Genomic DNA, 57,396 nt, shown 5'->3' with positions numbered 1-57,396 from the left:
CGCGTAGAACGACGCCATGCGGTGCAGCGAGCACGCGCCGTCGAGGATCGGCAGGCCGCCGTCCTGGAACGTCGTGGTGGCGATCGACGAGACGTCGCCGATGCCGCCGTTCACGTAGTCCGGGTTCTTGAGGTAGTTGCCCACCGCGTCGAGCGCCTCGGTCGGGACCTCGGAGTTGAACGGGATGTCGTGGGCGACCCACTGGTCGTAGACGTCGGGGTCGCCGACGCGCAGCATCATGTCCTCCATCCAGTCCGTGATCGGCCACCCCGTCGCCTCGCCCGAGCTGATGCCCGCGCACCACGGCTTGTTGTCGCCCTTGGCGACGATGTCGTCGGTGAGCGTCTGAAGCTCGTCGAGCGTGGTCGGCACCTCCCAGCCGTTGTCGGCGAACTGCGTCGGGGAGTACCAGACGAGCGACTTGACGCTCGCACCGGACGGGGCGGCGTAGAACGTGCCGTCGACCGTGCCGTAGGCCTTCCAGTCCTCGCCCCAGAACTCGTCCACGTTGGCGCCGACCTCGGCCGGCGGCTCGACCGCGGCACCGGTCGCGACGAGCTGCTGGAGCAGGCCCGGCTGCGGCACGATCGCGATGTCGGGCGCGTTGCCCGCCTGCGCCTGCACGAGGATCTGCTGCTCGAAGTTCTTGTCGGCCGTGTAGTCGATCGTCGCTCCCGTGCAGTCCTCGAAGGGCTTGTAGGAGTCCATGTACGGCTGGTCCTCGGGGGCGACGATGCCCGCGTAGACCGTGACGGTCTTGCCCGACAGGTCGCCGTACGACTCGAAGTCGGCGCAGTCGGTCGACCCGCCGTCCGCCGAGCCGCCGTCGCCGTCGTCGTCGCTGCTGCACGCGCCGAGCGCGAGGACAGCGCTCAGGCCCCCTGCGACGAGCACGGCGCCTCGCGTCCGCGGACGCGACATCATTCTGGTCATCGTGGGTCCCTCCACTGCGTCGTGGTGCTCACTTCGTCCGCACGCCGAGGTGCTGACCGTTCCATGTGAACGCTTCCACGAACGATCGGCAACCGCTGCGGACCCGATCCGCGAGAAAGCCGTAACGATCGCGCATAGGCCCGGGGATCGTTGCCCGGGGCGCCGTCGCCCCCCCCCGACGTCGCCGCCCCCGATGCCGAGCGTCACGTCCCGGCCCCGTCGTGGGCTCGCGAAGGGGCCCGGACGTGACGGTCACGGACGCGACGGTCACGGACGCGGGTGGCCGGTCGCGGCGTCCGACACCCGGGGGCGGACCCCGGCCGACTACGCTGGACAGGGCCGCGACCCGACGGCCCACCGCGCCACGCCACCCCTGGAGGACCCCATGATCGAGCTCCGCACGCCCCGCGAGATCGAGCAGATGCGCGCGGCCGGGGCTTTCGTCGCGCAGGTGCTCACCGAGGCCAAGGCGTTCACGCGCGTGGGCACGAACCTGCTCGAGATCGACGCGTTCGTGCACCGCATGATCCGCGAGCGCGGGGCCGAGTCGTGCTACATCGACTACCACCCGTCGTTCGGCGCGAGCCCGTTCGGCAAGGTCATCTGCACCTCGGTCAACGACGCCGTGCTGCACGGCCTGCCGCACGACTACGTGCTGCGCCAGGGCGACCTGCTGAGCCTCGACTTCGCGTGCGCGGTCGACGGCTGGGTCGCGGACTCGGCGCTGTCGTTCGTCGTCGGCGGCGCGCAGGGCGAGCGCGGCGAGCAGGACCAGCGCCTCATCGAGGTCAGCGAGCGTGCGCTCGAGGCCGGCATCGCGGCCGCGCAGCCCGGCGGCAAGATCGGCGACATCTCGGCCGCGATCGCCGCCGTCGGGCACGCCGCGGGCTACCGCATCAACACCGACTTCGGTGGACACGGCGTCGGGCGCACCATGCACGGCGAGCCGCACGTGCCGAACGACGGCCGCGCAGGACGCGGGTTCCCGCTCAAGCCGGGCCTCGTGATCGCGATCGAGCCGTGGTTCTGCTCCGGCACCGACGAGATCTGGACCGACCCGGACGGCTGGACCCTGCGCAGCGCCGACGGCTCGCGCGGCGCGCACTCCGAGCACACCGTCGCGATCACCGAGGACGGGCCGCTCGTGCTCACCGCGCGCGGCGGCGGCGAGGGCTGACCCGGCGGTTCCGGTTCGCCGACCCGGCGGTTCTCGTTCGTCGCCAACCCGGCGGTTCCGGTTCGCCGACGACCCGGCGGTTCCGGTTCGCCGACCCGGGGATCGTGGTCGTTCCAGGGCTCCCGACCGACCATGATCGCCGGTTCGGCGGTCACACGGGCACGTGGGCAGGCAGGCACGTGGGCAGGCAGGCAGGTAGGCGGTCGCGCAGGCAGCGGGTCGTGCCGGGGGGTGGGTCGTCGTCAGGGGAGCAGGCTGCGCAGGACGGCGACCGCGCCGTCCTCCTCGATCGTCCCGGTGACCTCGTCGGCCACGGCCTTGAGGGCGGACGACGCATGGCCCATCGCGACCCCGCGCGCGGCCCACTCGAGCATCTCGAGGTCGTTGTTGCCGTCGCCGACCGCGACGGTCCGGTGCGGCTGCACGTGCAGGGCCCGGCGCACGCGCTCGAGAGCGGTCGCCTTCGACACCCCGAGCGGCGCGAGGTCCATCCATGCCGACCAGCCCACGGCGTACGTGACGTCCGAGAGACCCAGGTGCGAGACGACCTCGTGGAAGTCGTCGCTCGTGCGCTCGGGGCTGCGCACCACGACGCGCGTGACCTCGCGGTCCCACAGCTCGTGGAACGGCACGACCTCGTGCTCGCCGCCCAGTTCGCCCTCGGGGAACGGCGAGCTGATGCGGAACCCGACGCCGATCTCCTCGACCGCGTAGCGCGCGTCCGGGAGCTTCTCGCCGAGCACGCGCAGCACGGGGCCGGGGTCGAACGTCACGACGTCGTCGACCACGAACCCCTGCGGCTCGCGCGGGTCGAGCCGCACCGTGACCGCGCCGTTCGAGGTGACCGCCCAGGCCTCGTCGATGCCGAGCTCGGCCGCGATCGGTGTGACCGCGATGACCGAGCGACCGGTCGAGAGGACCACGTGGTGCCCGGCGGCCCGCACGGCCGCGACCGCGTCGCGCACGTCGTCCGACATGACCTCGTCGTACGTGATGAGGGTGCCGTCGATGTCGAGCGCGACGAGGAGCGGTCCGTCGTCGGACGCCGCCGGGCCGGGCGTCACGCGGACGTGACCGGCTCGAGGACCTCGAGCCCGCCCAGGTAGGGGCGCAGGCCCTCGGGCACCCGCACCGAGCCGTCGGCCTGCTGGTGGTTCTCGAGGATCGCGACGATCCAGCGGGTCGTGCCGAGCGTGCCGTTGAGCGTCGCGACGGTGCGGGTCTCCGACTTCTCGCCGTTCTCGCCCGGGACGCGCTCGCGCACGTTGAGGCGGCGCGCCTGGAACGTGGTGCAGTTCGAGGTCGACGTGAGCTCGAGGTAGCGCTCCTGCGTGGGCAGCCACGCCTCGCAGTCGAACTTGCGCGCCGCGCTCGAGCCGAGGTCGCCCGCCGCGGTGTCGATCACGCGGTACGGCAGCTCGCACTTCGCGAGCATCTCCTCCTCCCAGGCCAGGAGGCGCTGGTGCTCGGCAGCGGCGTCCTCGGGGGCGCAGTAGCTGAACATCTCGACCTTGTGGAACTGGTGCACGCGGATGATCCCGCGGGTGTCCTTGCCGTACGAGCCGGCCTCGCGGCGGTAGCACGCGCTCCAGCCGGCGTACCGGCGGGGGCCGTCGCTCAGGTCGAGGATCTCGCCCGAGTGGTAGCCCGCGAGCGCGACCTCGCTCGTGCCCACGAGGTAGAGGTCGTCGGCCTCGAGGCGGTAGATCTCGTCGGCGTGCGCGCCGAGGAACCCGGTGCCCTGCATGATCTCGGGGCGCACGAGCGTCGGGGTGATCACGGGCGTGAACCCGGCGCGCGTGGCCTGGTCGACCGCGGCGTTCAGGAGCGCGAGCTCGAGGCGCGCTCCGATGCCCGTGAGGTAGTAGAAGCGCGCGCCGGAGACCTTCGCGCCGCGCTCGGTGTCGATCGCGCGCAGGCCCTCGCCGATCGCGAGGTGATCCTGCGGCGCGAAGCCCTCGGCAGCGAAGTCGCGGATCGTGCCCTCGTGGCGCAGCACCACGTAGTCGTCCTCGCCCCCGGGGGGCGCGCCCTCGATGACGTTCGAGATCTTGTAGAGCAGCTCCTTGAGCTGCGCCTCGGCGGCGTCGGCCTCGGCCTGCAGACCCTTGACGTCGGCCGCGATCTGCTTGGTGCGCGCGAGCAGCGCCTGCTTCTCGTCGCCCTGGGCGCGCGCGACCTCCTTGCCGAGGGACTTCTGCTCGGCGCGCAGCTGCTCGAACTCGGTGAGCGCGGAGCGGCGCCGCGCCTCGGCGTCGAGCGCGGCGTCCACGAGCGCGGGGTCGTCGCCCCGGGCCTCCTGGCTCGCTCGGATCGTGTCGGGGTCGCTGCGCAGCATCTTGAGGTCGATCACCCCTGCAGCGTAACGAACCACGCCCGGGGCGCGTGCAGGTGGTCCGCCCGTTAGGTTGACGGCCATGACCTGGGAACTGTGGTTGGGGATCGTCGCCGTCGTGCTCGCTGCGGCGGCTCTCGTGGTGGCACTGCTGATCTACCGGAGGCTGCACACGAGCGGCCCCGCCGACCCGGTCTCCCCCGCCGCGGACGTCGACACGCACCGCGACCTCGTGGCGTTCGTCGCGAACCCCTCCAAGCCCGAGGTCGCGGCCTTCGAGGAGGTCGCCCGCCGCGCGTGCCGCGAGGCGGCCCTGCCCGACCCGCTGTGGATCGAGACGACCGTCGACGACCCGGGCGTGGGCCAGGCCCGCGAGGCGATCGAGCGCGGCGCGGACGTCGTCGTCGCGGTCGGCGGCGACGGGACCGTGCGCGCGGTCGCCGAGGCCCTCACGGGCACGGGCGTGCCCATGGCCCTCGTGCCGTCGGGCACCGGCAACCTGCTCGCGCGCAACCTCGACATCCCCGTGGGCGACCGCGCCGCGGCGCTGCGGATCCTCGTGGGCGGGGTCGACCGCACGATCGACGTGGGGTGGGCGCGCGTGACGCGCTGGGCCGACGAGCCCGGCGACGCCGCCGACGACGGCGCGACGCCGGGCGGCGAGGGCGACAAGCACATCTTCCTCGTCATCGCGGGCCTCGGGTTCGACGCCGCGATGGTCGCGGACGCCGACGACGACCTCAAGGCAAAGATGGGCTGGGTCGCGTACTTCGTGGCCGGCGTCAAGCACCTGCACGGCAAGCGCATGCGCACCCGCATCACGGTCGACGACCGCGGGACCGTCGTCGCACGGCTGCGCACCATCCTCATCGGCAACTGCGGCCGCCTGCCCGGCGGCATCAACCTCATCCCCGACGCGGTGATCGACGACGGGATCCTCGACCTCGCCGCGATCGACACGCGCGGCGGCCTCGCGGGGTGGGCGCAGCTGTTCGGCGAGGTCGTGATGCAGGGGTTCGGGATGCGCAACGACCTGCCCGCGAAGATCGGCCGCATCGACCACACGCGCGCGCAGCGCGTCGTCGTCGAGGTCGAGGGCGGCGAGCAGGCGCAGGTCGACGGCGACGTGATCGGGCGCGCGGCCGAGCTCGAGGCCTGGGTCGAGCCGAAGGCGCTCGTGGTGCGGACCGCCTGAGCGCGGCGCGCACGTAGGCTGGGGCGGTGACGAGCCCCGCCGCGCCGACGAGCCCGCCCGCGCCCCGACCCCGCGTCGGGACGTCGCTCCCGGGGTTCCCCCGGGCGCTCGTGGCGCTGCTCGTGGGCCTGCTGCTCGCGCTCGCCGTCGCGCCCGTGGGCGCGCTGCTCGCCGCGGGCCAGGCCCGCGCGGCGACGGCCGGCCCGACGACGGCCGGCCCGACGACGGCGCCGACGGAAACGTCGGCCACGGGCACACCGGCCACGGGCACCCCCAGCACGGACGCCCCGACCGCCGAGGACTTCGAGGTCGAGCCCCCGACCGTCCTGGTCGGGCTCGGCGGCCTACGCTGGAACGACGTCTCGGCGTCCACCACCCCGAGCCTGTGGCGCATGATCGACCAGGGCTCGGTCGCGTCGATCAACGTGCGCACGGCCAACCCGCTCACCTGCCCGCTCGACGCGTGGCTCACGCTCTCGGCGGGCCGCCGCACGCAGGCCGTGCCCGAGCAGACGGTCGAGCCGTCCGACGACGCGACCGACGACGTCGCCGCGCCCGCGACCTGCCTCGACGTGCCCCAGGTCACGGCGCCCGCGCAGCAGCCCGGTCCCGTGACCGTGCCCGGGTGGACGGCGCTCACACGGCCCGCCGAGGAGGGCATCCTCGAGACCGAGACGGCGGTGCTGCCGGGCGAGCTCGGCGAGTCGTTCGCGACGGCCGACGCGTGCCGCACCGCGGTCGGGCCGGGCGCGGCGGTCATGCTCGCCGACGCGACCGGGCACGTCGACCGGTACGCGGCCGACCTCGCGGAGGTCGACGACCACCAGATCGCCTCGTGCGGCACCCTCGTGGTCGACCTCGGCGACCTGCCCGAGGCCGGGCCCGAGCGCATGGCGGCGCTCGACTCGCTCGACGCGACGCTCGTGCGGCTGCGCGCGGCGCTGCCCCCGGGGTCGCGCGTGCTGGTCGCGGGGGTCACGGGCGCACCGCTCGCGCAGCCCGACCTGCAGGTCGTGGTCGACTGGACGAGCGGCGAGGACGACGCCCGCTGGTCGACCTCGGAGGGCACGCGACGCCCCGGGCTCGTGCAGCTCGCGGACCTGACGGCGACCATCGCGGCCGACGCCGGGGTCGAGACCGCGCAGCTCGACGGCCACCCACTCGAGGACGGCGAGGAGCGGCGCAGCGACGTCAGCGGGACGGTCGAGAACCGGCGCTACGTCAACGTGCTGACCACGACGATCCCGCAGCTCATGCCCGTGCTCGTGACGATCCTCGGCCTCGCGCTCGCCGGGTGCGTGGTCGGCGCGCTGTGGGCCCGACGGCGCGCGGCCCGTCACGGCGCCGCGGTGCTCCCGCCCGGGCCGGGCGGGCGTCGTCTGCTCGTCGCGACGACGCTCGTGGTCGCGTCCGCGCCCGTGGGCACGCCGCTCGCGGCCCTCAGCCGGTGGTGGGTGCTGCCCGCCCCGACGTTCGTGCTCGTGCTCGCGATCTGCGTCGCGACGGCCGCTGTCGCGGTCGCGTCGTGGCTCCTGAGCCGCGTGCTCCCCGCGAGCCCGTGGCGGCTCGCGACCTGCGTCGCCGGCATCACCTGGCTCGTCCTCGTGATCGACGGGCTGACCGGGACGACCCTCCAGCAGGGGTCGCTCCTGGGTTCGTCGCTCGCGCAGGGGGCGCGGTTCTACGGGTTCAACAACATGACGTTCGCGATCTTCGCGGTCGCCGGGCTCACGCTCGCGGCCGGGCTCGCGTCGTCGCTCGCGCGTGCCGGACGCCGCAGCTGGGCCCTCGTCGTGATCGCGGCGGTCGGGGTGGTCACGACCGTGATCGACGGGGGGCCGCAGTTCGGTGCCGACTTCGGCGGGATCCTCGCGCTCGTGCCCGGGTTCGCGGTGCTCGTGCTGCTCGTCGCGGGCGTGCGGATCACCTGGCGTCGGGTCGCTGCGCTCGCCCTCGTGACGCTCCTCGTGGTCGGCACCGTGGCGGTGCTCGACTGGGCCGGGCCGGGCGAGCCCTCGCACCTCGGCGGGTTCGTGCAGCGGATCGTCGACGGCGAGGCGCTGTCGCTCGTCGCGAGCAAGGCCGCGGGCGCGTGGTCGACCGTCGCGAACCCGGCGGGCGTGGTCGTGCTGCCGCTGCTCGTGCTCGCCGTCTGGGCGGTGCTGCGACCCGAGCGGCTGCGGATGACCGAGCTCGCCGAGGCGTACCGCCGCTGGCCCCTGCTGCGGCCGCTCGCCCTCGCGCTCGCGACCACCGGCGTCGTCGGGTCGGTGCTCAACGACTCGGGCATCGTGGTCGGCGGCTTCGTCCTGGTCGTGGCGGTCGCGATGCTCGTGCCGTCGCTCGTGGACGACGCGACCCCGGCCGGCCCGGCGGGGACACCGCGTGTTCTCCCGACCACAGCGCCCGGCGTCCGCTCCATGACGGGCACCCTCGTGACCCTCGCCGGCGGGCTGCTCGTCACCATGCTGCTCGCGACGCTCGTCGCGCCCGGGACCGGGCCCACGGGCGCCGGGACCCAGGTCGCGCCGTCCGACGAGCAGGCCGCCGTGCCCGCCGGGGGCGACCTCGTGGTGGTCGGCACCGCGGGCGTGCGGTGGGACGACGTGAGCACGGGCCTGGCCCCGACGATCCGGTCGATGCTCTCCGAGGACGCGGGCGCGGCGGGCGACTCGCTGCCCACCGGCACCGCGGCGCGGTGCCCCGAGGGCGGCTGGCTCGCGATCTCGGCCGGCGTTCTCGCCGACGCGACGGCCACGAGCACCGACGGCGTGTGGGACTGCCCCGACCTGAGCGTCACCGGCGAGCGCGTCGACCAGTGGGACGACCTCGTCGCGCTCCAGGACGGCTCGCGGTACCAGGCGCACCTGGGCCGCCTCGGAGACCAGCTCGACGGGGTCGCGTGCACCTCGGCGGTCGGGCCGGGCGCCGCGGTCGCGCTCGCGACGAGCGAGGGCACGGTCGACCGGTACACCGAGCTCGCCGACGCGTTCGACGGCTCGACCGGCTCCGCGTTCGGCTGCCCCGTGACGGTCGTCGACGCGGGCGACGCGACCGACCCGACGACGCACGCCGCGGCGGTCGCCGGCATCGACGCCGTCGTCGCGAAGGTGCTCGACGCGGTGCCCGCCTCGACGACCGTGCTCGTCGTCGACGTCGCCAACACCCCCGGCGAGCCGCCCGCGCTCGGCGTGACCGTGCTGCGGCCCGGCGTGACGCACCCCGACTCCCCCGCCTACCTCACGAGCGCCGCGACCCGCACCGACGGCGTCGTCCGCCTGCTCGACGTGCCCGCGACGGTCCTGGCCGCGACCGGCACCGACGCCGTCGCGCCGCTCGAGGACACCCCGATCACCTACGGCTCGCCCCGCCCGCCGGACGCCGTGACCGCGGCCGACGAGATCGCCGACCTCACCGCGCTCGACGTCGTGCGACGCTCCGCGTACACGTCGTACGTCGACCTTCCGTTCTATGCGGGGATCGCGCTCGCGCTCGGCTGCCTGCTCGCCGGCGCGTGGCGGCGCAGGCGCGGGCTCGCGCCGCTCGTCGGACGACCACGCCGTGCCGTCGAGGCCGCCGCGCTCGTCGTCGCCGCCGTGCCCACCGCCGCGTTCCTCGTCTCGCTCACCGCGTGGTGGCGGTTCGACCAGGCCGGGATCGCGCTGCTGCTCTCGACCCTCGTCATGGTCGCCGCGACCGCCGGACTCGCGCTGCTCGCCCCCCGACGGCCCGTGTGGGCCGGGCCCGCGCTGCTCGCCGGCCTCACGTTCGCGATGCTCACGCTCGACGCCCTCGTGGGCACCCCGCTCAACCGTGCGAGCCCGCTCGGCTCCGCACCCACGTACGGCGCCCGGTTCTACGGGTTCGGCAACCCGACCTTCTCCGTCTACGCGGTCGCCGCCGTGATCGCCTCGGCCGCGCTCGCGCAGTGGCTCGTGCAGCGCGGACGCCGTCGCACCGCGGCCGTGACCGTCGCCGCACTCGGGCTCGTGGCCATGTACGTCGACGTCGGGCCGACCCTCGGCGCCGACCTCGGCGGCGGGCTCGTTCTCGCCCCCACGTTCGCGGTGCTCGTGCTCGCCGCGAGCGGCGCCCGCGTGACCCTGCGCCGGTTCGTGCTCGTCGGCGCGGTCGGGGTGCTCGCGGTCGCCGCCGTCGGCGTGCTCGACTGGCTGCGCCCCCCGGCCGAACGCTCGCACCTGGGCCGGTTCGTGGGTCAGGTGATCGACGGCGAGGCGTGGTCGACGCTGCTGCGCAAGGCCGGGTTCGCGCTGCGCTCGCTGCTCGGCGGCGTGCCCGTGTGGATCACGCTCGCCGTGCTCGTCGCCGTCGCGCTCGTGCTGTTCGTGCCACGCCTGACGCCGCGCTGGTTCGCGCGCACCGAGGCGACGTGGCCGCTCGTGCGGCCCGCCGTGCTCGCGATCTGGGTCGCATCCGTGACGGGGTCGCTCGTGAACGACTTCGGGATCCGGATCGCGATGATCGCGCTCGTGCCCGCGGTGCCGCTGCTCCTGGTCGCGTTCCTGCGGGGGGACGACGCGGCGTCCGGCCCGGCGGACGCCGTCAGTCCAGGCCCCGGGCGCGACGTCAGCGCGTGACGGACTTCTTGCCGCTCACCCGGCCGGCGACGGCCTTGGTGCGGCGGGCCGCGACGGCGAGCTGCACGTCGCGGTACTGCGCGGCACGGTGCATCTGCCCGCGGAAGTCCGTGCCCGAGGGCCGGTGCCGCAGGTCGCACGGCACCTCGACCGCGACGTAACCCTGGCGCAGCAGGTCGATCGTCATGCCGGCCTCGACACCCCAGCCGCGCGCGAGCGGCGTCGCGGCCTCGAACGCCTGGCGGGTCAGGCAGCGCATGCCCGACAGCGGCTGGGTCGGCGTCCAGCCGGTGAGCGAGTGGATCGCGCGGCGGGCCGCGCCCACGACGATGCCGCGCCCGCCCGCGCCGACCTGCGGCGGCAGCAGCGCGATCGCGACGTCCGCGACGCCGTCGAGCACGGGGGCCACGAGCGGGGCCGTGTTGACCGCGGTCTCGGCGAGGTCGCCGTCGATGAACAGCAGCAGGCGGGGGGCGCGGTCCGCGGCGTCCCGCATCGCGACGACCGCGGCGCCCGTCTCCATGGCCGCGGCCTTGCCGCGGTTGTGGCTGTGCCGCACGACGACGGCGCCGGCGTCGCGCGCGACGTCCTGCGTGTTGTCGTCGCTGCCGTCGTCGACCACGAGGACGAGGTCGACGTGCGGGATGGCCTTGGCCGCGCGGACCGTCGCCGCGATACGGCGCGACTCGTCCTTCGCAGGGATCACGACCGCGACGCGCTGGCGGTGCGTGCGGTCGGTGCGCTCGGGGCGCGGCGTGCGGGCCACGGGGTTCGGCACGCTCGACGTCGCGTACGCGCTGCCGATGCGGGCTCCCGAGGGTCGCTCGGCATCGGCCTGCCGACCGGTCGAGGATGAGCCCTGGGAGTTCTTGTCCGCGTTCACGCTGCTCATCCTAGTAGGGCAAAGACTCGGTCCACGAATGCCACGCGTCGGGTCGGGGAAGATCCTGTGGAGGCGTCCCCGACCCTCGCGCAGACCTACGAATCGTCAGCGGAGCGTGACCTGGCGGGCCACGATGCCGGCACGCGCGCGACGCTCGTTCGCGTCGAGCGGCTCGGTGACCGCGAGCGCCGCCTCGAACTTGGTCGCGAACACCGTGGCGGGCTCCTCGAGCTCGGACGCCTCGGTGCCGCGGGGGAACTCCCACACGGGCACGAGGATCCCGCTCGAGCGGAACGCGCCGATGAACTTGCCGGTGCCGAGGCCCGAGTCGCGCTTCGCGTGCAGGCGCGCGATCGCGTCGATCATCGTCTCCTCGTCGTGCGGCCACGCCCAGCGCAGGAACTCGCGGCTCATGCGGCACCAGTACGCCGACTCGACCGAGTCGAGCTTGACGGTCGGGATGATCGCGGACGCGGAGTCCTCGAGGGCCTCCTTGACGTCGGGGGTGACGTCGGTCGCCGGGTCGAGCCAGTACGCGTAGTCGTCGTGGACGGTGACCTCGAACGGGACCGACAGGTCGAGCACGTCCTGCAGGCGCGGGCCCTCGCCCGGGATGCCGACGGTCTCGATCGACGTGCCGGGCTCGGTGTCGAGCACCTCGAGCAGCGTCTCGGCGAGGTCGCGGCTCGCGTCGCCCGAGCCCGCGAGGGTCTGCAGGGCGAGCAGGATCACGCCGTCCTGGCGGTGCAGCGCGGCCCAGCCCTCGGGCAGGACCGTCGTGATGAGGACGTCGCGCGCGCCGTGCTCGGCGGTCGTACGGGCCGTCGCGGTCGCCGCGGGGACGACCTCGCGCATCGCGACCCAGTCGGTCTCTCCGGGAAGCCCCTCGAAGGGGCGCAGCACGAAGTCGGGCGTGGAGTTCTTGGCCATGTCCGCGAGTCTATCGCCGGTGCGGCCGACCGCGGGCCGGTGCTGCACGGGCACGGACACGCCCGGCGAGCGCCCTCCCCCGGTGGCAGGATCGTTCCTATGGATCCCCGCGCCGGTACCCCCGCCCAGCCTTCCGACCTCATCGACGTGGACGCCGTCGTCGGCGCCTACTACGACCTGACGCCCGACGTCGACGACCCGGCCCAGAAGGTCGTGTTCGGCACGTCGGGGCACCGCGGGTCGAGCCTCGACCACGCGTTCAACGAGGCGCACATCATCGCCACGACGCAGGCGATCGTCGAGTACCGGGCGAGCCAGGGCACGGACGGCCCGCTGTACATCGGGCGGGACACGCACGCGCTGTCCCTGCCGGCGTGGCAGACCGCGCTCGAGGTGCTCGCGGCGGCGGGCGTCGAGACGTACGTGGACGCGCGGGACAGCTTCACCCCGACCCCGGCGGTGTCGCTCGCGATCCTGCGGCACAACGGCGCGGCGACGTCCGAGGGCGTGCGCACCTCCGGTCCGGGTCTCGCGGACGGGATCGTCGTGACGCCGTCGCACAACCCGCCCCGCGACGGTGGCTTCAAGTACAACCCGCCGCACGGTGGTCCGGCCGGGAGCGAGGCGACGGGGTGGATCGCGGACCGCGCGAACGAGATCCTGCGCTCGGGCGTGGGCGCGGTGCGCCGCGTCTCGCTCGAGGAGGCGCTCGCCGCCGAGACCACGCGCAGGCACGACTTCCTCACGAGCTACGTCGACGACCTCGCGAACGTGATCGACATGGAGGCCATCCGCTCGTCGGGCATCCGGATCGGCGCCGACCCGCTCGGTGGTGCGGCCGTCGAGTACTGGGGCGAGATCGCCGAGCGCTACGACCTCGACCTGACCGTGGTCAACCCGCAGGTCGACCCGCGCTGGGCGTTCATGACGCTCGACTGGGACGGCAAGATCCGGATGGACTGCTCGTCGCCGTCCGCGATGGCGTCGCTCGTGTCGAAGATGACGGACCCGGCGACGTCGGGCACGTTCGACATCGCGACGGGCAACGACGCGGACTCCGACCGGCACGGCATCGTGACGCCCGACGCCGGCCTCATGAACCCCAACCACTTCCTCGCGGTGTCGATCGCGTACCTGTACGGCGGCGCACGCCCCGGGTGGGGCGAGGCCGCAGCGATCGGCAAGACCCTCGTGTCGTCGTCGCTCATCGACCGGGTCGGGGCGAGCCTCGGACGCCGCGTGGTCGAGGTCCCCGTCGGGTTCAAGTGGTTCGTGCCCGGCCTGCTCGACGGCTCGGTCGGGTTCGGTGGCGAGGAGTCGGCGGGCGCGTCGTTCCTGCGCACCGACGGCGGCGTCTGGACGACCGACAAGGACGGGCTGCTGCTGGCCCTGCTCGGCTCGGAGATCCTCGCGACGACGGGTCGCACCCCGTCGCAGCACCACGCGGAGCTCGTGGCCGAGCACGGCGCGTCCTGGTACGCGCGCGTCGACGCGCCCGCCTCGCTCGAGGAGAAGGCGACGCTCGCCAAGCTGTCGCCCGAGCAGGTCGAGGCGACCTCGCTCGCGGGCGAGGAGATCACCGCGAAGCTCACCGAGGCGCCCGGCAACGACGCGAAGATCGGCGGGCTGAAGGTCACGACCGAGAACGCGTGGTTCGCCGCGCGTCCGTCCGGCACGGAGAACGTCTACAAGATCTACGCCGAGTCGTTCGTCTCGGCCGACCACCTCGCCCAGGTGCAGGCCGAGGCGAAGGACGTGGTCTCGGCGGCGCTCGGCGGCTGACGTCCTTCCCATGCCGTGCACGGCCTCCCGTCGGTTCAGGTGCGAGAGTGCCGGACCGCTGGGAGGCCGTCGTGGTTCCGGGGCCGCGGGAGCCGGATGACCCCGTAGTTCCGCTCCGGAACCGACATCTGGAAGTACTTCCACACGCCGATCGGGACGATCACCAGGGTGTAGAAGAGCCGGTAGATCGGGACGATCACGAGCCACCGGTCGCGATACCGCCAATGGACCGCGTACGTCACGGCGAAGTAGAGCCCGATGACGGCCAGGAGGCCGAGCGACGAGCCTGCGACCGAGTAGATGCGGACGGCGATGAGCGCGATGACGACCACGGAGCCGTAGATCCACAGCAGCGGGTACTTGAGGATGAACCGGATGTTGGCGATGAAGAGCCGGAACTCCCCTCCCGCCCAGGCCACGCGCTGACGCCACCAGGGCTTGAACGTGTCGGGGACGATCGTCAGCACCTCGAACGGGATGTGCGCGACCCGGAACCCGTACCCGTTGGCGAGCAGGCCGACCTCGATGTCGTTCCCCTGGAAGAACAGGGAGTGCCGGCGCATCACCGCTCGGAGCGCCTCTGCGGTGCCCGCGTGGCAGGCGCCGCTCAGCATCCACGGCAGCAGGAGCCGCAGCCGCATCGCGAGCCGGTACTCGTACCGTTGCAGCGCGACGAGCCAGTTGAGCCCGGGCTGCGTCACGAGACGCACCGAGGCGATCTCCGTGCCCTTGGCGTGCATGATCCCGACGAGATCACCCAACGGTCGCGGGGTCGTGGTGTCCGCGTCGATGCACACGACGTAGCTCGCGCGCACCTCGTGCTGGAGCGCCGAGCGGACGACGCGGTCCCTGATGGTGCCGCCGGTGTTCCGCTTGGTCGACGGCGGCGGTACGTAGTCGGCGCGGTGGGTCCGGAACCCGAACCGTCGGCCGAGGTCGTCGAGCGCTCCGTAGAACTCGTCGCTCTCTCCCGACGTGGTGCACAGGATGACGCGACGACCGTACTGGGTCAGGTACTCGACGTTCTCGAGGTAGCGCACGTTGCCGTAGATCGGCACGAGGACGTCGAAGTCCTCGAACCGTGGGACCCGCGGGAGCCTGGCCCTCGAGGCCAGGCGCACGCGGACCACGACGACGAGGTCGATCCCGACCCAGCAGATCGCTGGGATCAGCAGCCAGAGCCCGGTCACGACACCGCGGGCGCGGGAGCGAGGACGTTGCGGATCGCCGCGGCCGAGGCGCCGTCGGCGATAAGTCGACGAAGCCGGGCGACCTGCGACGCCAGGTCGACGTCTTCGACGTTGGCCCTGCGGATCCTCGGGTGCTCGGTCTCGACATGGTTCTCCGCGAGGCTGAAGAGCTCCTCGTGCAGCTTCTCGCCCGGGCGCAGGCCGGTGAACTCGATCGTCGGCGCCGGCAGGCCCGAGAGACGCACGTACTCCTCGACGAGCCGGAGGATCCGGACCGGCTCGCCCATGTCGAGGACGAACGTCGAGCCCTCCGTCCGCAGGGTGCCCGCCTCGATCACGAGTCCCGCGGCCTCGGGGATGGACATGAAGTAGCGCGTCACGTCGGGGTCGGTGATGCGCACGGGGAGCCCCGCCCCGATCTGGTGGGCGAGCGTCGGCAGGAACGACCCCCGGCTCCCGAGCACGTTTCCGAACCGGACGTTGGAGTAGTCGACCCCGTAGTCGATCGCCGTGCGCCGGACGATCTGCTCGGCCAGGCGCTTGGACCACCCCAGGACGGAGGTCGGGTTCGCTGCCTTGTCGGTGCTGATGTTGACCAGCTTCGGGACTTCGTTGCGCACGCAGGCGCGCACGACCGACTCGGTGCCGAACACGTTGGTCTTGACGGCGGCCTCCGGCGCTCGTTCGAGCAGCGGCAGGTGCTTGTGCGCGGCAGCGTGGAAGACGACGTCGGGACGAACCTCGCGGAAGATCCGGTCCATGAGGTCGACGTCGCGGATGTCGGCGAGCCGATACGTCTCCTCGGCGAGGAGCGCCGAACCCCGTGAGCTGAGCTCGAGCGAGTACAGGGCGAACTCGTCGTTGTCGACGAAGTGCACGGAGGAGGCGCCGAGAGCCTCGACCTGCCTGACGATCTCCGAGCCGATGGAACCTCCGGCGCCCGTCACGAGGACTGACGCTCCTCGCAGCATCCTGACGGCTGCGTCGCCGTGGACGGGGGTGCTCGTCCGGCCGAGGAGATCCTCGGGGCGCACGAGACCGGCGAAGGGGATGAGCGACATGCGGCACCAATTCATTAGGCTGGGTCTTACGAAGCGAGCCTAATTTAATCGTCCATCACAGCTTCTTCACAGCCTCAGGATGGGTGAAAGTCACCCATTTGCTATGACAGATGTCACAAACCACCCGCCCCAGAGCGCGGCGGAACCTTCACCGTCCGGGGAGCACCGCGGGTCCGGCCGTCCGCACACCGGACCTCCTGCGAGCCTCTGACCTGGGAGGGGACTTCTCCCCTGTCTCGGATGCGCGTCTACGGGCGCGCGCCCCCTACGGTGGTCCCGTATCCACCGGAACCTGACCCTAGGAGCACCATGCGCATCACCCGCACCGGGGCGGCAGCCCTCGTCCTCGCCTCGATCCTCGGCCTCGCCGCCTGCTCGTCGGACGACGACGCCTCGGCCGACGCATCCACCTCGACCGCCGCAGCGGCCGAGGACGAGACGGCGACCCCGAGCGACGAGGCCACCGAGGAGCCCAGCGACGAGGCCACCGACGACGCGGAGCCGGCCGATGCAGGCTCGGGCGACTACACGACGGCCGCGTGGGCGTACCCGGTGACGAACCCGGGCACGCTCCTGACGACGCTGAAGAGCGACCGGTTCTCGGTTGACGTCTACCAGGTCGGCGTCGAGAAGGCCTCGAAGACGGGCAACTTCGTCGACCCCGAGACCAACAAGCCGATCATCGACGTCGGCGACGACATCGTGGTCGTGAACTACGTCGTCACGAACACCTCGGACGAGACGCTCACGATCGGCGCATCCCTGGTCTCGGTCGACGGTCGCTACGCGGACTGGCCGTACCTGCAGGGCATGGACTCGGTCACCGACTTCGACATGAACGAGAAGCTGGGCATCAACCAGACCGCGGCCCAGCCCGGCACGGGTGACGAGGAGACGTACACGCAGCAGTGGGAGCCGGGCACGTCGTTCTCGATCGCCGACAACTTCCGGTACCAGGCGGGCTCGCCCATCACGTTCGACGCGACGCTGTACGAGTCGGACGACGCGGGCGACCTCGTCCAGCCCCTCGAGGAGACCTCGGGCGACACCACGATCCAGTGATCGTGCGGAGCGCCTGACCGGGGCCCGGTCGCCGATCGGCGGCCGGGCCTCAGCGCGCGACGAGGTCCTGGTAGTCGGGGTGCCGCGCGATCCAGCCGTCGACGTACCAGCAGGTCGGCACGACGCGCAGCCCTTCGGCACGCGCGTCGTCGAGCGCGCGCCGCGCGAGCGCGCCGGCGATGCCCTGCCCACCGTGCTCGGGCGGGACGACGGTGTGCGGCATCTCGACGAGGCCGTCCTCCCGGCGCACGTACTCGAGCGTGCCGACGACCTCGCCGTCGGGCGTGCGCGCCTCGTAGCGCTCGTGCCCTGGGCGGTGGACGACGTCGTACTGCAGCGGGGTGGTCATACCTGGTCAAGGCGCAGGGAGCCCGAGATCATCCCGCGCCACGCGTCGTCCGACGTTACCGACCGGTAGCAGGTGGGAGATACTTGCACGGTGGTGCAGAAAACCGGGCGATCGCGTCGACCCAACCCGTACGCCGTCGTCCTGCGGACGCCGGGGGCCGCGCGGTTCTCCGCCGCCGCGGTGCTCGCCCGCCTCCCGATGTCGATGCTCGGGATCGGCACGATCCTGCTCGTCGAGGCCGTCTACGAGTCGTACGCGCTCGCGGGCCGCGTCTCGGCGACCCTGATCGTCGCGCAGGCCGTCGTCTCGCCGCAGGTCGCGCGACTCGTCGACCGGATCGGTCAGCGCCGCACGACCCTGCCGCTCGTCTTCACCGCGGCCGTCGGCCTCGGCGGGCTCATCACGACGGGCGTGACGCACGGACCCGAACCGCTGCTGTACGTGTTCGCGATCCTCGCCGGCGCGTCGTCCGTCTCCTACGGGTCGATGGTCCGCGCACGCTGGTCCCACGCGCTGAGCGACCCCAAGCTCGTGCACACCGCCTACTCGCTCGAGTCCGCGCTCGACGAGGCCGTGTTCGTCGTCGGCCCCGCCGTGGTCACGCTGCTCGCGACGACCGTGACGCCGTCCGCCGGGCTCCTCGTGCCGCTCGTCGCCGCGGTCGTCGGCGGGCTGTGGTTCGTGTCCCAGCGGGCGACCGAGCCACCCGTCGTCGTGCACGAGCCCGGGACCAGGCACCGCACCGCGATGCGCGAGCCCGGCATGCTCGTGCTCGTGCTCGCGTTCGTCGGCATGGGCGTCGTGTTCGGCGCGACCGACGTGTCGACCATCGCGTTCACCGACGAGAAGGGCGCCCCCGGGCTCGCGGGCCTGCTGCTCGCGACCTTCGCGTTCGGGTCGCTGCTCTCCGGCCTGTTCTACGGCGCACGCCACTGGGTCATGGCCCTGTGGAAGAGGTTCGTGATCGGCATGCTGCTGCTCGGCGCCGGGGCGTCGCTGTTCTTCCTGGTCGACTCGACCGGGGTGCTCGCCGCCGTCATGTTCGTCACCGGGTTCGCCATCGCGCCGACCCTCATCAACGGCAACGCCCTCGTGCAGTCCCTCGTGCGCCCCGCCCAGCTCACCGAGGGCCTCACGTGGGTCTCGACCGCGCTCGGTCTCGGCGTCTCGGTCGGGGCCTCGCTCGCCGGGTCGCGCGTCGACGCCGTCGGGGCGCACGGCGGGTTCGAGGTCGTCATGGGCGGGGCCGCGCTCGCGGTCGTCGTGACTCTCCTCGCGGTGCGCAGCCTGCGCCGCGACCGCTCGCGCGAGGAGATCACCACCACCACGGCGTGACGGGTACGTGGCGGGCCTCACCCGGCGCCCGACTGCGAGACCGCCCGTCCCGGCGCACAGTGGAGGGACCGTCTACCGCAGGAGGTCCCCGTGCCGTTCGGAATCGGTCGCCCGCCCCAGGACTCGCGCAACCGCACGGTCGCCGACCTGCTCGTCGCCCAGCTCGTCGAGGCCGGGGTCACCCGGATCTACGGGATCGTCGGCGACAGCCTCAACCCGGTCGTCGACGCGGTGCGCCGCTCGGCGGTCGACGGCGGCGGCATCGAGTGGGTGCACGTGCGGCACGAGGAGTCGGCGGCGTTCGCCGCGGCGGCCGAGGCCGAGGTCTCGGGCGGCCTCGCCGTGTGCGCGGGGTCGTGCGGGCCGGGCAACCTGCACCTCATCAACGGCCTGTACGACGCGAACCGCTCGCGCGTCCCGGTGCTCGCGATCGCGAGCCACATCCCGAGCGCCCAGATCGGCACCGGGTTCTTCCAGGAGACCCACCCGGACCGCCTGTTCACCGAGTGCTCGGTGTACTCCGAGATGATCTCGTCGGCCGAGCAGGCGCCGCGCGTCATCAGCTCCGCGATCCACCACGCGTTCGCGGGCCCCGGCGTCTCGGTGCTGACCATCCCGGGCGACGTCGCCGACCTGGACGCACCCCGCGCCGTCCGCGACGTCGCGCTGCCCCCGGCCCGGCCGCGCGTCGTCCCCGACCCGGACGCGGTGCGCCGGCTCGCCGAGGCGATCGACGCGGCCGAGAAGATCACGATCTTCGCGGGCGCGGGCGTGCGGCACGCGCGCGACGAGGTGCTCGAGCTCGCCGACAAGATCGCCGCGCCCGTGGGCCACTCCCTGCGTGGCAAGGAGTGGATCCAGTACGACAACCCGTTCGACGTGGGGATGTCGGGCCTGCTGGGCTACGGCGCCGCGTTCGACGCGATGCACGACGCGGACCTGCTCCTGCTGCTCGGCACCGACTTCCCGTACCCGCAGTTCCTGCCGGACGACGTCACCACCGCTCAGGTCGACGTCGAGCCCTCGCGCCTGGGCCGGCGCACGCGCCTCGACGTCGCCGTGGTCGGCGACGTGGGCGAGACGCTGCGGCTCCTGCTGCCGCAGGTCGCGGAGAAGCGGTCCCGGAAGTTCCTCGACACGATGGTCACCAAGCACCGCAAGGCCCTGTCGGGCGTCGTCGGCGCCTACACCAAGAAGGTGGAGAAGGCCGTCCCCATCCACCCCGAGTTCGTCGCCGACCAGCTCGACCAGGTCGCTGGCCCCGACGCCGTGTTCACGGTCGACACCGGCATGTGCAACGTGTGGGGCGCCCGGTACATCTCGCCCAACGGTCGACGCCGCATGATCGGGTCGTTCCTGCACGGGTCGATGGCGAACGCCCTGCCGCACGCGATCGGCGCGGCCTTCGCGGCCCGCACCGCAGGCTCCGACCGTCAGGTCGTCGCGATGGCGGGCGACGGCGGGCTGTCCATGCTGCTCGGCGAGCTCATCACCGCCCGGCACTACGACCTGCCCGTGACCGTCGTGCTGTTCAACAACGCGAGCCTCGGCATGGTGCGCCTCGAGATGCTCGTCGACGGCTTGCCCTCGTTCGGCACCGACTCCCCCGCGGTCGACTACGCGGCCGTCGCGGCCGCGCTCGGGATCCGGTCGCAGCGCGTGACCGACCCGAAGGACGTGCGCGAGGCGCTCGAGGCCGCCCTCGCGGCGCCCGGCCCCGCGCTCGTCGACGTCGTGACCGACCCGCGCGCGCTGTCGATCCCGCCGAACATCACCGCCGGGCAGGTGCGCGGGTTCGCCGCGGCCCTGACCAAGGAGGTGCTCGGCAACGGGATGGGCGAGGCCGTGTCGATGGCCCGGTCGAACCTGCGCAACGTCCCCCGGCCGTAGCTGACGACCGGGGAGAACTCCCCTGTGGACACCCTGTCGCGGGGCCCGGCGGACCGCTACTGTCCACCCCGTGACAGTCTTCGTCGTCGTCGGGGCGGTCGGCCTCGTCCTGCTCCTGGTGTCCGTGCTGCTCGGCGAGATCGTCGACATCGGTGACGGTCTGCTCTCCGGCACCGCGCTCGGCGCGGGTGCGACCGTGTTCGGCGCCGTGGGTGCCGTGGTCACGGTCAACGACCTGCCCGCGTGGCTCGCCTGGGTCGGGTCTGCGGCCGTCGCGCTGCTCGTGGTGCTGCTCGTGCAGCGCCTCACGATGCGCCTGCACGCGACCCAGGACGCCCCGGCGCCGTCGCTCGTGGGCGTGCAGGGCGTCGCGACGTCCGACATCGCGGACGCGAGCGGCGAGGTCTCGCTCGACGCCGCGCACGAGCTCGAGCGCCGCATGGCCTGGGCCGACGAGCCGATCCCCGAGGGCGCGCGCGTCGTCGTCCTCGAGCAGTCGGGCACGCGTGTGCGCGTGCGACGGCACTTCCCGAACGACTGACCCACCCCGGGCGGCGGTCGCAGGGGCCGTCGCCTCCCCCGGTGCACGGGGCGCCCGCACGGGCGCCGTCGGGCGCCACCCACCGGAAGGAGCCGCGCCGCGGGCGCGTCAACCATGAACGACACCACCACCGTCGGAGTGATCGCGAGCGCCGCGATCGTCGTCGTCCTCGTCTGCCTGATCGCGTTCGTCGCGCACCGGATCCGGCGCGTCCCGCCGAACGAGGCGCTCATCATCGTCGGCCGCGGCGCGGGCGCCAAGGACACGGACGCCGCGGGGCAGCGCGTCGTCACGGGCGGCCGTGCGTTCGTGTGGCCGATCCTGCAGCAGGGGTTCTCGATCTCGCTCGAGCAGCGGCAGATCGGCATCACGGTCGAGGGCGTCGACCGCAACCGCATCAAGATCGCGATCAAGGCGTCGATCAACTTCAAGGTGCGCGGCGACGAGGAGGGCGTGCGGCGCGCGGCCCAACGGTTCCTGTCCCAGCAGGGCACCCTGACCGAGATCATCAAGGAGTCGCTCGAGGGTTCGCTGCGCTCGATCGTGGGCGACATGACGATCGAGCAGATCATCTCGGACCGCAAGGGCCTCTCGGACCGCGTGGTCGCCTCGACCAAGACCGACCTCTCGGAGCAGGGCCTCCAGGTCGACCTGCTCAACATCTCCGACATCTCGACGCCCGGCTCCGACTACCTCGCGAACCTCGGGCGCGCCGAGGCGGCCCGCGCGCGCCAGGTCGCCGAGGTCTCCGAGGCCGAGGCGCAGCGCGCGTCCGAGTTCGCCGCGATCGACGCGGCCGAGCAGATCGCCGAGCGCCAGAAGGCCCTCGACCTCAAGCGTGCCGTGATCAAGGCGGAGACGGACCGCGCGAACGCCGAGGCGCAGGCAGCGGGCCAGCTCGCGCGCGCCGAGCAGGAGCGCCTCGTGGCCGAGCAGGAGCGTGAGGCGCTCGCCGAGGTCGCGCGCGTGACGCAGGAGAAGCTCGACATCGAGGTGCGCAAGCCCGCCGAGGCCGACGCGTACGCGAAGGTGCAGGCGGCCAACGCCGCCCGTGACGCCGCCAACGCGGCGACCGAGGCCGAGGCGTTCAAGCGCACGACGATCGCGCAGGCGAACAAGACGGCCGCGATCCAGGACGCGGAGGCGTCCGCCGAGGCCGTGCGCCGTGCGGGCGAGGCCGAGCGCGACCGTCAGGTCGCGCACGCGGCGGGTATCCGCGCCGAGGGTGAGGCCCGCGCGGCCGCGATCGAGGCCGAGGGCCTCGCCGAGGCGCACGCGACCGACGCCAAGGCCGAGGCGCTCAAGAAGTACGGCGAGGCGGCGCTCGTGCAGGAGCTCATCGAGCGGCTGCCCGAGATCGTGCGTGCGGCCGCCGAGCCGATCGCGTCGATCCAGGGCATGACCGTCGTCTCGACCGACGGCGCAAGCGCGATCACGAAGAACGTCGCCGCGGTGCTGGGCGAGGGCCAGGAGGTCGTCAAGCAGCTCACGGGCGTCGACATCAACCAGCTCATCGCGAACCTCGCGGGCGGGCGGAGCACCGACTCGCTCAACTGACGCACGGCGGGCGCGAACGGCACGGCGGCACGGCCGGCACGGCGGCCCGGCCGGCACGCACGGGGCGGGGGCGCACTGCCCCCGCCCCGACGTCGGTAGGGTCGGCGCATGAGCGACGAGGCTCCGGCCATCCCCCCGACCGACCGTCCGACCGTCCGCACCCACGAGGCGACGGTCCCGTCCGTCGTCGACGTCCCGGTGCGCGTCTACGTCCCCGAGCCCGCGGGCGCACCACCGGGCGTGCTCGTGTGGGCGCACGGCGGCGGGTTCGTGCACGGCGGCCTCGACATGCCCGAGTCGGACGCGCTCGCCCGGGGCATCGCCGCGCAGGCCGGGGTCGTGGTCGTCGCGGTCGACTACGAGCTCGCGGGCGACGGGCGCGGCTACCCGGTGCCGCACACCCAGCTGCGCGACGTCCTCGCGTGGACGCGGGCGCAGGCCGCCGGCTGGGGCGCCGACCCGGCCACGGTGGCCGCGGGCGGTGCCAGCGCGGGCGCGTGCGTCGTCCTCGGGGCGACGCTCTCCCTGCTCGACGACGGGCTGCCGCTGCCCGCCCGCCTGCTGCTGGCGTACCCCGCGGCGCACCGTGTGCTGCGCCGCGACCCGTCGCTCGCGCCGCCCGCGCAGGGCCCCGACCCGGTGAGCCGGTTCGACGACGAGCGCATGGCGAGCATGTTCGGCACGTACGCGAACGGCGTCGACCCCGCGCCGTACCTGAGCGTCGACGGTCGCGACCTGACCGGGATGCCGCCGATGCTCGTGCACGCCGCGCTGCTCGACGACCTGCGCACCTCGGCCGAGGACCTCGTGGCGCGGGCCGTCGCGGACGGCGTCGAGGCGCGGCTGCACGTCGCCGACGCCGGGCACGGGTACCTCAACCACGACCCGGCCGGGCACGCGTCGTCCGCCACGGTCGAGGCGTTCGCCCGGACGTTCTGAGGGGCCGCACGCACGAACGCCCCTCCCGGCCGGGCCGGGAGGGGCGTTCGTGTCGGACGGCGGGCGGTCAGGCCTTCCCGGCCGCCTCGCCCATCGTCTCGGCCACGAAGTGCCCGCGCTTGACCTTCGCGTCGGAGTCCATGGCCTCGAGTTCCATGCCCTTGGTCTCCGGCACCCGGAAGTACACGAAGAGCAGCGACAGCAGAGCCATCACGGCGTAGAAGCCGTAGGCGAACGTGAGCCCGATGTCCGCGAAGACCGGGAACGACATGGTGATGGCGAAGTTCGCGATCCACTGCGCGGCCGCGGCGACCGCGAGCGCCGAGGCGCGGATCTTGTTGGGGAACATCTCGCCGAGCAGGACCCACACGACCGGGCCCCAGGTGGCGCCGAAGAACACGACGAACGCGTTGGCACCGACCACGGCGACCGTGTCCCAGGAGCCGCTGAACGAGACGCTGTCGCCCGAACCGCTGGCGTTGGAGAACGCGACGGCCATGAGGCCGAGGGAGATGAACATGCCCGTCGAACCGATGAGCAGGAGGCGCCGTCGGCCGATCTTGTCGACGAGCAGGATCGCGACGATCGTGACGACGATGTTCGTGACCGACGTGATGGTCGAGGTGAGGAACGCGTCGCTCGCGTCGAACCCGACGGACTGCCAGAGGGTCGTCGAGTAGTAGAAGATCACGTTGATCCCGACGAACTGCTGGAACACCGAGAGCAGGATGCCGGTCCAGACGATCGGCTTGAGGCCGAGCGCCGACCCCTTGAGGTCGCGGAGCGACTGCTGCTCCTCGGTGTTGATCGTCGCCTTGATGTCGTCGATCTTGTGCTGGACGTCGTGCTCGCCGGAGAATTCGCGCAGCACCTTGGCGGCCTCGTCGTCACGTCCCTTGCCGACGAGGTAGCGGGGCGACTCGGGCAGCTTGAGCGCGGCGAACCCGTAGATCAGCGCGGGGACGGCGGCGACGATGAACATCCAGCGCCACGCCTCCTGCCCGAACCAGAGGTCCTCGGACGCACCGCCGGCAGATTGCTGCAGGAGCTGGTCGGACAACAGTGCGGCGAAGATGCCGAGCACGATCGCGAGCTGCTGGAGCGAGCCGAGTCGACCGCGGAACTTCGAGGGTGACACCTCGGCGATGTACGCGGGGGCGATGACCGACGCGGCACCGATGGCGAGGCCACCGATGATGCGCCAGGCGACGAGGTCCCACACGCCGAACGCGAAGCCGGAGCCGAACGCGGAGATGAAGAACAGGATCGCGGCGATGACCATGACGCGGATGCGCCCGTACTTGTTCGCGAGGCCGCCGGCGAACCAGGCGCCGACCGCGCAGCCGAGCAGCGCCGCGGCCACGACGAACCCGGCGAACGTGTCGTTGTCGAGGCCGAACTCGTCGCGGATCGAGTCGACGGCACCGTTGATGACCGACGAGTCGAACCCGAAGAGGAACCCTCCGAGCGCTGCTCCGACGCTGATGCCGATGACGCGGCGGTTGAGCCGTGAGTCCGCGATCGGTGCGGGCTTTCCTGGTGAGTCGCTCACCGGTGCCTCCCTGAGTCCGGGGGCGCCGGCCGCGGCGCCCGTTCATTGGCACAGTATCGGCGCGGTGATGCGCCCGCCCGGTGGAGGACGTGTGACGGTCGCGACGGGCACCGGGGACGCTCCCCGCTGGCGAGCGGGCGCCATCGGTGCCTCGGGCTACGGCTCCGGGTGGTGCGAGTCGTAGGCCCAGAACCGCGGCGTGCGGCGCACCACGAACCACAGCACGACGACGCACAGCAGGCCGCCGATCACGGCCGCCCAGCCCTCGCCGACCCTGCTCGCGCCCGCCCCGAGCGCCACGTCGCCCAGGCGCGGGCCGCCCGCGACGACGACCGTGAACACGCCCTGGAGCCGCCCGCGCATCGCGTCCGGCGTCGCGGTCTGCAGGATCGTCTGGCGGAACACCGCGCTGATCGCGTCCGACGCACCGGCCACGACAAGGGCCAGGAACGCGAAGGTCAGGGCGACGCCCAGCACCGAGTCCGGCGTCGTCCGCCCGGCCGTGACGAGCACGCCCCCGAACAGCGCGACGCTCAGGCCCCACGCAGTGATGGCCCACACGATGATCCGGCCCTGCCAGCGCACGCGCGAGAGCCCGCCCGAGAACAGCCCGGCCGCGATGCCGCCGATCGCGATGCCCGCGGTCAGCACGCCCGTGGTGACCTCACCGCCGCCGAGGTACAGCACGCCCGCGGCCGGGAACAGCACGCGCGGCATCGCGAGAACCATCGCGACCAGGTCGACCACGAACGTCGTGCGCACGTTGCGCTGCGTACCGAGGTAGCGCAGCCCGTCGACCACCGAGGCGAGGCCGCTCGGGCGGCGGGGCCGGGGCTTGCCCCCCGTGTCGGACGCCGGCACCGCGGTCGCGGGGGGTGCGGGCCGTCCGGAGTCGGCGGGCTGCGGGTCCGCGGGCTGCGGGTCGGCGGGCTGGGGGTCGGCGGGCTGGGGGTCTGCGGGCTGCGGGTCTGCCGGCTCGGGCGGCAGCGCGGGCAGCTTCCACACGGCCCACAGGGCCGCGGTGAACAGCACCGCGTCGATCGTGTACGCCTCGGCGTAGTCCCAGACCGCGATGAGCGCGGCCGCGGCGAGCGGCCCGACGGTCAGGGCGACGTTCCAGGTGAGCGTGCTCAGGGCGTTCGCGGCCGGGATGAGCCGGGGCTCGAGCAGGCGCGGGACGATGGCCTGCCGCGCCGGGTTGTGCACCGCCGACGCGGCCGACTGCACCGCGACGAGCCCGTAGAGCACCCCGACCGAGTCGAGGTGGAGCCACGCCTGCGCGGCGACGAGGCCCGTGACGCCCCACAGCACGAACGCGGAGACGAGCGCGACACGGCGGCGGTCGTACAGGTCGACGAGCGCCCCGCCGTACAGGCCGAGCAGCACCAGGGGCACGAGGGCGAAGATCCCCAGCACCCCGACCGCGAGCGACGAGCCCGTGATCGCGTAGACCTGCAGGCCCACCGCGACGACCGTGAGCTGCGTCCCGAGGTTCGACAGGCCCAGGCTCCACCACAGCCGCCGGTACGCCGGCGAGACGCGCAGGGGCGTCGTGTCGACCAGCAGGCCGCGCGGGAGGAGGGGCACGGACGTCCACGATAGGCGAGCGCTCCCACCGCGCGTGCGCGTCGGCGTGCTATCCAGGGGAGATGCTCACCACCCCCGACCACCTCGTGCTCATGGGCGTCGCCGGCTCCGGCAAGACGACGGTCGCCCGGCTCGTCGTCGAACGCACCGGCCGCACCTACGCCGAGGCCGACGACTTCCACCCCGCCGCGAACGTCGCGGCGATGCGCGCGGGCGTCGCCCTGACCGACGCCGACCGCGCCCCGTGGCTCGCCGCGCTGCGCGACTGGATGAGCGCGCAGCACGCGGCCGGGGTCCGCACGGTCGTCACCTGCTCGGCGCTGCGCCGCGCCTACCGGGACGTGCTGCGCGAGGCCGCCGGCACCGTGCGGTTCGTGCACCTCGACGGCACGCGCGAGCTCCTCGCCGCACGGATCGGCGCGCGCACCGACCACTTCATGCCCGCGTCGCTGCTCGACTCGCAGCTCGCGACCCTCGACCCGCTCGAGGCCGACGAGGACGGGGTGCGGCTCGACGTCGCCGCGACCCCGCCGCAGATCGTCGCCGCGATCCTGGGGCGCTGAGCTGGGCGACGTCCGACAGGCGAACGCCGCCGGGTGTACCGACGGCCGGGTGTACCGACAGCCGGGCGCACCGACCGCTACGTCACGGTGACGTCGAAGACCAGGCCCAGCGCGTACGTCACGGCCGCGGCGCCCCAGCCGATCGCGAGCTGGCGCAGCGCGCGGCTCACGGGCGGCGTCCCGGACAGCAGGCCGACCGTGGCGCCCGTGACCAGCAGCGCGATCCCGACGAGCAACGCCGAGGTCAGCACCGCCGTCATGCCCTCGAGGCCGAGCAGGTACGGCAGCACGGGGATGATCGCGCCCGAGGCGAAGAAGCAGAAGCTCGACCAGGCCGCGCCCCACGCGGTGCCGTGCGTCTCGGTCTCCTCGGCGGTCAGCGCGGGGGCGATCTCGGTCGCGGACGTGTAGGTCGCGAGCACCTCGGCGGCGTGCGCCTCGGCGTCGGGGGCGCTCATGCCGCGGGCCCGGTAGACCAGGGCGAGCTCGTTCGCCTCGACGTCGAGGTCGGGCAGCGCGGCCGACGCGAGCGGGCTCGGGCTCGACGCCTCGAGCAGCTCGCGCTGCGAGCGCACCGACACGTACTCCCCCGCCCCCATCGACAGCGCGCCCGCGAGCAGGCCGGTCACGCCCGAGAGCAGCACGGTCGTGGTCGACGCGCCCGTCGCGCCGATGCCCAGCACGAGCGCGAGGTTCGAGACCAGTCCGTCGTTCGCGCCGAACACGGCCGCGCGGAACGTGCCCGACATCCGGTTGCGCCCGCGCGTCGCGAGCCCGCGCACGACCTCCTCGTGGATGCGCTCGTCCGCGGCCATCGCGGCGGTCGCGTCCACGTCGTCGTCGTACTCCGAGCGGGCCTCGGCGCGCTGGGCGAGCGCGAGCACGAACACCCCGCCGAACCGCCGCGCGAGCCAGCCCAGCGACCGGGTGCGCCAGTCGCCGCGCAGCGGGGCCCCGGCGTCGTCGCCCAGCAGGTCGAGCCAGTGCTGCTCGTGGCGGCGCTCGGCCTCGGCGAGCGCGAGGAGGATCTCGCGCTCCTCGCCCGTGCGCCGGCGCGCGAGGTCGCGGTACGCCGCGGCCTCGGCCCGCTCGTCGGCGAGGTGTCCGCGCCAGCGTCGGACGTCGCGGGGCGTGCGGGCGCGCTCGGACGGCGCAGGCTCGGGTGGGGTCGTCACCCCACCATGATGCCGACGACGGGCCCCGGACGGGGTTCGGACCGCCCAACTCGTACGTCCGGACGTCCGGGGCCCGGCGTCCTCAGACGCCGGCGATCGCGGCGAGCCGCTCCCACGAGCGGTGCATCCCGAGACCCTGGAGCAGCGGTCCCACGACCGCGTCGACGTCGTCGACCAGGTCGACGCCGGGGGCGTCGGCGTCGACCGCCGCACCGAGCACGTCGGCCCCGTCGCCCCAGGCCGCGAGCGCCTTGCCGTGCCGGAACGCCTCCGCGAGAAGGACCGCGGTGGCGGGGTCGCCCGCGACCGGGGTGCCGGCGGCGCCGTCCGCGACGACGACCGCGTCGTACTCGATCGAGCGGGTCGTCACGAGCGCCCGGTCGACCGTCACGGGCTCGGCTCCCTGCGTGCGCAGCGTGCCGCCGTGCGACGCGACGACGCGCAGCACCACGCCGTGCTCGTCGAGCGCGGCGCGCAGGGCGGCGATCCCCGCGAGGTCGGCACCGTCGTCCGCGATCACGCCGACGACGCGGCCGTCGACGCGGCCCGGCTCGCGGGGGACCTGGGACAGCGCCGGCGACGGGGTCACCCCGTCCGCGCTGCCGTGCTCGGCGGCCGGAAGGTCGGGGACGTCGATGCCGAGCCCGCGCGCGACGCGGGCCGCGAGGTCGGGGTGCACGCGCACGAGGTTGCCGACCATGCGCTCGACGATCGCGGCCTCGAACACCTTGCCGAGCTCGAACGTGAACCCGCCCACGACGTGGGCCTGCTCGACGGGCGTCATGGACTCCCAGAACAGCGTCGCTTGCGAGTAGTGGTCGGCGAACGACGCGGGCGCCTCCCGGACCTTGGTCCCCTCGACCGGCGTCGGGACGCTCACGTAGCCCTGGGCGCCCGAGGCGACGGGGCACCCGCCGCCCAGCGAGTTCGGCTGGTAGGGCGCGACCCCGCGGTGCACCGCGGTCTGGTGCATCCCGTCGCGCTGCATGTCGTCGACCGGAACGTGCGGCCGGTTGACGGGCAGCTGGGCGAAGTTCGGGCCGCCCAGGCGCGTGATCTGCGTGTCGAGGTACGAGAACAGGCGGCCCTGCATGAGCGGGTCGTTCGTCACGTGGATCCCCGGGACGAGGTTGGCGACGTGGAACGCGACCTGCTCGGTCTCGGCGAAGTAGTTCTCGGGCAGCGTGTGGAGGGTCATCCGGCCCACGGGCTGCACGGGGCACAGCTCCTCCGGGACGATCTTGGTCGGGTCGAGCAGGTCGATGCCCTCGAAGGTCTCGTCGGGGGTGTCGGGCATGACCTGCAGCCCGAGCTCCCACTCGGGGTACGCGCCCGCCGTGATGGCGTCGGCGAGGTCGCGACGGTGGAAGTCGGGGTCGGCGCCGCCGGCGAGCTGCGCCTCCTCCCACACGAGCGAGTGCACGCCCAGCACGGGCTTCCAGTGGAACTTCACGAGCGACGTCGAGCCGTCCGCCGCCTCGAGTCGGAACGTGTGCACGCCGAAGCCCTCGACCGTGCGGTAGCTGCGCGGGATGCCGCGGTCGGACATGACCCACAGGAGCATGTGCGTCGACTCGGTGTGCAGCGACGCGAAGTCCCAGAAGGTGTCGTGCGCGCTCTGCGCCTGCGGGATCTCGCGGTCCGGCTCGGGCTTGCCCGCGTGGATCAGGTCGGGGAACTTGATCGCGTCCTGGATGAAGAACACGGGCATGTCGTTGCCGACCAGGTCAAAGTTGCCCTCGTCGGTGTAGAACTTGGTCGCGAAGCCGCGGACGTCGCGCGCGGTGTCCGCCGAGCCGCGCGATCCCAGCACGGTCGAGAACCGCACGAACACCTCGGTCTCGGCGCCCTCGGTCGCGAGGAACCGGGCCTTGGTCACGGACGCGGCCGTGCCGTACGAGCGGAACGTGCCGTAGGCGCCGGCGCCGCGCGCGTGCACGACGCGCTCGGGGATGCGCTCGTGGTCGAAGTGCGTGATCTTCTCGCGCAGGTGGTGGTCCTCGAGCAGCGACGGGCCGCGCGGTCCGGCCTTGAGCGAGTGCTCGGTCTCGTCGAGGCGGAGCCCCTGCGCGGTGGTCAGCCGCCCGCCCTGCTGCGCGGCGGCGTCCGCGGGCCGCTGCGGGGCGCCCGTCGGGCCGGGGCGGGTGGTGTCGTCGGTGGTCATGATGCCTCCTCGAGTGACGGGTCGAGGACGACCTTGATGCAGCCGTCCTGCTTCTTCTGGAACATCTCGTAGGCGCGCGGGGCGTCCTCGAGCGCCATGCGGTGCGTGCGCAGGTCCAGCACGCCGAGCGGGTCCGCGGCGTCCGAGACGAGGGGCAGCACGTCGTCGATCCACCGGCGCACGTTGGCCTGCCCCATGCGGAACGTGAGCTGCTTGTCGAACATCTGCATCATCGGCAGCGGGTCCACCGCACCGCCGTACACCCCGGCGACCGACACGGTCCCGCCACGACGCACCGCGTCGATCGCGGTGCGCAGGGCCGCCAGCCGGTCCACGCCGGCCGCGCGCGTCATCGGGCGGCCGACCGCGCCGGGCAGGTGCGCCGCCCCGCGCTGGACGGCCTGCGCGACGGGCGAGCCGTGCGCCTCCATGCCGACCGCGTCGATCACGGAGTCCGGCCCCCGGCCCTCGGTGAGCTCGCGCACCGCCGCACCCACGTCGTCGACCACGCTCGCGTCGATCACCTCGGCACCGTGACGCCGTGCCATCGCGAGCCGCTCCGCGACGCCGTCGACCGCGATCACGCGGGCGGCGCCGCGGTGGCGTGCGACGCGTGCCGCCATCTGGCCGATGGGCCCGAGACCCAGCACGAGCACCGTGCCGTCGGGCGGGACGTCCGCGTACTCGACGGCCTGCCACGCGGTGGGGACGACGTCCGAGAGGTACAGGTACCGCTCGTCGGGCTCGCCGTCGTCCGGCACGACGACGGGCCCGTACCCGGCGTGCGGCACGCGCAGCAGCTCGGCCTGGCCGCCCGCGACCTGCCCGTACAGGGTCGTGTAGCCGAAGAGCGCCGCGCCGGTGCCCTGCGAGCGCGTCTGCGTGGTCTCGCACTGGCTCTGCAGGCCGCGCCGACACATCCAGCACGCGCCGCAGGAGATGTTGAACGGCACGACCACGCGGTCGCCCGGGCGCAGGTTCGTCACGTCCGCCCCGACCTCCTCGACCACGCCCATGGGCTCGTGCCCGAGCACGTCGCCCGGCTCGACGAACGCGCCCATGACGCCGTACAGGTGCAGGTCGGACCCGCACACGGCGGTCGAGGTGATCCGGACGATCGCGTCGGTCGGTTCCACGATCGACGGGTCGGGGACGTCCTCGACCCGGACGTCCTCGTGGCCCTGCCACGTGAGTGCTCGCATGGTGCGCTCCTCGTCTCGTCGGGCTCGCATCGTGCGCACGCCCGCGCCCGCTCGCAGCCCGGGAGCGCTCCCGCGCCGAGCGCGTGCGAGTGCGGTACGCCAGTGCCACACTCGCCTCGCCCGGGTCGAGAACCGCGCCCGGCCCGACGCCCGCCGGAGACGCACCATGACAGATTCCGCACGCCCGCCGGCCTGGGCCGGCGTCGACGACGACCACGCCGCCGCGTCGCTCCTCGCGCACGAGTCGATCTCCCCCGAGCCCGGCGACGCGGTCGCGCTCGCCGCACGGCTCGGCGCCCGCGCCCCCCTGCCCGGCACCGGGCGCACCGCCGAGCTGTGGGGCCTGCTGGCGACGCTCGCCGCGACCGACGTCGGTGCGGCCCGCATGGTCGAGCCGCACCTCGACGCGCTCGCGGTGCTCGCGCAGGCGGACGACGCCGGGCTCGACGTCGACCTCGACCGGGTCGGCGCGGACGCGACGAGCACGTGGGGCGTGTACGCGGCCGAGGGGCCGGGCGTGCGTCTCGAGGCCACGGCCGCCGACGGCGCATGGCGGCTCACCGGCACCAAGCCGTGGTGCTCGCTCGCGGCCACGCTGTCGCACGCCCTCGTCACGGCGTGGACCCCGGACGGGCGGCGGCTCTTCGCGGTCGACCTGCGCACCGACGCGGTGCGCGCCGCCGACGGCCCGTGGCACCCGCGCGGGCTGCGGCAGGTCGTCAGCGCACCCGTGGCGTTCGACGACGCCCTCGCCGTCCCGGTCGGCGACGCCGGTTGGTACCTGCGCCGTCCGGGGTTCGCGTGGGGCGGGATCGGCGTCGCGGCCTGCTGGTGGGGCGGCGCCGTGGGCGTCGCCCGCACGATGTTCGCCGCCGCGACCGCGCGCGAGCCCGACCAGGTCGCGCTCGCGCACCTGGGCGCGGTCGACACCGGGCTGCACGCGGCGCGCACAGTTCTCGCGCGCGCCGCCGCCGAGGTCGACGCCGGGACGGCTGACGGCGCCACGGCGCGGCGAGCGCGGGCCGTCGCGGCCGACGTCGTCCAGGACGTCCTCGCACGGTCCGCCCGGTCGCTCGGACCGGGGCCGCTCACGACCGACGAGGCCCACGCCCGACGCTGCGCCGACCTCGAGCTGTACGTGCGCCAGCACCACGCCGAACGGGACGCCGCGAACCACGGCCGCCACCTGCTCGAGCACGGGAGCGCGCCGTGGTGAGCTTCGACCACCGCGACCCGGGCACGCCCGAGGCCGAGTGGGAGGCCGCAGGCCTGCGCGACCGGGCGACGCCCTGGACCCTCGACGACGACGTGCGGCACGTCGTCGTGCTCGCCGCGCACCCCGACGACGAGACGCTCGGCGCGGGCGGACTGCTCGCGCGCGCCGCCGGCACGGGCGTGCCCACGGCCGTCGTGGTCGCGTCCGACGGCGAGGGCTCCCACCCGACGTCCGGCACGTCGACGGCACGCGAGATCGCGCTCGCGCGCCGGCTCGAGCTCGTCGAGGCGACCGGGATCGTCGCGCCGGGCGCCACGCTGCACCTGCTCGGGCTGCCCGACGGTGGGCTGCGCGAGCACCGCGCCGCGCTCGCGCAGCACGTGGACGCGGTGCTCGACGCGCTCGACGGGCCGGTGCTCGTCGCCGCGCCCTGGCGGGGCGACGGCCACCGCGACCACCGCGTGCTCGGCGAGGTCGCGGCCGCGGCGGTCGCGCTGCGCGTGGACGCACGGCTCGTCGAGTACCCCGTGTGGGCGTGGCACTGGGCCGACCCCCACGGCGACGACCTGCCCTGGGACCGGCTGCTCGCGCTGCGCCTCGGCGTCGAGGAGGCCGACCTGAAGCGCCGCGCGCTCGCCGCGCACCGCACGCAGGTCGAGCCGCTCTCGGACCGCCCCGGCGACGAGCCCGTGCTGCACGCCGGGATGCTCGAGCACTTCGCGCGCGACGTCGAGCTCTTCGTGGCGGACGACGCCCCCGACGTCACGCCCGGACCCGCGGCCTCCCTGCCGCAGGAGTTCTTCGACCGGTTCTACGCCAGGCGTGCCGACCCCTGGGGGTTCGAGACCCGCTGGTACGAGGAGCGCAAGCGCGACCTCACGCTCGCCGTCCTGCCGCGCGCGCGGTTCGGGCGCGGCCTCGAGGTGGGGTGCTCGACGGGCGTGCTGACCGCGCGGCTCGCGGAGCGGTGCGACTCCCTGCTCGGTGTCGACATCACCGACGCGCCGCTCGCGGCCGCGCGCGCCCGCCTGGGCGAGCGCGTCCGGCTCGAGAAGCACGCGACCCCCGCGGACTGGCCCGAGGGTCGGTTCGACCTCGTCGTGCTCTCCGAGGTCGGCTACTACTGGGACGCGCACGACCTCGCGCGGGGCGTCGACCGTGCGGTCGCGTCGCTCGCCGACGACGGCGTGCTCGTCGCGTGCCACTGGCGCCACCCGGTCCGCGAGTACCCCACGACGGGCGACGCGGTGCACCGCGCGCTGCGGGCGCACGACCGGCTCGCGCTGCTGGCCCGGCACGTCGAGGAGGACTTCCTGCTCGACGTCCTCGTCCCCGCGCCCGCGGTCTCGGTCGCACGCGCCGAGGGTCTGCTGTGACGCCCGCCCGGCCACGCGTCGAGGCCGTCGCCGTCGTCGTGCCCGTGCACGACGAGGAGGAGCTGCTGCCCGCGTGCCTCGCGGCGCTGCGCGCGAGCGTCGACCAGGCGCGAGCGACGCGGCCGTGGCTCGACGTCGTCACGGTGGTCGTGCTCGACGACTGCACCGACGCGAGCGCCCGGGCGGTGCCGCCCGACGTCGAGCGCGTCGAGATCACCGCGCGCACCGTGGGCCTCGCGCGGACCGCGGGCACGCGGCACGCGCTCGGGCTGCTCGACGCCCCCGCCGCGCAGGTCTGGATCGCCTCGACCGACGCCGACTCCGTGGTGCCGCCCGACTGGGTCACCCACCACCTCGACCTCGCGGACGACGGCGCGGACGTCGTCGTCGGCGGCGTGCGCCCGGACCTCGCCGCGCTGAGCGAAGGTCGCGCCCGCGCGTGGCTGCGCCGGTACGTGCCGGGCGTCGCCAACGGGCACGTGCACGGCGCGAACCTGGGCGTGCGGGCCGACGTCCACCTCGCCGCGGGCGGCTACCCGCCCGTGCCCGAGCACGAGGACGTCGCGCTGGTCGAGGCCGCGCGCCGGCTCGGAGCGCGCGTCGTGCCCACCGCCGACGCGTGGGTCCTGACCTCGGCGCGGCTCGTGGGCCGCACCCCGGGCGGGTACGCGCGGTACCTGCGCGAGGACCTCGAGCGCCTCGCGACCTGAGCGGTCGCGAGCACGCGATCAGGCGCGCCCGAGCACGCGATCAGGCACTCCACGTCGCCGCGCGAGGGTGCCCCAGCCCGTGCTCGGCGGCGCGGGCGACCGCACGTCCCGGCAGGTCGGGCGCCCGCGTGGTTGGATCGGCGCATGACCAACCTGACCCCTCCCGAGATCGACCCGCCCGACGGCCCCGCGCCCGAGGAGCTCCAGATCGTCGACATCACCGTCGGCGACGGCGACGAGGCGCAGCCCGGCGCGACCGTCAAGATCCACTACATGGGCGTCGAGTACGACTCCGGCGAGGAGTTCGACTCCTCGTGGAGCCGCGGCGAGCCCATCGAGTTCCCCCTGCCCCGTCTGATCCCGGGCTGGCAGCAGGGCGTGCCCGGCATGAAGGTCGGTGGGCGCCGCAAGCTCGTGTGCCCGCCTGCGCTCGCGTACGGCCCCGCCGGTGCGGGTCACCGCCTCTCGGGCAGGACCCTCGTGTTCGTGATCGACCTGCTCGGAACGCGCTGACCGTCCCGCACGCCCCGACGGGCCCGGCTGGTCAGGCGCTGACCGACCGGGCCCGTCGCCTTGCGGCGGTTCACGAGTTGTCAGGGCCGTCGGGCACAATGAGCCAGGCGAACGTCTCCGACGGGCGCCCGGGAACACTTACGGACTCGCGAGGTCGCACGTGATCACTGTCAGCACCGACGGCTCCTGCCTGCGCAACCCCGGTGGCGCGACCGGCTGGGCCTGGATCAACCACGACGGCACCTTCGACTCGGGCGGCGCCGCGTCCGGCACCAACCAGATCGCCGAGCTCACCGCCCTGCTCGAGGCCGTCCGCGCCCACCCCGGCGCCGAGCCCCTCATGATCGAGTCCGACTCCCAGTACGCCATCAAGTGCGCGTCCGAGTGGCTCGAGGGCTGGCGCCGCAAGGGGTGGAAGACCGCGAGCGGCAGCCCCGTCAAGAACCTCGAGCTCGTCCAGTCGATCGACCGCGCCATCAGCGACCGCGAGGGGCCCGTGCGGTTCCGGTGGGTCCGCGGGCACGTGGGCAACACGTTCAACGAGCGCGCCGACCAGCTCGCCGGCCTCGCCGCGCAGGACTGGGCCGCGGGCCGCGGCGACATCGAGGCCGTGCTCGGCGAGGCGTCGCCCGTCGTCGCGGGCGCGACCTCGCGCCGCCCGCGCGCCGCCCGCGCCGGCACCCCCGCGACAGGTTCGCCCGTGCCGGACGCCGCCCCCGCGGCAGCGCCCGTGCGCGCACCCGAGCCGGCGTGGTCCAACGGCACGCTCTGGGACTGACCCGCGACCGGACCGGCGCGAGTCGACCGGCGCGAGAGGATGAGGGCATGACTCCCACCCCCGAGCAGGTCGTCCGCGAGTTCTTCGCCGTCGTGCGGTCCGGGCGCGAGCCCGCACGGGCCGCCGAGTTCATGGCACCGCGCGTGCAGGCGCACCAGGTGCAGGCCGAGAACCCCACCACGGTCGAGCGCACCCCCGCGCAGTACGCCGAGCACGTCGCCGAGATGCTCGCGGCCTGGGGTCCGTTCACGCTCGACGTCGACGAGGTGCTCGCCGCGGGCGACAAGGTGTACGTGCGCTGGACCCAGCACGGGCGGCACGTCGGCGAGGTCGACGGGCACGCACCCACGGGCGAGCCCGTGGTCGAGGTCGCGAGCTGCACGTACCGCGTCGCCGACGGCGCGATCGTCGAGTACTGGATCCAGATCGACCGCGCCGGCATCACCGCGCAGCTCGACGCCGCCCGCGCCGCCGGGGCCCGGCCCGCCCTGCCGTGACGCCCGACCGGTCCGCCGACGCACTGGTCGTGCCGCTCACGTCGCGACGCCCGCTCGACCTGCACCGCACCCTCGCGCCCCTGGCCCGCGGGCCGTACGACCCCGCGCACCGCCGCACCCCCGACGGCGCGGTCTGGCGCACGAGCCGCACGCCCGCCGGCCCCGTGACGTACCGGCTCGAGCAGACCGGGCCGCACGACGTCGTCGCGCGCCTGTGGGGTCCCGGCGCGCACGACGCCGCCACGACCCTGCCCGACCTGCTCGGCGAGCACGACGACCCCGAGGGCTTCGAGCCGCCCGCGACCCTGCGCGACACGTACCGCCGCCACCCCGGGGTCCGGATCCCGCGCACCGGTCGGGTCCTCGAAGCCCTCGCCGGCGCCGTGCTCGACCAGCGCGTGCAGTCCGTCGTCGCGTTCCGCTCGTGGGCCTGGCTGCTCGACCACCACGGCGAGATCGTCCCCGGACCCGGGCACGCGGCGTCCGACACCACCGTTCACCCCGAGTCCGCCGCCCACCCCGTCCCCGCGGGCTACCCCGTCCCCGCGGGCCTGCGCGTCCTGCCCGACGCCGAGGGCTGGGCCACGATCCCCACCTGGGACTGGCACCGCGCCGGCGTCGACCCCGGCCGGGCGCGCGTGCTGCGCGAGGCCGCACGCCGCGCCCGCGCCGTCGAGTCCGCCGCGACCCTGCCCCTGCCCGAGGCGCACGCCCGGCTCCAGGCCCTGCCCGGCGTCGGCGCATGGACCAGCGCCGAGGTCGCCCGCCGCGCGCTCGGCGACCCCGACGCCGTCTCCGTGGGCGACTACCACCTCGCCTACGCCGTGGTGTGGGCGCTCGCGGGCGAGCACGTGCCCCGCGAGGAGCACGCCCCCGGGGCGTTGACCACGGCCGACGCGCGCATGCTCGAGCTGCTCGCGCCCTACGCGGGGCACCGGCAGCGCGTCGTGCGGCTGCTCGAGCTCGCGGGGCGGCACGAACGGCCCCGGCGCGGCCCGCGCCTCGCGATCCAGGACCACCGGCGGCACTGACCGCGGACCTCGCGGGCATTCCCGCTCACGCGGACCGCGAACAGCGCCCCCGTGGCGTGCGAGCAGCGTTCCCCGGTGCGACGGTGGAATCACCGCAGTCAGACACAGGAGGTGTGTGCATGCCCACGGACACGACCGTCCCCAGCATCATGCTCAACAACGGCGTCCAGATCCCGCAGCTCGGGTTCGGCGTCTTCCAGATCCCGCCGGACGAGACGCGTGCCGCGACGCTCACGGCCCTCGAGGCCGGCTACCGGCACATCGACACCGCCGAGATGTACGGCAACGAGGCGGGCGTCGGCGAGGCCGTGCGCGCCTCGGGCCTCGAGCGCTCCGACGTGTTCGTGACGTCGAAGCTCAACAACGGGTTCCACGCGTACGACGACGCGCTCGCCGCGATCGACGGCACGCTCGAGGAGCTCGAGTTCGAGCACGTCGACCTGTTCCTGATCCACTGGCCGCTGCCCGACGTCGGCGACTACACCGAGACGTGGCGCGCCATGGAGGAGATCTACCGTCAGGGCAAGGCCCGGGCGATCGGCGTCTCGAACTTCCAGCCGCACCACCTGCGCAAGATCCACGAGTCCGGCACCGTGGTGCCGGCCGTGAACCAGATCGAGGTGCACCCGTACTTCGCGCAGAACGACGTGCGCGCGTTCAACGCGGAGCACGGGATCGTGACCGAGGCGTGGTCCCCGATCGCGCAGGGCGCGGTGCTCGACGACCCGACGGTCGTCCGCATCGCCGAGGCGCACGGCCGCACGCCCGCGCAGGTCGTGCTGCGCTGGCACGTCGAGCGCGGCGACGTCGTGTTCCCGAAGTCGTCCACGCCCGAGCGCGTGCGCGAGAACTTCGCGCTGTTCGACTTCGAGCTCACCGAGGGCGACCTCGCCGACCTCGGCGCCCTCGACCGGGCCGACGGCCGCCGTGGCCCCGACCCCGACACCATGAACGCGGTGCCCAAGAAGTAGCGGCCCGGGCCCTCACGGGCTCCCGACCGACGACGGCGCGCGACCCTCCCGGGTCGCGCGCCGTCGTGCGTGGCGGGACGATCGGACGATGTTCGACCACCTCTCCGTCGCCGCGACCGTGCTCGTCGTGCTCGCCGGCCTGCTGCACGTCGCGATCTTCACGCTCGAGTCGGTGCTGTGGCGCCGGCCCGACGTGCACCGCCGGTTCGGGGTGGGCACCCCCGACGAGGCCGAGGTGCTGCGCCCCATGGCGTTCAACCAGGGCTTCTACAACCTGTTCCTCGCGCTCGGCGCGCTCGTGGGCGTGCTGCTCGCGACGTCGGACGACGCAGCCGCGGCAGGTGCGGGTGTGGGCATGGCCCTGCTCGCGGTCGGGTCGATGCTCGCGGCGGCCCTCGTGCTCGTGCTGAGCAACCCGCGGCTCGCGCGGGCCGCTCTCACGCAGGGGCTGCTACCGCTCGGGGCGGTCGTCCTGATCGTCGTGGGCTGAGGCTTCGCGGGCTGAGGCATCGCGGTTCGAGGCGTCGCGGTTCGAGGCGTCGTGCTCCGGCGCGTCCGCTGCGATCGAGTCCGTGGCGACCGGGTCCGGGAGCGCGCACACGCCGTCGACGCACACGGGTGCCTGCGCGCCGAGCATCGCGAACGCCGGCGCCCCGGTCGTGCCCGTCGCGCCTGTCATGCGACCGGCTCCTCGGCGAGCCCGGCCCGCTCGGCCGCGACCTGCGCGAGCGCCTGGCGGAACACGTCGGGCGACTGTGCGCCCGAGATCCCGTACCGGTTCTCGAGCACGTAGAACGGCACGCCCTGGATCCCGAAGGCCCGGGCCTGCGCGATGTCCGCGGCGACGTCGTCCGCGTGGGTGCCGGCGTCGAGGGCGGCGCGCGCGGCGTCCGCGTCGAGGCCGACCTCGGCCGCGAGCTCGACGAGCGTGTCGACGTACCCGACGTGCTTGCCCTCGACGAAGTACGCCTTGAGCAGGCGCTCCTTCATCTCGCCCTGGCGGCCGTGCTCCTTGGCGTGGTGCAGCAGCTCGTGCGCCTTGAGCGTCTTGGTCTGGTGCACGTGCTCGAAGTCGTAGTCGAGGCCCTCGGCCGCGGCGAGCTCGGTCATCTGGCCGAGCATCGTCTCGACCTGCGCGAGCGGCATGCCCTTGTGCCGGGCGAGGAAGTCGGCGGCGGTGCCCTCGAAGTCGACGGGCGTGTCGGGCGAGAGCTCGAACGAGTGGTACTCGATCTCGACGGGGCCGTCGAAGTCCGCGAGCGCCGTCTCGAGACGCCGCTTGCCGACGTAGCACCAGGGGCACGCGACGTCGGACCAGACGTCGATCTTCACGGGGGTCTGCTGCGCGCTCGGGGTCGCGGTCTGGTCGATGCTCATGCCTGGGGCAACGGGCGGCGGGGGCGGCGCATTCCCGGGCGACCGGTCAGGCGCGGGCGCGGTGGAGGTCCTGCAGCACCATGATCTCGGCGCCGTGGTGGATCAGCTCGCGGTCGAGGTGCAGCACGAGGTGGCCGAACGGTGCGGCGGCGTCGACCGGGGTGGCCGTGCTGAGGCCGACGGTGAGGAACGCGTCGTCGTCGAGCGCGTCCACGCCGGCCCGCCAACGGTCCACGACCTGCCGGAGGCCGGTGACGGCGTCCGCGACCTCGCCCGAGAACGTGACGTCGTCGCGGTGCACCGGCTCGTCGCCGAACGCGGACGCGTGGCGCTCGGTGAACACCTCCGTCAGGTGCGCGACGAGCCAGCCGATCGTGCGCGGCTGGGGCGAGTCGGGGCCTGCGGGCCACTCCATGACCCAGTCGCCCGCGCCGAGCGTGCGGGGCGAGCGCTCGGTGCCGCGGCGCACGACGCGCAGCGCGTCGGGGGCGGGCTCCCAGTCGAGCTCGGCCTGGGTGAGCGTTGCGAGGCGGGGCGCGAGCTCGCTCCAGGAGAAACCGAGCTGGCCGCGGACCATCGCGGCGGTCGTCGGCACGGTCAGGATCGACCAGTCGAACTCCGGTGCCTGGCTCATGGCTCTCCTTCGGTGGCGGCTGCTACGAGTGTCGCGCGATCACGGTCGCGGCGCGCTCGCGCATCTCGTCGGTGAGCCGCACCTCCCCGAGCGCGTGCGCCTCGAGCAGCCGCTGCGCGTGCGCGAGGTCGCCGCCCGCGCTCCAGCCGCCGAACCAGTCGGCGACCGTGACGCCGTGCTCGGGCCGGTGCTCGACGACGACCGCGTCGCCCGCGCCCAGCCGCCCCGGGGTCACGACCCGCAGGTACGCGCCCGTGCGGTTCGCCTCGGTGAACCGGCGGACCCACCGGTCCTCCCCCAGACGACGCGCGAAGGTCGCGCACGGCGTCCGCGGCTGGGTCACCTCGAGGACGGCGGAGCCGACCCTCCAGCGCTCCCCGACGACCGCGGTCGACACCTCGACGCCACGCGTGCGCAGGTTCTCGCCGAACAGCCCCGGCTCGACGGGTCGGCCGAGCTCGGCGGCCCAGTGGTCGGCGTCCTCCTGCGCGTACGCGTACACGGCCTGGTCGGGGCCGCCGTGGTGCGCGCGGTCGGCCTGCACGTCGGCGTACAGGCCGAGCCGGCCGGCCTTGACGGGGCCGTCGACGGGACGCTTGTCGATCGCGGTCACGCCGACCGTGCCGGCGTCGGGCAGCAGCTGGTGCACGCGGCACACCGCGAGGAGCTCACCGGGAGGGGTCATCCCCGCATGATGCCAGGCGGACGCCGTCCGGCCCGCGCCGCCCGTTCGCGGTGCCGCGCGCGCCCACCCGTGGGACGCTGCGCTGAGCGCGTGCTCGCGCGACGGCGGACGACGAGGACGGGAACTCGGATGACGACGCAGACGGAGCCGGAGGCTCTCCCGCAGGGCAAGATCTACGCGATCTTCGGCGGGCTCATGCTCGCGATGCTGCTCGCCGCGCTCGACCAGACCATCGTCTCGACCGCGCTGCCCACGATCGTCGCCGACCTCGGCGGTGCCGAGCACCTGTCGTGGGTCGTGACGTCGTACATGCTCGCCTCGACCGCGACGACGCCGCTGTGGGGCAAGCTCGGCGACCTGTACGGGCGCAAGATCCTGTTCATCGCGTGCATCGTGATCTTCCTGGTCGGCTCGATCCTCGCGGGCACGTCGCAGTCGATGGGTCAGCTCATCGCGTGGCGCGCGGTGCAGGGTGCGGGCGGCGGCGGGCTCATGGTGCTCGCGCAGGCGATCATCGGGGACGTCGTCCCGCCGCGTGAGCGCGGCAAGTACCAGGGGTTCTTCGGGGCCGTCTTCGGGGTCTCGAGCGTCGCCGGCCCGCTGCTCGGCGGCTGGTTCGTGGACAACCTCGACTGGCGGTGGGTCTTCTACATCAACGTGCCGATCGGCATCGTCGCGCTCGTGGTCGTGACCGCGGTGCTGCCGCTGACCCGCTCGGGCCGGCACCCGAAGATCGACTACGCGGGCATCCTGCTGCTCGCGACCGTCGCGACGTCGATCGTGCTCGTCACGAGCCTCGGCGGCGTGACCTGGGAGTGGGACAGCGCGCAGGTGTGGGGCACGATCGCGCTCGGCGTGGTCGCGCTCGTCGCGTTCGTGCTCGTCGAGCAGCGCGCGGCCGAGCCCGTGCTGCCGCTGCGCCTGTTCCGCAACCGCGTGTTCTCGACCACGGCCGCCGTCGGGTTCGTGATCGGGTTCGCGATGTTCGGCGCGATCACGTTCCTGCCGCTGTACCTGCAGCAGATCAAGGGCGCGACGCCCACCGAGTCGGGCCTGCAGATGATCCCGATGATGGTCGGCATGCTGTTCACGTCGATCGGCAGCGGGCAGCTCATCTCGCGCACCGGCCGGTACAAGATCTTCCCGATCATCGGCACGTTCGTGACCGCGGGCGGACTGTTCCTGCTCTCGACCATGGACCGCGGCACGTCGACGCTCGAGTCGTCGCTGTACATGTTCGTGCTCGGGTTCGGCCTTGGCCTGGTCATGCAGGTGCTCGTGCTCGCGGTGCAGAACGCGGTCGAGTACAAGGACCTCGGCACGGCGACGTCGGGCGCGACGTTCTTCCGCACCATCGGCTCGTCGGTCGGCGTCGCGGTGTTCGGCTCGGTGCTCACCCGCACCCTGACCGACCAGCTCTCGACCGACGTGCCGGCCGGGGCGCAGGGGCCGTGCGGCGGCGACGTGCTCGCGCAGTCCGCGATCGCGCTCGGGCAGTGCCCGCCCGAGGTCCAGGGCTGGTTCCTCGACGGCTACGCGTTCTCGATCCACACCGTGTTCCTGTTCGCGGTGCCCGTCGCGCTGCTCGCGTTCCTCCTGACGTTCCTCATCCCCGAGGTGCGGCTGCGCTCGGGCGCCGACCGGGCGGACGCCGGCACCGCGGCCGGGGAGGTCTTCGCCCTCCCGTCCCAGCGCACGTCGCTCGAGGAGCTGCGGCTCATCCTGTGGCGGCGCGTGGGCGTCATGGACCCGCTGCGCGTGTACCGGGTGCTCGTGCGCGACACGGGCGTCGACCTGTCGCCCGAGCAGTGCTGGATGCTCACACGCGCCGCGATCAAGGGGCCGCGCTCGGTCCAGGCGATGTCGGAGGTCTCCGGCGCCTCGACGGGCACGGTCCAGGGCGTCGCGGAGTCGCTCGCCGAGCGCGGACTCGTGACCGTCGAGGGCGACACGGTCACCGCGACCGACGCGGGGCTCGCCGAGGCCGAGGTGCTGAGCGCGAGCGAGCGCGAGCGCCTGCGCCGGTACGTCGACGAGTGGCCGGGCGAGTCCGAGCCCGCGATCGACGAGCTCGTCGAGTACTTCACGTCGGCCCTGCTGACCGACGGCCCCGCCCTGCCCGTGACCGAGCCCGAGACGCGGGACCGCTGACCGGTGCGGGCCGGTAGCGCTCCCAGCCCCGGGTGGACGAGGATGACCGCATGACCGCGCTGACGACGTCCGACCTCACCGAGATCTACACCGACCTGCACCGGCACCCCGAGCTCGCGTACGCCGAGCACCGGACCGCCGGGATCGTCGCCGAGCGACTGCGCGGCTGGGGGTTCGACGTGCACGAGGGCGTCGGCGGCACGGGCGTGGTCGGCGTGCTGGGCAACGGCGAGGGGCCGCGCGTGCTGCTGCGCGCCGACATGGACGGCCTGCCCGTGACCGAGGCGACCGGCCTGCCGTACGCGTCGACCGACACCGCGACCACGCCCGACGGCGTCGAGTCCGGGACAATGCACGCGTGCGGGCACGACGTGCACGTCACGTGCCTGCTCGGTGCCGCGTCCCGCCTCGCCGCCGCACCCGAGACCTGGAGCGGCACGCTGATCGCGCTGTTCCAGCCCGCCGAAGAGGTCGGCTCGGGCGCGCGCACCATGCTCGCCGACGGCCTGTACGACCGCATCGGCGGCGCGCCCGACGTCGTGCTCGGCCAGCACGTCATGCCGCTGCCCGTGGGCGTCGTCAACCTCACCGCCGGGCCCGCGATGGCCGCCGCCGACTCGCTGCGCGTCACCCTGCACGGGCGCGGCGGGCACGGGTCGAGCCCCGAGGCGACCGTCGACCCCGTCGTCATGGCCGCCGCGACCGTGATGCGGCTCCAGGGCGTCGTCGCGCGCGAGGTCGGTGCGAACGAGGGCGCGGTCGTGACCGTCGGCGCGCTGCGCTCCGGGACGCAGGCCAACATCATCCCCGCGAGCGCCGAGCTGCTCGTCAACGTGCGCACCTTCGACGCGTCGGTGCGCGAGCGCGTGCTCGGCGCGATCCGCCGCATCGTCGAGGCCGAGTCGGCCGCGTCGGGCGCCCCTGCCGCGCCCGAGATCGAGAGCATCGCGAGCTTCTCCGCCATGGCGAACGACCCCGAGGCGTCCGAGCGCACGCGCGCCGTGCTCGCCCGCGTGCTCGAGGAGCAGCGCGGCACGATCGAGAGCGCGGGCGGCGTGCCCGCCGTCATCAGCCTGCCGCCCGCCGCCGGCTCGGAGGACGTCGGCGAGCTCGCGACCGCGGTCGGCGTGCCCCTCGTCTACTGGAACCTCGGCGGCTGGGACCCCCAGGCGTTCGCGGGATTCGACCTCGCGCACGCCTCCGGGATGGGCGACCTGCCCGCGGGCGTCGCGCCCAACCACTCGCCGTTCTTCGCCCCTGTGCCCGAGCCGACGCTCGAGCTCGGGGCGGAGCTGCTCGTCGAGGCGGCGGTCGACCGGCTGCGCTGAGCCTCTGCCTGGCGCCCCGGGCCCGACCGCGCCGCCATGACGTCCCACCCTGACGCCGAACCGGCGATCGTGGTCGATGTCGGGCCTCGGAACGTGCATGATCGCCGGTTCGGGCGTACATGATCGCCGGTTCGGCGGCAGGCGGTCACCGGCCGCGGGGGCTACTCCCCCGGCAGCAGGCTCCCGGCGACGACCAGCCCGGCGACGGCCGGGCCATCGCCGGTCACGACCGGGACCGCGAGCCCCTGACCCGTCTCCTCGACGACCGTCGACCCGGAGAACAGGCCGATCACGAGCGAGACCGCGAATGACAGCACGCCGAGGCCGATCGCCGTCCACGCCATGCCGCGGCGCTTCTCGCTCCGCGTGAGGTGCACGACCGCGCACACGATCGCCGCGATCGCCAGCGGCCAGCTCACGATCCACGCGAGCGACGTCACCAGGCTCAGCGTCGCGAGCCCGAGCGCGACCCCGGGCAGGCGCGGCGGGATCTCCGTGCTCGGCGGCGGTCCGAACCGCGGGTCCGGCCCGGTCCAGGGCGTCGGGTCGACCACGGTGCCGGACGGCGCAGCCGCGGTCGGCCCGCCGTGCGCGGTCGTCCGGGCGCGGGGATCCGATCCGTGCGCGGCCGCGAACGGCGTGGCTGCACCCGCAATGAGCTCCACGGGGCCGAGCCCGGCGATGACGTCACGTGCGTCGTCGAGCGGCGGGCGCGTCCCGAGGGCGTCCTCGAGGTGGTCGCGCACCGCGGTGACGGTCTCGGCCCGCTCCGCCGGGTCCGCGTCCGCGAGCGCGCGCTCGAGGTCGTCGAGGTACTGCGCGACGAGGGCTGCGCCGCTCTGCGGGGTGCGCGCGCCGCCGTCCGGCGTGACGGGGTCGGTGGTCATCGGGGGTCCTCCAGGAGTGAGTCGACGGCGTCGCGGAACGGCTGCCACGTCGCGGTGAAGGCGTCGAGGGCGGCGTGCCCGTCGTCGGTGAGCTCGTAGTAGCGCCGGGGCGGTCCGCTCGTGGACTCCTGCCAGGTCGTGGCGACGAGGCCCTGCGTGCGCAGGCGCGACAGCAAGGGGTAGAGGGTGCCCTCGCTCGCGAGGAGCACGCGGTCGCGGCCGAGGAGCGTCGCGAGCTCGAGGCCGTACGCGGGGGCGGCTCGCAGGCTCGCGAGCACGCAGTACTCGAGCACGCCCTTGCGGAGCTGGGTCTGCGCGCGCTCGACGGCTGAGGTCATGGCTCGCACGCTAGCAGTATCTTGCACCGCAAGGAACCCGGTCGTGCACGATTCACCCGCGCGGTGGCTCCTAAGACCCCGCGCCCGCTCGACGACGCGGTCTCGGCAGGTCGAGCTGCGGACGGGCACGACGCCGCCGCGCGACGTCCGCGCAGTAGCGCTCGAACCCGCGCCCAGCGCCCAGCCGCACCCCGACCCGGACGCCGACGACCACGAGCACCACGCCCACGGCCGCGGCGACCACGACCAGGAGTGTCGCGAGCGGCCACCCCCACGCGAGCGCCGGCACGCTCACACCGACCGCCACGAGCGCCCCGGCGGCCATCGGCCCCGCCGAGAAGCCGCCCACGATCATCCGCGCGAGACGGTCGCTGTACCGGGTGCGGTGCCACGGCAGGTGCATCGCGTCGAACCGCGTGCGCCCCTCCGCGTACGTCAGCGGCTCCCCGTCCCACGCCGGCCGCACCGACCGGGACAGCGCGAGCCACAGGAGCAGCGCGTAGCCCGAGAGCTGCAGCGCGAACGGCATCACGCCCCCGCCCAGCGCGGCGGCGACGAGGGGCAGGAACGCCACCGCCACCACGTCGTCCCCGTGCAGCTGCTCTCCCACCGGGCGCATGAGCGCCGGCAGCAGCGGCACCACGAGCACGCACGCCCAGAGCAGGGTCGCGAGGGCCGTCCAGACGAGACCGCCGAGCAGGTAGCCCAGCACGCGCACACGTCCGTGGACGCGCGGCAGCGCGGGCGGTGGCTGCGGCACGCCACGGCCACCGGAGCTCTTCTTGCGGACCTTGCTCTTCGGCACGCCGCATCATGGCATGCGGCGCAGCGCCTTCGTGGCCGACCGCTGCTTCTTGGCGGTGAGCCGTCGCTCCTTCGACCCGCGCGTCGGCCGGGTCGCCCGGCGGGCGCGCGGAGGTGCGGCTGCGGCGTCCGCCACGATGGCCGCCAGACGCTGGGAGGCCGCCGCACGGTTGCGCAGCTGCTCACGGTGCTCGGAGGCGACCACGGTCAGCACGCCGTCCACCAGGCGAGGCCCGAGCCGCTCGAGGAGACGCGCGCGCTGCGCGTCGCCGAGCACGGCCGACCGCGCGACGTCCCACGACAGCTCGACGCGCGAGTCGGTCGTGTTGACGCCCTGCCCGCCCGGCCCCGAGGCGCGCGAGAACCGCCAGGTGAGCTCGGCGCGCGGGATCGTCAGCGCGGCGCTCACCGGCAGTCCGGCGTGATGGGGTGCGGGCACGTGCCCATCCTCCTCGCCGAGCACGGGGTTGCGCACACGAATTCGCGGCGTGCGTGTGCACAGGCCCGTGCTCGGCGGTGCCTAAGCCCGTGCTCGGCGCGAGCGCACGAGGTAGATCCCGAAGATCACGAGCGTCAGCACAGCGGTCGCGGCGAGCTGCGCCCGCGCCGACGGGTCGGTCAGCATGAGCACCACGAGCGCCGCCAGGCCCGCGAGAGTCGCCCACGTGAGCCACGGATAGAGCCACATGCGCAGCTGCAGCGTCTCGCCGCGCTCGCGCGCCGCCGCCTCGAGCCGGGGGCGCAGCACGAGCTGCGAGACCGCGATGAACACCCAGATCACGAGCAGCGCCGACCCGACCGCGTTGAGCAGGATCTCGAGCAGGGCGTCGGGCAGCCACCAGTTGAGCAGCACCGAGACGAACCCGAAGAACACCGACAGCAGCACCGCGACCCACGGCACCTCGGTGCGCGAGACCCGTGCGAGCGCACGCGGCCCGTCCCCGCGGCGCGCGAGCGAGTACGCCATGCGCGACGTCCCGTACACGTTCGCGTTGAACGCGCTGAGCAGCGCGACGACCACCACGACCGACATGACCCGGGCCGCGTTCTCGAGCCCCGCGACGTCGAGCACCGCCACGAACGGCGACTCGGCGAGCGCGGGCGAGTCCCACGGCAGCACGAGCACCATGATCGCGATCGACCCGAGGTAGAAGAACACGATGCGCCACACGATCGAGCGGGTCGCGATCCCGATCGCGCGCTGCGGGTCGCGCGCCTCGGCCGCCGCGATCGTCACGATCTCGATGCCCCCGAACGCGAACACCACGACGAGCAGCGCCGCCGCGATCCCGCTCCACCCCGTCGGCGCGAAGCCGCCGTGCCCGAGCAGGTTCTCGGTGCCCACGGGCTCGGTGCCGGGCAGCCACCCGAGCACCACGAGCACGCCGATCACGAGGAACGCGAGGATCGCGAGCACCTTGACCGCCGCGAACCAGAACTCGGCCTCCCCGAAGCTGCGCACGCCCACGAGGTTCAGCACCGCGAACAGCGCGACCACGACGCCCGCGAACACCCACTGCGGCACCGACGGCCACCAGCCCGCCATGATCTGCGCGGCACCCGTGACCTCGACGCCCAGCACCATGATGAGCATGAACCAGTACAGCCAGCCCATCGTGAACCCGGCCCAGCGCCCGAGCGCCGTCTCCGCGTAGACCGAGAACGCGCCCGACGACGGCACCTCGGTCGCCATCTCGGCGAGCATGCGCATGAGCAGCACGACGAGCACGCCCGCGATCGAGTAGCTCACCAGCACCGCCGGCCCCGCGATCGCGATTCCCTGGCCGCTGCCGAGGAACAGCCCCGCGCCGATCGCCGAGCCGAGGCCCATCATCGTCAGGTGCCGCGCACGCAGCCCGTGCGCGAGGGAGTCGCCGGTCGGCTCACGCTGCTCGGGCGCGGGCTCGGGCGCGGGCTCGGTCTGGTGGGAGGACATCCCCCCGACGCTAGAGCATCCCCGGGATCGTCGGCTCGTCGGACGACCCCTTGCGCCGGCGCTTGCGCGTGATGATCCCGGGCATGCTGTCGGACGACGTCCCCGCGGTCGTCCCCGTGCCGGACGACGTCCCCGCGGTCGGCACCGCACGCGACGTACCCGCCCACGCGGCGTCCTGCACGGCGGAGTCCTGGACCGCGGTGTCCTGCACAGCGGCGTCCTGCACGGCGGCACTCGGCACAGCGGCGTCCTGCACAGCAGCACCCTTGGCACCCGCGCCGTCCGCGTCGTCCGCGCGGCGCAGCGACGCGAGCCTGCCCCGCACGGTCCCGGCCGCGGTGCGCCACGACTCGGCGCGGCTCACGTGCTTGCCGAGGTCGCCCTCCTCGAGGGGCACGTGCACGACCGGGATGTCACGCTCGAGCGCCTCGCGCACGATCGCCTCGGTCGCCCCGGGCACCGCGATCTGGAGCAGCACCGCGGTGATGCTCGTGGGACGCTCCGACGGCCCGCCGAACCGGCGGCGCACCAGGATCTGCGTCACGGTGCGTCCGTCGCGCTCGGGAGAGCCCGGCGCGGCGTCGTCCGCCCCGTAGGCCCCGTCGGGCACGAGGCCGCCCAGCTCGCGTTCCACCGCGAGCAGCTCGTCGCGCGTCTCGGGGTTCGCGAGCAGGTACAGCGTGTAGAAGAGCTCGGCGAGCTTGCGGGAGATCCACGCGCGGCCCGGCATGAGCGGGAGCCGGGCCGAGACCTGCGCGATGCCCTGCTCGAGCGCCTCGGCCGAGATGCTCGCGGCGAGCGGCTCGGTCCGCACCTCGAGCACGCGGTCCCACGGCACCGCGTCGCCGTCGAACCCGACCTCCTCGGGACCGACGTGCACCGCACCGAGGCCGTCGAGCAGCCCGAGCGGCTTGGTCGCGAACCGCGGAACGCGCGGCACGGTGCGCACGAGTCCCGCGATCGAGATCTCCCACTCGTCCACGAGGGGGCGCGGCGGCTGTGGGTAGGCGGCGAGCGCGCGCAGCACCCACGCCGACGCGTCCGCGGCGACGCCCCGGGCGCCCCGGGGGCCGGCGCCGGGCTTCGCGGCGGCGAAGCCGTCGTCGGCCCCGGCGTCCGTCGGCTCCCCGGCGCGGTCCTCGGTCGAGTCCTCGGTCGTGCCTTCGGTCATGGTGCCGCTCCCTCCTGCACGAGCCCGCCCGCGAGCGCGCGGAACCTCTCCGCGGCGGGACGATACCGCGGCAGCTCGGTGAACCGGTCGCGCAGCCCGACCTGCGAGAACCAGCGCAGCACCTCGACGGGCAGGCGCGCCGCGACCGCGGCGAGCGAGGCGTCGTCGAGCCCGAGCAGCATGCGCGTGACGCGCGCGTTGGGCACGAACCCGGGGCTCGCGGCGAGGCGCGCGAGGTCGTCGACGTCCCGCACGGCGACCGTGTTGAGCCTCGACTCGACCGTCGGGTCGGCGCCCAGCAGGTGCGCGTCCACGACGTACAGGTGGTCGACGCGCCGCGCCCCGGCCGACCGCAGCGCGGCGTCCATGGCCCGCTCGTGCACGCCCGTGACCCGGACGTCGTCGAGCGCGAGCACGTGCGCGTGGCGGACGTCGCCCCCTGCCCCCAGGTGCAGGTCGTGCGCCCCCAGCGCGGCGGCCCGGGCGTCGCGGCCCATCGCGGCGTAGTCGCCGTCGGACGGCGCGGACCGGTGCACCGTCACGGTGCGCACCGTGACGCCGCGCGCGCCGCGGGCATCCCGGGCGTCGAGGAGCCGGCGCAGCGTGCCGACGAACGGCCCGAGCAGCGACCGGGCCGCGGGCGGCGCGACGTCGTACCCCGACGAGGTCACGACGACGTCGCCGCGCAGCGTGCGCGCGTGCGCCGCGACGAACTCCTCGGCGAGCGCCGTGCCGAGCTCGCGCGCGACGAGGCCGTCGCCGTGCTTGAACCGGCTGTACTGCTCGACCGTCACGCCGCAACCCGCACTGCCCGTGTCGCCGCCTCGGACCACGTCGCGCACGAGCGCGAGGTCCCCCGCGGGCGACTCGACGAGCCGCGTGAGCGCGAACGCCCGCGCGCTCATGCGCCCGCCGGGACGGTGTGCACGGCGTCGGGATGCACAGCGTCGGGATGCACGGCGTCGGGATGCACAGCGTCGGGATGCACAGCGTCAGGGTGCACGGCGTCAGGGTGCACGGCGTCGGGATGCACAGCGTCAGGGTCCTCGACGTCGGCGCCGTCCGACGCCCCTCGCCCTGCCTCCTGCCCGGGCCCCCGCCGCGCGACGAGGTCGGCGACGCCGTCCGCGTACCCGGCGCAGAACTCGGGGCCGGTCGCGACGCAGCCCGCATGCATCTGCGCGACGAGCGCGGGCGGGCACGCGTCGAGGAACGCGGCGCGCTCCGCGGCGGGCGCGCCGAGCAGGCGCTTGAGGAACCGGATGGTCAGCACGAAGTCCCCGGCGCGCACCACGTCGGCCATGTCGGCGACCGACCGCACGGTCGCGTGGTTGAGCTCGGCCTCGACGGCCGGGTCGGCGCGCAGCGCGTCGTCGACCGTCGCGACGTACGCGACCACGGTGCGCACGGCCCCGGCGTCGGCGAGCGCCGCGAGCACGGTCGCCTCGGCGAGGCCGGTCACGCGCACGTCGTCGACCACGACGAGCTGGCACCCGGCGACGTCCTGCGTGAGCCGGAACCCGATGCGGTCCATCTCGGCGCGCCGGTCGGCGGCCGACGACGCCGCGTAGTCGGTGCGCGTGACCGAGTCCTTCGCGACCCGCACGACGCGGCCCGGCGCGTGCCCGTGCCGCGCGCGCTCGGCGTCGAGGCGGTCGAGCACGCGCGCCGCGAGATACCAGCACGCGGGCCGCACCGCGAGGTACGCCACCGGCAGCGCGAGCGGTGCCGGGTCGGTCACGAGCGCGGGCTGCTGCACGAGCAGCGCGTCGGCGACGGCGTCCGCGAGGTCGCGGGCCGCGCGCGCGTCGCCGTGCTTCATGCGGGAGTACGCGTCGACGTCGAGCGGCAGGCCGGAGCGCGCGTCGACGAGGGGCGCACGGTCCGTCGGCGCGCCCTGCAGACCCGGAGCACCCGGACCGCCAGGACCGCCAGGACCGCCCGGAGCACCCCCGACCCCTCGCCCGGCACGCGTCAGGTGGAACGCCGCGACGAGCGCGGGCGCCGTCACGTCAGGCCGCCGTCTCGCGGGCGCGTTCGGCGAGCGCCGCGAGCACCGCGGACGTCGTGACGCTCGCGTCCACCAGCACGGGCCGCATCCCCGCGTCGCGGGCCCCCGCGACGTCCGCGACCGGGTTGTCGCCCACGTGCACGACGTCGCCCGCCGCGCACGCGAAACCCTCGACCGTGGCCGCGAAGATCGCCGGCGCTGGCTTGGCCGCGCCGACCTCGTCCGAGAACGTCAGCACGCTCAGCGGCGCGAGCATGCCGCACGCGTCGAGCAGACGTCGCATGGTGCGTCCCGGGATCATCCCGGTGTTGCTCGTGACGCCCACGGGGAGCACCTGCGCCGTGGCGGCGAGCACGTCGGGCAGGCCCGGGTCGAGCGGCTGCGGGGGCATCTCGAGCGCGAGCTCCTCCTGCCGGTCGAGCAGGTGGGCGAGGAGGTCCGCGGAGAGCACGTCGTGCGGGGCCCCGAGGTCGTCGAGCACGAGGCCGAGGCGGTCGGCGAGCGCGTGGTCGCGCCCCGACGCCTCGCTCAGGAGGTCGGCGCGCTGGTCGGCCGCGCGCAGCGCCGCCGCGAACTCGGCCGGGTCGGTGCGCAGGCCCAGACCCGTGCGCAGCAGCTCGTTGCGGTGCCCCTTGAACTCGGGATGGCTGCGCACGAGCGTCAGCCAGATGTCCAGGCTGACCGCCCGTGCGCCCCCGTCGACCATGCTCAGAGCGCGCCGAGCGCGAGCGGCATGAGGTCGTGCGCGGTGCGACCGTTGCCGGGCGTGCCGATCGCGGTGAACTCCCAGCCCGTCGCGGTGCGCGAGACGCGCGCCATGACGAGCGCGGTGTGCGGGCCCGAGCCGGTCAGCACGAACTTCGCGAGCTCGGCGTCGCGCGAGGCCGAGTCGACGACCCGCACGTACGCGTTCTCGATCTCGCTGAAGTTGTCGCCGCTGTACGAGTTGACCGTGAACACGATGTGGTCGATCGACGCCGCGACCTTGGTCAGGTCGACGAGGATCGACTCGTCGTCGCCGTCGCCCGCGCCCGTGAGGTTGTCGCCCGTGTGCTGGACCGAGGCGTCCTTCGAGCGCAGCTGGCCGTAGTAGACGACGTCGCGCACGGCGCCGCCGCCGACGAGCAGCGCCGAGGCGTCGAGGTCGATGCTCTTCTGGACGTTCTTGACGCCCCCGAAGAGCCCCTTCTTCTGGACCACCTTGACGTCCCAGCCGAGGCCGAGGCGGACCGTCGTCAGGCCGCCGCCCGTGGACTTCGCGAGGTTGATGGACTGGCCCTTGGAGAGGTTGATGCTCATGCGTCGTGCTCCTTGCGGTCGGGTCGTTCGTCAGGGTCTTTCGTGGGGCCCGGGTGCCCGCCGTACGAGGCCGGGTCGTGCCCGGGTGCCCGCCGTCCGGATGAACGGACGGCGGGCGCCCGGGGTTCCGGTCAGTCGTCCGAGCGGGGCTCGGTGGCGTCGTCCGGCGTCGAGCGGGAGGCGTAGATCCCGGGCGCGTGGGTCTCGGCGTCGGACGGCGCCTCGGCCGCCTCGGTCCCCGCGCCGTCCGCCAGGGCCCGCTCGACCGACGCCGCGTCGCGGCGGTTGGCCACGGTCGACGTCACCCAGGCGGAGACGATGAACACCAGGCCCACGAGGCCGATAACGATGTCCGGGATGTCGAAGTGCAGCGTGAGGATCAGCATGGTCGCGAGCGCGCCGATCGCCCAGTGCGCGCCGTGCTCGAGGTAGCGGTACTCCGCGAGCGTGCCCTTGCGCACCAGGAACACGGTCATCGACCGGACGAACAGCGCGCCCACGCCGAGGCCGAGCGCGATGATGACCGGGTCCGGGGTGATCGCGAACGCGCCGATCACGCCGTCGAACGAGAACGTCGCGTCGAGCACCTCGAGGAACATGAAGAGCGAGAACGCGGCCTTCCCGGCCAGGGCGACCTGGTGCCCCACGGCCCGCTCCTCGGCCTCGAGCGCCTCCTCCTTGGCCTCCTCGCGCGCCTCCATGACGGACGCGAGCCCGTTGACGCCGAGGTACAGGATGATGCCGAGCAGCCCCGAGAACAGGACGGTCGCGCGCTCGTCCACGTCGTGCACGAGGGTCTCCGACGCGACCAGCAGGCCGATGCCGGCGACGACGACGCTGAGCTGGTCGAGACGCCCCACCTTCTGCAGGGGCTTCTCGATCCAGCTCAGCCAGTGCGACTCGCGCTCGGAGTCGAAGAGGAAGTCCAGGAACAGCATGATGAGGAACATGCCGCCGAACGCCGCGATGCTCGGGTGCGCCTGCTCGAGGATGTACCCGTAGGTGCCCGGCTCCTCCGGGTCTCCCTTCTCGAGCGCGAGCGTGAACGCCTCAGCCGGGCTGATGCTGCCCGTGAGGCTCACGATCACGAACGGGAAGATCAGCCGCATGCCGAACACGGCGATGAGGATGCCCACGGTGAGGAACATCTTCTGCCAGAACTCGTTCATGCGGGCCAGGTACTTCGCGTTGACCGCTGCGTTGTCGAACGAGAACACGATCTCGACGACGATCAGGATCGCGGTCAGGTAGACCGCCGCGCCGCCGCCGTAGAAGAAGGCGGTGACGAGGGCGGCGATCAGGACGAGCACGTCCCACTTGAAGTGGCGGAGCGTATCCACGGGAACTTCTCTTCTCTCGCAGGTGATGCCGGACTCAGCCGGCGTTGAGTCCGTACTCGGCGAGCACGCCGATCAGTCCGTTGGTGTAGCCCTGGCCGATCGCCCGGAACTTCCACTCGGTGTCGCGGCGGTACAGCTCGCCGAACACGAGGGCCGTCTCGGTCGAGGCGTCCTCGCCCAGGTCGAACCGTGCCTCCTTCTCGGAGTCGCCCGGCGCGTCGCCGTCGTACACGCGGATGTACGCGTCCGAGACCTGGCCGAACGTCTGACGGCGCTCGTCGGCGTCGTTGATGCTCGCCAGGAATACGATGCGGTCGGCCGCGGGCGGGACGTTCGCGAGGTCGACCGCGAGCGTCTCGTCGTCGCCCTCGCCGTCACCCGTGCGGTTGTCGCCCTGGTGCACGACCGAGCCCGACGGGTCCTTGAGGTTGTTGTAGAAGACGAAGTTCGCCTCCGACAGGCCCTTGCCGTTCGCGTCGACCAGGATCGCCGAGGCGTCGAGGTCGAACGGCGCGCCGTCGGTGCTGCGCGGGTTCCAGCCGAGGCCGATCACGGCGTGCGACAGGCCGGGCGACACCTTCGCGAGCGAGATGTTGCCGCCCTTGCTGAGGTTGATGGTCATGGTTCTTCCCTTCGCTGGTGGGACGGGTCAGCCGGCGTTGAGGCCGTAGTCGGAGATGACGCCCGCGAGGCCCGAGGCGTACCCCTGGCCGATCGCACGGAACTTCCAGTCGGTGCCGTTGCGGTAGATCTCCCCGAACACGAGCGCCGTCTCGGTCGAGGCGTCCTCCCCGAGGTCGAACTTCACGACCTTCGCGTCGTTGTGCGCGTCGTCCAGGTCGTAGACACGAATGTACGCGTCGGCGACCTGACCGAAGTTCTGGCGGCGGTTGTCGGCGTCGTGGATGCTCGCGAGCACCACGATGCGCATCACCTCGGCCGGCACCAGCGAGAGGTCGACGGTGATCGTCTCGTCGTCGCCGTCGCCCACGCCCGTGGTGTTGTCGCCCTGGTGCTCGACCGCGCCCGACGGGTCCACCAGGTTGTTGTAGAACACGAAGTGGTGGTCCGAGAGCGCCTTGCCGCTCGCGTCGAGCAGGATCGCGGACGCGTCGAGGTCGAACGGCGCGCCGTCCGTCGTGCGCGGGTCCCACCCGAGCCCGACGCCCGCGTGCACGAGCCCCGGCGCGACCTTCGTGAGCGAGATGTTTCCACCCTTGCTGAGGTTGACTGCCATGTCCGTTCCTTTCGCGTGCTGCTCGGTCTGGTCGTGCGGTCCGTCGTGCCCGTGCTCGGTCCTGCGGGGTCGTGCTGGTCGTCAGCGCACCGGGGTGTCCCGGTCGCGCCACGTGATCTCGTCGTAGCCGTACGCCGCGGTGGCGCCGCGCAACCCGTCGTCCTGCACGTCCATCTCGGCGCGGAGGGTGAGCGCGCCGCGCACCACGTACCCCGAGAGAGCGACGAGGTCCTCCCCCGGGTCGCCGTCGTGCGCGAGCGGGACCTCGATGCGGGCGCCGCCGAGGGTCGTCACCACGAGGGTGCCGTCGAACGTCACCGCCCGCAGCATCACGAGGAACCGGCTCAGGCCGCGCACGTGCCCGAGGTCGACGTCGAGCGTCGTGCCGCTGAGCGACACGACGGGCCGGTGGTGGCTCGGCGCGTACCCGCCGACGGGCCCGCGCAGCAGACCCTCGTGGCCGTCGAGCTCGTACGCGACCGCCATGCCCATGGGCGTCGACGACGCGAGAGCGACCCGCAGCGGCCCGACGCCCGACTGCACGCGGTCCAGCATGACCACGGGCGCGTCGGGGGTCAGCACCCGGCGCTCCGCGCCGCGGACCCCGGGGAACCCGCGCAGCAGCGGCGGCAGGGCCCGGTGCCGGGTCGCCGGCGCACCCCCACCGCCGACCGCAACGTTTCGCACCGAATCCGGCGCCGCGTGGTGCACAAGGTTGCGTTCGGCCGGGGGTGGCGTGACGGTGGCGAACGGCGCAGCCGGGGTCGCGTCCGGACGGCTGAGGTCGAGGGCGGCCGGGCCGTCGAGGGACAGCGGAGCACCCGGGCCGTCGAGGGACAGCGGGGCACCCGGGCCGTCGAGGGACAGCGGAGCACCCGGGCCGTCGAGGCTCAGCGGGGCAGCGGGTGCCGACGGGGACGCCGGTGCCGAGGGTCGCGACGCGACCGCGTCCGGGGGTGCGAGGTCGAGGCCTCCCGGGGCGTCGAGGCTCAGCGGGGCAGCGGGTGCCGACGGCGACGCGAGGTCGAGCCCGGCTGGGCCGTCGAGGGACAGCGGGCTCGCCGGGGCGCTCGCGACAGCCCCCCGCTCGATCGTCGGCTCCGGCT

52 protein-coding genes (2 of these 52 cut by a window edge) are annotated in these 57,396 nt (G+C 73.9%); 22 read left to right on the top strand and 30 right to left on the bottom strand.

Annotated elements, in window-relative coordinates:
- Window positions 1-894: the 5' portion of an ABC transporter substrate-binding protein gene (locus CLV28_RS15200; protein ID WP_308440394.1), read on the bottom strand. It extends 444 nt beyond the left edge of the window; 894 of the gene's 1,338 nt are visible here — the first part of the coding sequence; it begins with the start codon at window positions 892-894; its stop codon lies off the left edge, out of view.
- A gap of 424 nt (window positions 895-1,318) precedes the next feature.
- On the opposite strand from CLV28_RS15200, the gene map reads away from it, so the two are divergent.
- The gene (map, locus tag CLV28_RS15195; protein WP_100424188.1) at window positions 1,319-2,110 is read left to right on the top strand and encodes a type I methionyl aminopeptidase; all 792 of its coding nucleotides are present in this window, start codon (window positions 1,319-1,321) and stop codon (window positions 2,108-2,110) included.
- Between the two features lie 242 nt (window positions 2,111-2,352).
- Here map and CLV28_RS15190 read toward each other — a convergent pair whose 3' ends face one another.
- Entirely contained in the window at window positions 2,353-3,174 is an 822-nt protein-coding gene (locus CLV28_RS15190; protein WP_239073312.1) for an HAD family hydrolase, read from the bottom strand.
- On the bottom strand, window positions 3,171-4,463 hold the full coding sequence (gene serS / locus CLV28_RS15185) for a serine--tRNA ligase (RefSeq protein ID WP_100424187.1): 1,293 nt from the start codon (window positions 4,461-4,463) through the stop codon (window positions 3,171-3,173). Before serS ends, CLV28_RS15190 begins: the two co-directional genes overlap by 4 nt.
- 64 nt (window positions 4,464-4,527) lie before the next feature.
- On the opposite strand from serS, the gene CLV28_RS15180 reads away from it, so the two are divergent.
- A complete protein-coding gene (locus tag CLV28_RS15180) occupies window positions 4,528-5,640 on the top strand; it encodes a diacylglycerol/lipid kinase family protein (protein WP_100424186.1) in 1,113 nt (370 codons plus the stop codon).
- A gap of 26 nt (window positions 5,641-5,666) precedes the next feature.
- Window positions 5,667-10,238, top strand: a complete 4,572-nt coding sequence (locus tag CLV28_RS15175) for a hypothetical protein (RefSeq protein ID WP_100424185.1) — start codon at window positions 5,667-5,669, stop codon at window positions 10,236-10,238.
- On the opposite strand, the gene CLV28_RS15170 is transcribed toward CLV28_RS15175, so the two are convergent.
- Window positions 10,228-11,121, bottom strand: a complete 894-nt coding sequence (locus CLV28_RS15170) for a glycosyltransferase family 2 protein (RefSeq protein WP_373314318.1) — start codon at window positions 11,119-11,121, stop codon at window positions 10,228-10,230. The genes CLV28_RS15175 and CLV28_RS15170 overlap by 11 nt on opposite strands.
- A gap of 105 nt (window positions 11,122-11,226) precedes the next feature.
- The gene (locus tag CLV28_RS15165; protein ID WP_100424214.1) at window positions 11,227-12,051 is read right to left on the bottom strand and encodes a DUF5926 family protein; all 825 of its coding nucleotides are present in this window, start codon (window positions 12,049-12,051) and stop codon (window positions 11,227-11,229) included.
- A 99-nt stretch (window positions 12,052-12,150) separates the two neighbouring features.
- Between CLV28_RS15165 and pgm the strand changes: the two genes are divergently transcribed.
- Complete coding sequence (gene pgm, locus CLV28_RS15160; protein ID WP_100424183.1) at window positions 12,151-13,833, top strand: phosphoglucomutase (alpha-D-glucose-1,6-bisphosphate-dependent); 1,683 nt, start codon at window positions 12,151-12,153, stop codon at window positions 13,831-13,833.
- A 35-nt stretch (window positions 13,834-13,868) separates the two neighbouring features.
- Here the strand turns inward: pgm and CLV28_RS15155 are convergent, their stop codons facing one another.
- Window positions 13,869-15,023: a glycosyltransferase family 2 protein gene (locus tag CLV28_RS15155; RefSeq protein ID WP_100424182.1), complete on the bottom strand. Its 1,155-nt coding sequence runs from the start codon at window positions 15,021-15,023 to the stop codon at window positions 13,869-13,871.
- A complete protein-coding gene (locus CLV28_RS15150) occupies window positions 15,020-16,084 on the bottom strand; it encodes a polysaccharide biosynthesis protein (RefSeq protein WP_239073311.1) in 1,065 nt (354 codons plus the stop codon). Before CLV28_RS15150 ends, CLV28_RS15155 begins: the two co-directional genes overlap by 4 nt.
- Window positions 16,085-16,393: 309 nt before the next feature.
- Between CLV28_RS15150 and CLV28_RS15145 the strand changes: the two genes are divergently transcribed.
- On the top strand, window positions 16,394-17,146 hold the full coding sequence (locus CLV28_RS15145) for a hypothetical protein (RefSeq protein WP_100424181.1): 753 nt from the start codon (window positions 16,394-16,396) through the stop codon (window positions 17,144-17,146).
- A gap of 49 nt (window positions 17,147-17,195) precedes the next feature.
- Here CLV28_RS15145 and CLV28_RS15140 read toward each other — a convergent pair whose 3' ends face one another.
- A complete protein-coding gene (locus tag CLV28_RS15140; RefSeq protein WP_100424180.1) occupies window positions 17,196-17,495 on the bottom strand; it encodes a GNAT family N-acetyltransferase in 300 nt (99 codons plus the stop codon).
- A 90-nt stretch (window positions 17,496-17,585) separates the two neighbouring features.
- On the opposite strand from CLV28_RS15140, the gene CLV28_RS15135 reads away from it, so the two are divergent.
- The 5 genes from CLV28_RS15135 to CLV28_RS15115 all read left to right on the top strand — a co-directional run bounded on the left by CLV28_RS15135 (window position 17,586) and on the right by CLV28_RS15115 (window position 23,757).
- Window positions 17,586-18,830, top strand: coding sequence for an MFS transporter (locus CLV28_RS15135; protein ID WP_308440393.1), 1,245 nt, complete (start codon window positions 17,586-17,588; stop codon window positions 18,828-18,830).
- Window positions 18,831-18,920: 90 nt separating this feature from the next.
- Window positions 18,921-20,720 (top strand): pyruvate dehydrogenase, encoded by a 1,800-nt coding sequence (locus tag CLV28_RS15130; RefSeq protein WP_239073310.1) that lies wholly within the window; start codon window positions 18,921-18,923, stop codon window positions 20,718-20,720.
- Window positions 20,721-20,790: 70 nt separating this feature from the next.
- Window positions 20,791-21,261 (top strand): NfeD family protein, encoded by a 471-nt coding sequence (locus tag CLV28_RS15125; RefSeq protein ID WP_100424179.1) that lies wholly within the window; start codon window positions 20,791-20,793, stop codon window positions 21,259-21,261.
- Between the two features lie 114 nt (window positions 21,262-21,375).
- Window positions 21,376-22,818, top strand: coding sequence for a flotillin family protein (locus tag CLV28_RS15120; protein ID WP_100424178.1), 1,443 nt, complete (start codon window positions 21,376-21,378; stop codon window positions 22,816-22,818).
- A 108-nt stretch (window positions 22,819-22,926) separates the two neighbouring features.
- Complete coding sequence (locus CLV28_RS15115) at window positions 22,927-23,757, top strand: alpha/beta hydrolase (RefSeq protein WP_100424177.1); 831 nt, start codon at window positions 22,927-22,929, stop codon at window positions 23,755-23,757.
- Window positions 23,758-23,824: 67 nt separating this feature from the next.
- On the opposite strand, the gene CLV28_RS15110 is transcribed toward CLV28_RS15115, so the two are convergent.
- Complete coding sequence (locus CLV28_RS15110; protein ID WP_100424176.1) at window positions 23,825-25,309, bottom strand: sugar porter family MFS transporter; 1,485 nt, start codon at window positions 25,307-25,309, stop codon at window positions 23,825-23,827.
- A gap of 156 nt (window positions 25,310-25,465) precedes the next feature.
- Window positions 25,466-26,896, bottom strand: a complete 1,431-nt coding sequence (locus CLV28_RS15105) for an MFS transporter (RefSeq protein ID WP_100424175.1) — start codon at window positions 26,894-26,896, stop codon at window positions 25,466-25,468.
- Window positions 26,897-26,958: 62 nt separating this feature from the next.
- Between CLV28_RS15105 and CLV28_RS15100 the strand changes: the two genes are divergently transcribed.
- A complete protein-coding gene (locus tag CLV28_RS15100) occupies window positions 26,959-27,459 on the top strand; it encodes a gluconokinase (RefSeq protein ID WP_170062690.1) in 501 nt (166 codons plus the stop codon).
- A gap of 77 nt (window positions 27,460-27,536) precedes the next feature.
- On the opposite strand, the gene CLV28_RS15095 is transcribed toward CLV28_RS15100, so the two are convergent.
- The 3 genes from CLV28_RS15095 to CLV28_RS15085 all read right to left on the bottom strand — a co-directional run bounded on the left by CLV28_RS15095 (window position 27,537) and on the right by CLV28_RS15085 (window position 32,000).
- Window positions 27,537-28,634, bottom strand: coding sequence for a VIT1/CCC1 transporter family protein (locus tag CLV28_RS15095; RefSeq protein WP_100424174.1), 1,098 nt, complete (start codon window positions 28,632-28,634; stop codon window positions 27,537-27,539).
- Window positions 28,635-28,716: 82 nt separating this feature from the next.
- Window positions 28,717-30,798, bottom strand: coding sequence for a catalase (locus CLV28_RS15090; RefSeq protein ID WP_100424173.1), 2,082 nt, complete (start codon window positions 30,796-30,798; stop codon window positions 28,717-28,719).
- The gene (locus CLV28_RS15085) at window positions 30,795-32,000 is read right to left on the bottom strand and encodes a zinc-dependent alcohol dehydrogenase (protein ID WP_100424172.1); all 1,206 of its coding nucleotides are present in this window, start codon (window positions 31,998-32,000) and stop codon (window positions 30,795-30,797) included. The genes CLV28_RS15090 and CLV28_RS15085 overlap by 4 nt, the downstream gene beginning before the upstream one ends.
- 166 nt (window positions 32,001-32,166) lie before the next feature.
- Here CLV28_RS15085 and CLV28_RS15080 point away from each other — a divergent pair, with 166 nt between their 5' ends.
- The 9 genes from CLV28_RS15080 (at window position 32,167) to CLV28_RS15040 (ending at window position 39,582) form a co-directional block, all read left to right on the top strand.
- A complete protein-coding gene (locus CLV28_RS15080) occupies window positions 32,167-33,216 on the top strand; it encodes an acyl-CoA dehydrogenase family protein (RefSeq protein WP_100424171.1) in 1,050 nt (349 codons plus the stop codon).
- Window positions 33,210-34,592 carry a bifunctional PIG-L family deacetylase/class I SAM-dependent methyltransferase gene (locus CLV28_RS15075; RefSeq protein WP_100424170.1) on the top strand — a complete coding sequence of 461 codons (1,383 nt, stop codon included), beginning with the start codon at window positions 33,210-33,212 and terminating at the stop codon, window positions 34,590-34,592. Before CLV28_RS15080 ends, CLV28_RS15075 begins: the two co-directional genes overlap by 7 nt.
- On the top strand, window positions 34,589-35,302 hold the full coding sequence (locus CLV28_RS15070; RefSeq protein WP_100424169.1) for a glycosyltransferase family 2 protein: 714 nt from the start codon (window positions 34,589-34,591) through the stop codon (window positions 35,300-35,302). Before CLV28_RS15075 ends, CLV28_RS15070 begins: the two co-directional genes overlap by 4 nt.
- Before the next feature lie 144 nt (window positions 35,303-35,446).
- Window positions 35,447-35,815: an FKBP-type peptidyl-prolyl cis-trans isomerase gene (locus CLV28_RS15065; protein WP_100424168.1), complete on the top strand. Its 369-nt coding sequence runs from the start codon at window positions 35,447-35,449 to the stop codon at window positions 35,813-35,815.
- Between the two features lie 160 nt (window positions 35,816-35,975).
- A complete protein-coding gene (locus CLV28_RS15060) occupies window positions 35,976-36,593 on the top strand; it encodes a ribonuclease H family protein (RefSeq protein ID WP_100424167.1) in 618 nt (205 codons plus the stop codon).
- Window positions 36,594-36,640: 47 nt separating this feature from the next.
- Entirely contained in the window at window positions 36,641-37,090 is a 450-nt protein-coding gene (locus tag CLV28_RS15055; RefSeq protein ID WP_100424166.1) for an ester cyclase, read from the top strand.
- A 29-nt stretch (window positions 37,091-37,119) separates the two neighbouring features.
- Window positions 37,120-38,121 (top strand): DNA-3-methyladenine glycosylase family protein, encoded by a 1,002-nt coding sequence (locus CLV28_RS15050; RefSeq protein WP_239073309.1) that lies wholly within the window; start codon window positions 37,120-37,122, stop codon window positions 38,119-38,121.
- 119 nt (window positions 38,122-38,240) lie between these two features.
- The gene (locus CLV28_RS15045) at window positions 38,241-39,092 is read left to right on the top strand and encodes an aldo/keto reductase (RefSeq protein WP_100424164.1); all 852 of its coding nucleotides are present in this window, start codon (window positions 38,241-38,243) and stop codon (window positions 39,090-39,092) included.
- An 88-nt stretch (window positions 39,093-39,180) separates the two neighbouring features.
- Window positions 39,181-39,582, top strand: a complete 402-nt coding sequence (locus CLV28_RS15040) for a DUF1304 domain-containing protein (protein WP_100424163.1) — start codon at window positions 39,181-39,183, stop codon at window positions 39,580-39,582.
- Between the two features lie 185 nt (window positions 39,583-39,767).
- Here CLV28_RS15040 and CLV28_RS15030 read toward each other — a convergent pair whose 3' ends face one another.
- The 3 genes from CLV28_RS15030 to CLV28_RS15020 are packed head-to-tail and all read right to left on the bottom strand — an operon-like array spanning window position 39,768 to window position 41,788.
- On the bottom strand, window positions 39,768-40,469 hold the full coding sequence (locus CLV28_RS15030; protein WP_100424161.1) for a DsbA family oxidoreductase: 702 nt from the start codon (window positions 40,467-40,469) through the stop codon (window positions 39,768-39,770).
- Between the two features lie 46 nt (window positions 40,470-40,515).
- Window positions 40,516-41,103: a DinB family protein gene (locus CLV28_RS15025; RefSeq protein ID WP_100424160.1), complete on the bottom strand. Its 588-nt coding sequence runs from the start codon at window positions 41,101-41,103 to the stop codon at window positions 40,516-40,518.
- 22 nt (window positions 41,104-41,125) lie between these two features.
- Window positions 41,126-41,788 (bottom strand): MOSC domain-containing protein, encoded by a 663-nt coding sequence (locus tag CLV28_RS15020; protein WP_100424159.1) that lies wholly within the window; start codon window positions 41,786-41,788, stop codon window positions 41,126-41,128.
- 129 nt (window positions 41,789-41,917) lie between these two features.
- Between CLV28_RS15020 and CLV28_RS15015 the strand changes: the two genes are divergently transcribed.
- Window positions 41,918-43,939 carry an MDR family MFS transporter gene (locus CLV28_RS15015; protein WP_100424158.1) on the top strand — a complete coding sequence of 674 codons (2,022 nt, stop codon included), beginning with the start codon at window positions 41,918-41,920 and terminating at the stop codon, window positions 43,937-43,939.
- 50 nt (window positions 43,940-43,989) lie between these two features.
- Entirely contained in the window at window positions 43,990-45,267 is a 1,278-nt protein-coding gene (locus tag CLV28_RS15010) for an amidohydrolase (RefSeq protein ID WP_100424157.1), read from the top strand.
- Window positions 45,268-45,428: 161 nt separating this feature from the next.
- On the opposite strand, the gene CLV28_RS15005 is transcribed toward CLV28_RS15010, so the two are convergent.
- The 14 genes from CLV28_RS15005 to CLV28_RS14940 all read right to left on the bottom strand — a co-directional run.
- Window positions 45,429-46,154: a DUF4190 domain-containing protein gene (locus tag CLV28_RS15005; protein WP_100424156.1), complete on the bottom strand. Its 726-nt coding sequence runs from the start codon at window positions 46,152-46,154 to the stop codon at window positions 45,429-45,431.
- The gene (locus CLV28_RS15000) at window positions 46,151-46,492 is read right to left on the bottom strand and encodes a PadR family transcriptional regulator (RefSeq protein WP_100424155.1); all 342 of its coding nucleotides are present in this window, start codon (window positions 46,490-46,492) and stop codon (window positions 46,151-46,153) included. Before CLV28_RS15000 ends, CLV28_RS15005 begins: the two co-directional genes overlap by 4 nt.
- 70 nt (window positions 46,493-46,562) lie before the next feature.
- Window positions 46,563-47,297 carry a hypothetical protein gene (locus tag CLV28_RS14995; RefSeq protein WP_100424154.1) on the bottom strand — a complete coding sequence of 245 codons (735 nt, stop codon included), beginning with the start codon at window positions 47,295-47,297 and terminating at the stop codon, window positions 46,563-46,565.
- Between the two features lie 6 nt (window positions 47,298-47,303).
- Window positions 47,304-47,735: an alternative ribosome rescue aminoacyl-tRNA hydrolase ArfB gene (gene arfB / locus CLV28_RS14990; protein WP_100424209.1), complete on the bottom strand. Its 432-nt coding sequence runs from the start codon at window positions 47,733-47,735 to the stop codon at window positions 47,304-47,306.
- 81 nt (window positions 47,736-47,816) lie between these two features.
- Window positions 47,817-49,232 carry an amino acid permease gene (locus CLV28_RS14985; RefSeq protein ID WP_100424153.1) on the bottom strand — a complete coding sequence of 472 codons (1,416 nt, stop codon included), beginning with the start codon at window positions 49,230-49,232 and terminating at the stop codon, window positions 47,817-47,819.
- A gap of 10 nt (window positions 49,233-49,242) precedes the next feature.
- Window positions 49,243-50,403 carry a hypothetical protein gene (locus tag CLV28_RS14980; RefSeq protein WP_100424152.1) on the bottom strand — a complete coding sequence of 387 codons (1,161 nt, stop codon included), beginning with the start codon at window positions 50,401-50,403 and terminating at the stop codon, window positions 49,243-49,245.
- Complete coding sequence (locus CLV28_RS14975) at window positions 50,400-51,308, bottom strand: phosphoribosyltransferase family protein (RefSeq protein ID WP_100424151.1); 909 nt, start codon at window positions 51,306-51,308, stop codon at window positions 50,400-50,402. Before CLV28_RS14975 ends, CLV28_RS14980 begins: the two co-directional genes overlap by 4 nt.
- Window positions 51,305-52,414, bottom strand: coding sequence for a phosphoribosyltransferase family protein (locus CLV28_RS14970; protein WP_100424150.1), 1,110 nt, complete (start codon window positions 52,412-52,414; stop codon window positions 51,305-51,307). The genes CLV28_RS14975 and CLV28_RS14970 overlap by 4 nt, the downstream gene beginning before the upstream one ends.
- A 1-nt stretch (window position 52,415) precedes the next feature.
- A complete protein-coding gene (locus CLV28_RS14965; RefSeq protein ID WP_100424149.1) occupies window positions 52,416-53,120 on the bottom strand; it encodes an HAD family hydrolase in 705 nt (234 codons plus the stop codon).
- 2 nt (window positions 53,121-53,122) lie between these two features.
- Window positions 53,123-53,713: a TerD family protein gene (locus tag CLV28_RS14960; protein WP_100424148.1), complete on the bottom strand. Its 591-nt coding sequence runs from the start codon at window positions 53,711-53,713 to the stop codon at window positions 53,123-53,125.
- Between the two features lie 131 nt (window positions 53,714-53,844).
- Window positions 53,845-55,053: a DUF475 domain-containing protein gene (locus tag CLV28_RS14955; protein WP_100424147.1), complete on the bottom strand. Its 1,209-nt coding sequence runs from the start codon at window positions 55,051-55,053 to the stop codon at window positions 53,845-53,847.
- Between the two features lie 34 nt (window positions 55,054-55,087).
- The gene (locus CLV28_RS14950) at window positions 55,088-55,675 is read right to left on the bottom strand and encodes a TerD family protein (RefSeq protein WP_100424146.1); all 588 of its coding nucleotides are present in this window, start codon (window positions 55,673-55,675) and stop codon (window positions 55,088-55,090) included.
- A gap of 27 nt (window positions 55,676-55,702) precedes the next feature.
- On the bottom strand, window positions 55,703-56,290 hold the full coding sequence (locus CLV28_RS14945) for a TerD family protein (RefSeq protein WP_100424145.1): 588 nt from the start codon (window positions 56,288-56,290) through the stop codon (window positions 55,703-55,705).
- A gap of 81 nt (window positions 56,291-56,371) precedes the next feature.
- Window positions 56,372-57,396: the 3' portion of a hypothetical protein gene (locus CLV28_RS14940; protein ID WP_100424144.1), read on the bottom strand. The gene runs 109 nt beyond the window's last position; only the last 1,025 of its 1,134 coding nucleotides appear in the window; the start codon falls outside the window, past its right edge; it ends in the stop codon at window positions 56,372-56,374.

This window comes from Sediminihabitans luteus, assembly GCF_002797595.1.
Lineage (GTDB): Bacteria > Actinomycetota > Actinomycetes > Actinomycetales > Cellulomonadaceae > Paraoerskovia > Paraoerskovia lutea.
Note: the sequence above shows the minus strand (reverse complement) of the source record. Positions and strands in the feature narration are given on the sequence as shown.

Excerpts from the sequence above, each read along its gene's own strand:
- map (WP_100424188.1), top strand. The coding sequence starts at position 1,319 with ATGATCGAGCTCCGCACGCCCCGCGAGATCGAGCAGATGCGCGCGGCC.
- CLV28_RS15180 (WP_100424186.1), top strand. The coding sequence starts at position 4,528 with ATGACCTGGGAACTGTGGTTGGGGATCGTCGCCGTCGTGCTCGCTGCG.
- CLV28_RS15165 (WP_100424214.1), bottom strand. The coding sequence starts at position 12,051 with ATGGCCAAGAACTCCACGCCCGACTTCGTGCTGCGCCCCTTCGAGGGG.
- pgm (WP_100424183.1), top strand. The coding sequence starts at position 12,151 with ATGGATCCCCGCGCCGGTACCCCCGCCCAGCCTTCCGACCTCATCGAC.
- CLV28_RS15150 (WP_239073311.1), bottom strand. The coding sequence starts at position 16,084 with ATGTCGCTCATCCCCTTCGCCGGTCTCGTGCGCCCCGAGGATCTCCTC.
- CLV28_RS15145 (WP_100424181.1), top strand. The coding sequence starts at position 16,394 with ATGCGCATCACCCGCACCGGGGCGGCAGCCCTCGTCCTCGCCTCGATC.
- CLV28_RS15140 (WP_100424180.1), bottom strand. The coding sequence starts at position 17,495 with ATGACCACCCCGCTGCAGTACGACGTCGTCCACCGCCCAGGGCACGAG.
- CLV28_RS15120 (WP_100424178.1), top strand. The coding sequence starts at position 21,376 with ATGAACGACACCACCACCGTCGGAGTGATCGCGAGCGCCGCGATCGTC.
- CLV28_RS15115 (WP_100424177.1), top strand. The coding sequence starts at position 22,927 with ATGAGCGACGAGGCTCCGGCCATCCCCCCGACCGACCGTCCGACCGTC.
- CLV28_RS15100 (WP_170062690.1), top strand. The coding sequence starts at position 26,959 with ATGCTCACCACCCCCGACCACCTCGTGCTCATGGGCGTCGCCGGCTCC.
- CLV28_RS15090 (WP_100424173.1), bottom strand. The coding sequence starts at position 30,798 with ATGACCACCGACGACACCACCCGCCCCGGCCCGACGGGCGCCCCGCAG.
- CLV28_RS15085 (WP_100424172.1), bottom strand. The coding sequence starts at position 32,000 with ATGCGAGCACTCACGTGGCAGGGCCACGAGGACGTCCGGGTCGAGGAC.
- CLV28_RS15080 (WP_100424171.1), top strand. The coding sequence starts at position 32,167 with ATGACAGATTCCGCACGCCCGCCGGCCTGGGCCGGCGTCGACGACGAC.
- CLV28_RS15065 (WP_100424168.1), top strand. The coding sequence starts at position 35,447 with ATGACCAACCTGACCCCTCCCGAGATCGACCCGCCCGACGGCCCCGCG.
- CLV28_RS15055 (WP_100424166.1), top strand. The coding sequence starts at position 36,641 with ATGACTCCCACCCCCGAGCAGGTCGTCCGCGAGTTCTTCGCCGTCGTG.
- CLV28_RS15045 (WP_100424164.1), top strand. The coding sequence starts at position 38,241 with ATGCCCACGGACACGACCGTCCCCAGCATCATGCTCAACAACGGCGTC.
- CLV28_RS15040 (WP_100424163.1), top strand. The coding sequence starts at position 39,181 with ATGTTCGACCACCTCTCCGTCGCCGCGACCGTGCTCGTCGTGCTCGCC.
- CLV28_RS15030 (WP_100424161.1), bottom strand. The coding sequence starts at position 40,469 with ATGAGCATCGACCAGACCGCGACCCCGAGCGCGCAGCAGACCCCCGTG.
- CLV28_RS15025 (WP_100424160.1), bottom strand. The coding sequence starts at position 41,103 with ATGAGCCAGGCACCGGAGTTCGACTGGTCGATCCTGACCGTGCCGACG.
- CLV28_RS15020 (WP_100424159.1), bottom strand. The coding sequence starts at position 41,788 with ATGACCCCTCCCGGTGAGCTCCTCGCGGTGTGCCGCGTGCACCAGCTG.
- CLV28_RS15015 (WP_100424158.1), top strand. The coding sequence starts at position 41,918 with ATGACGACGCAGACGGAGCCGGAGGCTCTCCCGCAGGGCAAGATCTAC.
- CLV28_RS15010 (WP_100424157.1), top strand. The coding sequence starts at position 43,990 with ATGACCGCGCTGACGACGTCCGACCTCACCGAGATCTACACCGACCTG.
- CLV28_RS15005 (WP_100424156.1), bottom strand. The coding sequence starts at position 46,154 with ATGACCACCGACCCCGTCACGCCGGACGGCGGCGCGCGCACCCCGCAG.
- CLV28_RS15000 (WP_100424155.1), bottom strand. The coding sequence starts at position 46,492 with ATGACCTCAGCCGTCGAGCGCGCGCAGACCCAGCTCCGCAAGGGCGTG.
- CLV28_RS14985 (WP_100424153.1), bottom strand. The coding sequence starts at position 49,232 with ATGTCCTCCCACCAGACCGAGCCCGCGCCCGAGCCCGCGCCCGAGCAG.
- CLV28_RS14980 (WP_100424152.1), bottom strand. The coding sequence starts at position 50,403 with ATGACCGAAGGCACGACCGAGGACTCGACCGAGGACCGCGCCGGGGAG.
- CLV28_RS14975 (WP_100424151.1), bottom strand. The coding sequence starts at position 51,308 with ATGAGCGCGCGGGCGTTCGCGCTCACGCGGCTCGTCGAGTCGCCCGCG.
- CLV28_RS14965 (WP_100424149.1), bottom strand. The coding sequence starts at position 53,120 with ATGGTCGACGGGGGCGCACGGGCGGTCAGCCTGGACATCTGGCTGACG.
- CLV28_RS14960 (WP_100424148.1), bottom strand. The coding sequence starts at position 53,713 with ATGAGCATCAACCTCTCCAAGGGCCAGTCCATCAACCTCGCGAAGTCC.
- CLV28_RS14950 (WP_100424146.1), bottom strand. The coding sequence starts at position 55,675 with ATGACCATCAACCTCAGCAAGGGCGGCAACATCTCGCTCGCGAAGGTG.
- CLV28_RS14945 (WP_100424145.1), bottom strand. The coding sequence starts at position 56,290 with ATGGCAGTCAACCTCAGCAAGGGTGGAAACATCTCGCTCACGAAGGTC.